The organism is Rossellomorea sp. NPDC071047, from assembly GCF_050270195.1.
Lineage (GTDB): Bacteria > Bacillota > Bacilli > Bacillales > Bacillaceae_B > Rossellomorea.
Genome location: NZ_JBNNJT010000001.1, coordinates 57,672 through 115,342, shown reverse-complemented (window position 1 = coordinate 115,342; position 57,671 = coordinate 57,672). Strand labels below are relative to the sequence as shown.

Here is a 57,671-nt window from a genome sequence, read left to right as displayed (position 1 = left end):
AGATGGATAATTGATTTTCTACATTGTTCATTACATTTGATTCAAGGAATTCAAGCAACTCCTTGCACCAGTTGTAAAGCCTTCGATCTTCAAGCCCGTGTGATGACTCCGATTGAATGACTTCAAAATCCAGCTTAATCAAATGTCTTGACCAATTATATGTTAATATCCATTCTGCCAATAATGGAAGCTTTAAATTCGATAGCTTCGATTCATTTTGTGCAACAAGGACCATTTCCTCGATCACTTGCTTCGCCCGCTCCACGCGATCAAGATCCAAGTTGCCTTTTATTAATTGCAAATCATTCATCCAGTCGTGGCGAGCATGCCTTAACGCCTCGACTACACCCCAATTTTCGCTCATAATCTAACTCCTATACTTTAAGTGCTACCTGTAAGTATATCAAAGATGGGACTCTCGCGTATATTGTTTCTGTAAAATTGGTGGTGAATGAAGATTAGGTGGGATGCTTGATTTACAGGAATTGAAAATAAATCGTTAAATTTGAAAATAAATGGGTGGAAATTGAAAATAAAATTCAATTTTTGAAAATAAATAGGTCAAAGTTGAAAATAAATCGCTTTTCCACCTGCTTTTTTCAAACACTCTCAAACCCGAGCCATCACCCATATCCCTGATAAAAATAAAACTCTAACCGAAAGTCGGTTAGAGTTTTCGTTAAAGATATGCGATTAAGCTTCATTCGCAACTGGGTATACGCTCACTTTTTTCTTGTCACGACCCATGCGTTCGAAACGAACAACACCGTCGGTTTTAGCGAAAAGTGTATCGTCGCCGCCACGGCCGACGTTTAGGCCTGGATAAATTTTCGTACCGCGTTGACGGTAAAGAATTGATCCACCAGAAACCATTTGACCGTCTGCACGCTTAGCACCAAGGCGCTTTGAGATAGAGTCACGACCATTCTTAGTCGAACCTACTCCTTTTTTGGACGCAAAAAACTGAAGGTCTAATCTTAACATCTGTTCCACCTCCTACTTTTTGAAGGTTATTTTAATAAAATCACTATAGTCTCTTTCAATCGTTTGGAGGCTGATAAGCATGCCGTCTAGCAGCAGCTGAATCTTGCTCTCCGTTTCTTCCGGAAGATCATCAGGGATGACGCAGCGAAGATATCCACCATCAGAGGATTGCTCGATGGCCGGTTCCACACCGGTCAACGCCATAATGGCATTAATACTGCCGAATGAAACAGCAGAAGCACCTGCACAAACAATGTCTTGCCCATTTTCGGCAAAATCAGCATGTCCATCCATGGAGAAAGAACGAATCCTTTTCCCGGAGGAATGCTCTACGTAAACGTTAATCATGATATCACGCCTTACGCGTTGATTTCGTCAATGACAACTTTAGTGTAAGGTTGACGGTGACCTTGCTTACGACGGTAGTTCTTTTTCGCTTTGTATTTGAATACTACAAGCTTTTTCGCGCGGCCTTGTTTTTCAACTTTCGCTGTTACAGTAGCTCCATCCACTAAAGGACTTCCTACTTTCACATCGTCACCACCAACGAATAGAACCTTGTCAAAAGTTACCGTATCGCCTTGTTCAGCGTTTAGCTTTTCGATGTAGATTGCTTGACCAGCTTCCACACGGATTTGCTTACCACCTGTTTCGATAATTGCGTACATAATCGCACCTCCTTATAAACTCAGACTCGCCAATGACAGGTGTTGGATTGCTCCAAGCTTTTCTACCTGTAATGAGCGGTTGTAGCACGGGTGCTACAATCAATAACATTAGAATCCTATCATAAAAATCGATGTACTGTCAATAACATTCAAGAAATTCATATTATCTTTGTCACATGATAATAAGGATGTTCATGAGTGATTTTCTTTATTTTGATTTCTTTACCCAACGCTTTCTCCAATCTGTGAAGGTGGACGTTCTGCTTTCCGGAAAAGACGGTTGCGACTTCCCCAGTAGCTTCCACTTCAATCAGGGTGCCATCCATTCCCTGCACTTCCCACAGCTCACGTTCAAGCTGGAATGCGAGCGTCTCAGGCGTCATTTCTCTCCCTGTACCAAGGCATACAGAGCAGGGACGGGTCAAATAGACAGACAGAGGCTGACGGGTTCTTTTTCGTGTCACTTCAAGAATGCCAAGGGATGTAAAGCCTACGATCGTCGTGCGCTGCTTATCCGATACAAGTGCATCTGAAAATACATCCATCACTTCCTGTTTGTGACTGTCCTTTTTCATATCGATAAAATCGATGAGAATCATGCCGCTCAGATTACGAAGGCTGAGTTGCTTCGCCATTTCTTTCGCTGCCAGTTTATTGGTTTGTAAGATGGTCTGTTCTAAATCGTCTTTACCAGTAAACTTTCCTGAATTCACATCCACAACGGTCATGGCTTCTGTTGACTCAATAATGATGAATGCTCCATTATCGAGCCATACCACTTTTTTCAGTGTGTTCTCCCAAACAGAGGCAACATGGTAATGACGGAGAATATTTTCATGACCCTGATAGAGCTCGAAGGTCCACTTATCTTTTATCCCGGCTCCGCTCATTTCTTCGAGATGAAGAAGACTATCATAGTCATCGACTACAATTCTTCCTCCACTCCCCTTTTTCAGTTGCTCATGGAGATCCTCATAGAAAGTGTCCTGCCTGGATAAGAGTGAGGGACATTTAGCTCGCAGAGATATCCTTTCCAGGCTTTCATATCTTGAACGTAATGAGTGCAGTTCCTCTTGTAACACTCCTTCTCTCACTTCAACGGCATTGGTGCGCATCACAATGCCTTCTTGCGGATTTTTCCACTCATTCCCTAAGCGTCTCAGGACCTTCCTGTTTTCATCATCCACTTTTTTAGATACCGCCACATAGTACCCTTGTGGCATGTACACAAGATGATCCCCTTTGAGCTCGATAACGGCCGTCAATCTTGCACCCTTCGTTCCCATCTCATCCTTCATGACCTGCACGATGATTTTTTGCCCTTCATGCACGCACTTTCCAATGGGGTGAGGATCGTTTCCAGCATGGTATGCCTCTATGTTTTGGGGAAAGTCCTTTTCATGAAGATAGCCATTTTTCCCCTCGCCGAAATCTACAAATGCCGCACCCAGCCCTTTTTGAACCTTGACGACTCTTCCAAGATAAATATTGCCTGTTAAGCTTTCCTCTCCAGGCTGATATGTATATAATCCAATGATTTCATGGTCTGATCGGTACACCCACCGCTTTTCCCTGCTCTTACTGTGTACAATGATTTCATCCAAACCGAAAACCCCTTTCAACGAAAAAAGTCATAAGAAAAAAGGGTTGATACCAACCCTTTTACCAGTATGCCCTTACTTTATACAGTTCGTCTTCATTCGTCAATAAAGGTAGAGAAGGTCCTTCGTTTTGGCAGAGGTCATCTTTTCGGCAAAAAAGGCGTGGAGGAGCTCATTTTCGTCCAGCTTCCCTACTTCAATACCTTTTTCGAAAACAACCAGGGGATGCTTCACCCCCCGCTGAAACTTCTCCACTACTGTAATGATGGAATCTTCACTTTCGATGGGAAGTGGACGCAGTTCCACAAATTGATGACTCTTCCCGTAATACCGCTCTAACAAAAACTTCATGAACGCATACCGCCTCTGTTTCCAGTCCACCCATAATGAAAAGTACAGGAACGAAAGAACGATCCACAGGTTCAAATGAAGGGGAGCGATGATAAGTACGACCAGGTGGAACAGCAATAATAAACCAAAAGAAAAGAGAAGCGTGTATTCATACGCTCTTAAATAATTAAGCTTCGTAGCTAGAAGCAAGGAAATCATCTTCCCTCCATCCAGCGGCCAAATAGGCAGTAGATTAAACAACAGCACCATCATATTCAACTGAAAAAAGAGAGAAAATGAGTCCGTGCTGATCACTCCGGTCTCCATAAGCCCCCAACCTGAAGCTATGAGCCATATGTGCTGCAAGGGACCCGCAGCCACCACCCAGAACTCCTCCCGTAAAGAACGGTTTCCATGCTCATCCATCTCCGCAACCCCACCAAAAGGCAACAGGGCGATTTTCTTTACTCTCCAGGAAAAAGAATGAGCCATCAGTCCATGTCCCAATTCATGGACCGTAATGATGAAGAGAAGCAGTATCAGTTCAAAAAAATGAGCCGTCATAATCGCAATGGCTATGACAAGCCAAAGCAAAGGGTGCACATGAAATTTTTTCAAAAGTGAAATGATATTAGTCAAATGACATCACCTGTATCGGGTCGATAAATTCATCACCCATTTTTATCGCGAAATAAAACTCTCCTGTCACATCGTTCTGGCTGCTGGTGGAAACCTTGCCTACAAGAGATCCCTTCTCAATCGATTCATACTGTTTCACATCAATCGATTCAAGGTGACCATACCAGGATTCTGATTTGTCTGCATGTTGAATGACGACTGTGTTCCCAAGCTCCTCTTTCTTACCTGCAAATATAATCAAGCCTCCCTTCATCGCCGCTACGTCTTCGCCTAAGCCCGTTTCAAGCATAATGCCCTGTCCATTGGTTTTAAAATTTTCAACGACCTTCCCCGACGCAGGTACGGCATATTCCGCACTTTGCGTAGTGGACGATTCTTTCTTGGTATTACTTGTCGGTAATAACGCTAATGGTTTTCCGAATTGGTCCTCATACCAAGTGGAAATGGCTGCAAACTGGAATTCAGTATCCATGGTTTTCGTGACAACCGATTTCGCTTCATTGAATACAGGCGAGGGACTCTTAAACATAATCGCCGTCACCAATACCATGATTCCCGCTCCAAGTATCTTAAGCATAAAGGTTTCCTTTTTAAATAATGGATGCACTCCCTCAGGTGGCGGTCCCCCTTCAAAGCTTGTCTGTCGTTCCATTCCATAGCGCTCCTCGTCCGATGGGAGAAAGTATGAAGAGTTCTCGCCTGAATTCGTTTTCTTTCGTTTCGCTATCCGCTTACGTATTTCATCCGCTCGATTCCCCATGTACACCATTCCTTTTTATAAGGTATTGTTTCATAAACGTCTGATTCAATTCTGGATGCATCACCCGGTCCAAGAGTGATTCTATACTAAATGGTTCTGGTCATGATGAGGGACAGGGGGTGTTAGATCCATATTAAAAAGAGATCCATTCGATTACACATGATTTGCTACAATGTATGACTTGTCCTGAAGGAATATTCATGGGGAAAATAAAAAAAGTCCCGGCAAAACGCTCACTGCGCTTTACCGGGACTGAATTGATTCTTATGCTTTTACACCGAATAATTTTTTAATTCTTGAAAAGACCCCTGCACGTTCTTCTTCCAAAGACTGTAACGGAACCGATTCACCTAAGATTCGTCTGGCAATGTTCCGGTAAGAAATGGAGGCTTTGCTTGTTGAATCAAGAGCGATGGGCTCACCTTTATTGGAAGATTTGATCACATTATCATCGTCGGCAACAATACCAAGAAGATCGATGGAAAGATGGGCTGTGATTTCATCCACATCCAACATCTCACCATTTTTCATCATATGATTGCGTATGCGGTTAATGACGAGTTTAGGCGGTTCAATATTCTCTTTCTCCAGTAAACCGATGATTCGATCCGCATCCCGTACAGCTGAAATTTCAGGTGTCGTGACGACAATCGCACGATCGGCACCCGCCACAGCATTCTTATACCCCTGCTCGATCCCCGCAGGACAATCGATAATGATATAATCATAGTCTTGCTTTAAATCTACTACTAGCTTTTTCATTTGCTCAGGGTTAACAGCGGATTTATCACTTGTTTGTGCAGCTGGCAGTAAAAATAGTTTATCCTCGAAACGCTTATCTTTCACTAGAGCTTGATGTACTTTACAGCGGCCCTCTACAACGTCTACTAAGTCATAAATGATTCTGTTTTCGAGTCCCATCACCACATCGAGGTTTCTGAGGCCGATATCTGTATCAATTAAACAAACCTTTTTGCCTTGTAGAGCTAATGCTGTACCAACATTGGCAGAAGTAGTCGTCTTTCCCACTCCACCTTTACCTGAAGTAACAACTATGGCTTCACCCACATTAGCTTCCTCCTTTAAAACTAGTAATATTTGGTCTAAGATGCTTTAAAACTTGTAATCGATCCACAACAATCTGTCCCTGATCATCGACATAAGCACATTCCATTTCGTGCTCATCATCTTCTTCCACCCGATCAGGTGCCCTGTTCAGGGAGTCCCCTATCCGGAGCTGGGACGGAACCATTTTGGATGCCACAATGACAGCCTCCATGTTTCCATTGTGGCCTGCATGGGCAATTCCTTTCAACGAACCCAATATGTAAATATTCCCTCCAGCCAGCACTTTCCCGCCAGGATTGACATCGCCGACAATAAGGATGTCCCCTGACACTTCCACGACTTGTCCCGATCGGATCACGCCGGTTAGAGTTTCTATATTTCGTTCATCTATGAGTTTCTCTGCTTCATTCTTTGTGATCACATTACTCCATACTTCATTCACTACTAAATTACGTTTTTGTCTTACGATCTCTTTCAACTCTTCTACTTGATCATCCGTCAGGTAGCGATTCCCTGTCTGGATATTGACCGTGAGCAGGGGAGTCCCTTCTGTTTCCCGGTAATGTGCAGACAGCTTATCGTCCAGTTCCTTCTTTAAGTCATGAAAGGAGCATTGATCATTGAGATGAAGAGTCAGTCCTTCTTTTGTTCCTTTTATCATCACATTTGGCTTTTTATTCATGGCGCAATTTTTCACCTCAGTCGTCTATTAAATTCGACATAAGCAGTGCCATTTCCTCTTTTTATGAAAAAATTACTAATAGAATTTATTCATCCAGCCACTCTTTCCGTTTTCGGAGAAGATAGTTCCTGAGTGGAAACGCCACAACTAAATAAAACAATATATTAAGGACCAATGTCGGCCACAAACGCCAGTCCACGAACTGCATGAACGTCAAATCAGTCCGTTGGATAATTAAATTGATTTGATACACCAAAAACTCCAATACGGAAAGGTTCAGAAGTGAAATAATTCCCAATACAAAGAGATTATTATGTAAAATCCTCATCATCTGGTGAGATAAAAAGATGACAAATGGAAAGAGCACCAAGTAAATGCCATTGATTTCTGTGTAATAAATATCAAATAGAAAACCAAAGATGAACCCATAAAGCAATGCGGTGCGATATTGATAAAACGCACAAATAAAGAACAGCACGATAATCAGGAAATGAGGAACTATGATTTTCTGATCAAACCACTCTTCATTGGGAAAAAGGTGAACAAATAAACTCTCACTGTAAAAGAAAAGCAGGGTAATAAACGGAAGGAGGAGCCTACTGATCATTGCCATCCTCCTCAGCATCCGCTTCCTGTTCCGTCACACCCTGGATGTCACGGTCGATGACCATGACGTGCTCCAAGTGATAGAAATCAGCTGCAGGCTTTACATATGCCGTTTGAGTCAACCCGTATTGATCCGGTTTCACTTCTTTCACTTCCCCGATGACCAGCCCCTTAGGGAATACTCCTCCAAGTCCCGATGTCATCACTTTAGAGCCTTTGTCGACTTTCATATCGTTGGAAATCCGCTTAACCAAAATTTCTTTTTTATCACTGTCATATCCTTCAATCCATCCGTTGATGTCTTGTTCTTTCCCTTGAATCACAGTGGAAATCCGGTTTTTTGTATTATTGGTCGAAATCAATTCAACAGTAGATGAAAATTCATTTACGCTTTTAATCTTTCCGATCAATCCAGCCGAAGAAATGACGGCCATGTCCGACTTAATCCCGTTCACTTCTCCTTTATCAATCGTCAGGAGCTCTTGCCAGCGATCTGGGTTCCTTGCAATGACGGTAGCTTGAATCGTGTTATAGGCACGAAGATCTTCCTTCTTTTCAAGGACCGCCCTTAATTCATTATTATCTTGTTTCAGGTCCTTCACCTTTGTTTCAAGTTTCACTAATTCATCTAAACGTGTTTTTAATTTTTCGTTTTCTGTGTATGTATTTTGAAGATCTTGAACGTTTTCAACAACTCCCGCTACATAGTTAACAGGTTTTGAAACCAATGACTGTCCGAATCCTACCATATCTTTTACAAACTGCTCAGGCCAGCTGATGCTATCTCGCTCCCGCAAAGAAAATCCGATTAATCCAACAAGGACGATGACACTGACGAGCAGAATGATCAAACGTTTATTCAGGAAGAATTGTGGCATGATGTACACCTCAACCTTTTCTAATTCTAGTAAATACTATATCAAAAATCGTTTATTTTTGATATCATTCGTCAAAATATTCATGGTTGTTCGAAAAAAGATGGGGCCGACCTTAAGGCTAACCAAGCATCCTTAAGGAAACGTCCCCCATTTCATTATTCTTTATTATTTTCCTCGATTTTTAAATAGGTGGATGTGGTCAAGGGCTTTCCCCGTACCGATTGCCACACAATCCAGAGGCTCCTCTGCAATGAGGACCGGCATTTTCGTTTCATCACTGATCACTTTGTCAAGATTACGAAGAAGCGCCCCGCCACCTGTCAGGACAATTCCTCTGTCCATGATATCAGCCGCGAGTTCTGGCGGTGTTTTCTCTAATGTACTCTTAACGGCATCAACAATCGTGTATACGGTATCATGAAGGGCAGATGCAATTTCGATCGCCGTTACTTCGATCGTTTTCGGTAAACCGGTCAGAAGGTCACGTCCGCGAATCTCCATTGCTTCGATTCCTTCAGAATCACCGGCAGAACCGACTTCCATTTTGATCGTCTCCGCTGTACGGTCCCCGATCATCAGGTTATACGTTTTGCGGATATAGTTGATGATGGCATCATCCATCTCATCCCCGGCTACACGAATCGACTGACTTGTCACAATCCCTCCCAAAGAAATGATGGCTACTTCCGTCGTTCCTCCACCGATATCCACGACCATACTTCCTGTCGGTTCCCATACTGGCAGGTTTGCACCAATTGCAGCGGCAAACGGCTCTTCGATCGTATAAGCATCCCTTGCTCCTGCCTGTCTAGTTGCATCAATGACCGCTCTTTCTTCAACACCGGTAATGCCTGAAGGTACACAAACCATGACGTAAGGCTTTCGGGAAAAAGCTCCTTTATTCCGCGTCGCTTGTCTTATGTAATACTTCATCATCGTGGCTGTTGTTTCGTAGTCAGCGATTACCCCATCTTTCATAGGGCGAAGAGCCACGACATTTCCCGGTGTTCTACCGATCATGTTCTTAGCATCATTTCCGACTGCAACGATATGCTTGTTATCTGTTTGAAGTGCCACAACAGAAGGTTCGCGAACGACAATCCCCTTGCCTTTCAAGTACACCAAAGTGTTAGCTGTTCCTAAATCAATCCCTAAATCTTTCGTTCCAAACATGAATGGTATCTCCCTTTCTGATACAAATTGGCTGGTTTTTAACGTTTTATATGTGTTTTCACAGGAGAGTTGTCCAATCACTCTCTATCCTCGTAATTTTCGTCACAATAGTTGTACGTTCATGCATAACGAAAAGACTCATTCCCTTGTAGAATGACTCTATCTTTATATTGAATCACCATATTGTTTGTAAAAATCATAAGCTTTATTATATCGCAACCAGGAAAAAAATCATAGTGTCATAAATACCCTTTTTCCTTTAAACTGATAAACTTTTTCTCCCCTATTATAAGATGATCGAGTATATCAATACCAATGATTCGACCACATTCCACTAATCTTTTTGTCACTTCTATATCTTCTCTGCTTGGAGTCGGATCTCCCGATGGATGGTTATGGATACAAATGATCGATGCGGCGGATCGTCGGAAGGCTTCTTTGAAGACCTCCCTGGGGTGCACGATGGAAGCATTCAGACTTCCAATAAAGATGGTTTGCTTGTGGAGAACTTGATTCTTTGTGTTGAGGTATAAGCATACAAAATGCTCCTGGGCCAAAAATCTCATATCGTTCATGACATAATTGGCTCCATCTTCAGGGGAACGGATGCTATATCTGTCATCAAATGCCAAGTTGCTGATTCTTCGTCCAAATTCGACGGCGGCCATGATTTGAACCGCCTTTGCAAGGCCGATTCCCTTCGTTTTCGTAATCTCTTCGAGGGAAGCATCTTTTAATAGATTCAATCCATCAAAGTGATTGAGCAGCCGGTTGGAAAGTTGAAGAACAGACTCGGATTTTGTTCCGGTCCGGAGAAGGATAGCCAGCAGCTCCTGATTGGACAGGCTTGCTGCCCCGCTTTGAATCAGTCTTTCACGGGGTCTTTCGTCCTGAGGGAAGTCCCGGATCATAAGCCTGTTTTCTTCGTGCTGGGATATTGTTTTAACCATTAGTTCCTCCTTTTTGTACGCACTGGAGTCATTCTGGTTGAAGATAGCCCATTTTAAGTAAGACACGATTCACCCTTGAGATCGGTAAGCCAACGACGGAGAAATAATCGCCTTTGATTTCTTTGACAAATTTCGCTCCGATTCCTTGAATACCATATGAACCGGCTTTATCAAAAGGTTCTTCAGATGCAATATAATCGTCGATCTCTTTAGAAGTCAACTCCCAAAACGTTACATCCGTTTTTTCATAAAAGAGTTCCTCTGCGTCACCATGCAGAATGGCCACACCCGTGTAAACAGAATGGGTAGAACCGGAAAGCATTGATAGCATTTCTTTCGCTTCTTCTTTCGATTCCGGTTTACCAAGGATCCGGTCATCCTTCGCTACGACGGTGTCCGAACCGATCACATAGTGGGCGGGGTATTGATTCGAGATTTCTTTCGCTTTCTTTCGGGCAAGATACATTACGACTTCATGGGGCGTTAAATCAGGTGAAAAAGTTTCCTCAACAGTGGAGCTGATAACGGAAAAAGAGAGTTGGATTTGTTGCAGAAGTTCTTTTCGTCGGGGAGATTGTGAAGCGAGTATGAGGTTGGACACACCATACCATTCCTTTCAGAGTAGAAATTGGGAGATACATGAATATACTACCAAATCCCACCTCTTTAAACAAGTAAAAATAGAGCCGGTACTCTTATGGTCAGCGCTTATATCTGACAAAATAAGAGAGGCTCTATTTTCGTTAAAAGATTATTTCCTAGAAAATAGTCTAATACAGTCGAAATTATAATCCACTGTAAAGTTGCAAGTAGGATAATAGCTCCTCCTGCACTTTTTGGGCATCCTCCGTGGACTTCATCCCTGCCGCGAGATTCCCTGCATTGACTAAGGACTCTTTCATGGATGCGATGGACTCTTGACCCACCTTGATTCCTTCCAGTTCCTTCACTCCCGATTGAATGGTTTGAATCGTCGTTTCATCAGGCGCTCCACCGACCATTCCACTGCTGCTCTCCATAGCTAATGTGTTGTAGAGCCCATTTCCCTTTTCCAAAAAGGCTTTCTCTTCCTTTGAAGCATTTATTCCTTTAGCTCCAAATACAAAATCTTTGGCAAAAACGTCTAGCCCTTGTTCTTTCAATTCAGCTCCAAGGGATTTTGCTGTTTCAAGATCCCCCGAAACACCCAATATAAGAAAGAATTGTCCATCCTTTTCCACACTTGCGCTGCTCAACCCTTTTCCTGCCAAGCTGTCCTTCATGGCATTAAGCGATTCCTCTGTTGAAAACACACCGCCTTGAAGAATCGCCGTTGAGAAATCCTGTAATTCAACAGCCGATACGGACTGCTTCCCTTCCGTATTTCCTTCTGCCGTCGTATCTTGCAACGTTGCCGCCGGCGCCGAAGGACCATCTGTTGTCGTAATGACTTTAAGCGTGCCGAACCCCAGCACCGCCCCAACCACAACCGCACCAATGATCGACATTAGAAGATTAACAGAATCCTGAAATGGATTTTTGAAAGACTTGCGCTTCTTTTTGTTACCTGACACATAATTGATTTTTTTGTATTCCTTTGGAGGCTTGGCTTCCTCATCGTCGGGAAGGATCCAATCGAACCCATTGTCTTCCGCCTCTTCCCCTGCAGCTGTTTCAGACTCCCCCAACTTCCAATCATAGACAAGGAGATCTTCATTAAAATCTGTTTTTTCACCATTAATTTTAATAGATATCTTTTGATCTTTATCTCTTTTATTATTCATCATCGCCACCCTCCTTCATCTATTTTTTTCCATGCTATCACATCCAATAAAAAAAAGAACAAGACTTTTGTCGTCTTGTCCTAATAGGTTTTCGTCAAATTTTTTAGTTTTTCTGCAGGGATTGAACTGAAAGGGTAGAAAACGGTATCTCTTCTTTATCTCCATCTACATTTGTACAGAGATTATACTCTTCCCCCAATAAACAGATGGATATCACACTCTCCCCATAAGCCAAAACATAAGACGATTCATCCGGTGCCATGACTGTTTTGGAATGCGGATCCAAGATCGGTTCAATCAATTGAGCATCGATCAATTCTTTATACGTAATCTTACCCGTTACCTTCTCTTGAAGCATGGCATCCTTCGCATAGTATTGCGCTGAACTTTTCATCGTAAGGGCGTTTGCCACAAACGCCTGTTTCTTTGATTTTTCAATCAGATTATTTATTGCCAATACAGCAATGACGGCTATGATCCCTAAGATCACGATAACAGCAAGCAGTTCTACAAGAGTATATCCTCTTTCATTCTCATGCATTATCATCAAACCTTTAATTGTTATCTAGTTCTTCTGATTTTTGTTCAGGAAACTGCTGAAAAGGATTCTTTTTATTTGACGGCAATGGTGCATCCAGCTTTGGCAGCTCCGCCTCAAGTTCCACTAAACCAGGTAAATAAAAGGCGGACACGACTAAATTCAATTGTATATTTTCGACTTCATCTTTATATTGAAGTAATTCGGCCGGTCCGCTGAAAGAAATCTGTTCGATCTCTACGATACGATGCAGCTCTTCTAATTTATTGATGAACTCTTCTAAATGAAAATAGCTCTTTGCTTCTACAGTAATCGTGGCTGTCAGTTTTTGAAGGCCTTGTGGAAGGACCACAACAGGTGCCGGGTTCACTTCAGTTCCTTCTTCAGTCACTTCACCATCCGTTTGGAAAACATCCTCCCCCGCGCCCAAGGTTTCAGTTGCAGGAAGGTCTACAGCACCTTCTGTAAATTCAATGCTTGTGATAAAACTGTCCGAGACGATTTCTGCTTTTTCCAAATCGATAAGGAACTGCTGAGTGAGGGGCTTGACCGGAACCTTTTGTTGTAGTGAACTCGAATTTTCAAAGGAAGCCTGTTTAATGGAAGAAATCTTTGAATCCAATGCTTCAATCAGCTTCTTTTCCGTATTGATTTCATTCTGTAGACTTTCTTTCTGATTTTTCACGGGTTGATAGTAGAACCATATTGCCCCTAGGATTAGGATTACTGCCATCACGATGGATATACTGATCAGCAGCCATTCTTTTTTCTCGAATCGTATATTCATTCCGAATCGCCCCCCTGCTCATCGGAAGTTTCCTCTGTTTCCATTTCCTTTATCTCTTCTCTATTTAACATTACTTCATACTGACCTATATACCTTGGTAAAATGGTCTCCGTATTAACGGCTGTTAAACTATCATTTTCTGAGATGGTTTCCGTAGCAAGCGACAATAAGGTTGCATCCTGTATGTACCGGGATTCCTTCAGATGCGTTAAATAAAATGCAGCTTCACTGCTTGTATCAAATTGAATCGATAGTTGGATACTCCCATCTTCAGCATATGTAAATTCCTTCACGAAACCCCGCTCCGGCAGTAATTCGACCAGGTGATTCAAAACCGGCACGGTATCGATGGGATAGCTTTCCGCCCAGCTGACTGCACTCTCCAATTGCACCCAGGCATCCGATGATTCAAAATCAGAAATGCTTTGCTCTTTTTCCGCTCTGAGCTGCTTGGTCCCTTGTAATTCCGTCGTAAGGACGTCCACATCTTTTCCGATATTCGCAGCAAGAAATAATATAATCATAAGAGCAAGGATGCCAACGGATAGCACTCCTACAACCACATACAACCATTGACGGCTTCCCTTTTCCTTTTGAGGTAATAAATTGATATCGACGAGCACTATATCACCTCTTTTAATCCTAAACCAATGGCGAGTAGAAACGCACTCGATAGTTCTTCATTGGTGTAGGCGTCGCGTGCGGCTGTTGGCACCTTGATAATGTCGATTTCAAACCGATCTGATAAAAGGGTGTGAATATCGCCTACCTTGGGATGGTCACCGGTTACGTATATTTTATTAATCATTGCTTCATCATTTGTAAGTGTGTATCGGTAAAAACTGATGACTTTGTCGATTTCTTTCATTACGTCATCAAACTGAAGGGATTGAAAATCATTATGATACACCCTCTCATCCATCACTTCCCGATCCTCTCCTAATCCGATCGGCCTGAAGAATACAGGCTGATGATCATGGAAGATGGACACGGTCACATTCGCCTGATTGAAATAGAGAAGCATTTCATGGTCTTCTTTACGAGTTAAATCCAAAGAGTGTACGTATCGATAAAAGGCAAGTGGACTAATATCCGCCACAACCGGGTTTAAATGGGCATCAGTCAAAAGCTGCTGATATTCCATGACAATATCCTCCGGTGCCGCCACCAGGATGATTTCTTTCTTGTCTCCTTTATTTCCTACAACCACCACATCAAATACCGGATTCTCAAAAGGCAGATGTATACTCGTCCCGATTTCCAGAAACAGGTGGCTCTTCACCTCATCGTCCTCAATATCGGATGATATCTCCATCTTTCTGATGATCATCTGAGTATTTGGAACGATGAATTGAACTTCCCTTTTCTTGATCCCCCAATCGAGGACACACTCTTCCAAAAGTGCTTGAAAAGCTTCTTTCTCAATGATTTTGCCATCCGAGATCATCCCGTCAGCAATTCGCTTCTCTCCAAAATGGTGAATATGTATAGGAGAAACAGATTTCAATTCTACAAATCGAATCCATTGATCACTGATGACGATATTGATTTTATTTTTATTCTTATTGAAGAGACGCGATAACATTTTGAATGACCCCTTTTAGCTATATAAAGAAAAATACCAATACAGGATTGGCTGGTGAAAGAAGTATGCTGCGAGTGTGCCTATTACGATATATGGACCGAAAGCAATGGGTTGCCCTCTCTTGTAGAAGCCAAGCATCAGGCCTGTAATACCGGCGACCGCCCCAAAAAGGGTAGCGAGGAAAAAGGAAAAAAGCATCACCTTTATCCCCACGACGAAACCAATGACCGCAAATAATTTGATATCACCGCCGCCCATTCCTCCCTTGCTGATGATGGCAATCAGAAGAAGCAGGCAAAAGCCGGTAACGCTGCCTGCAATGCTGTCCCACCACGGGTTTAACGGGATGCATATTCGTTCTATGATAAATAAAACTGAAAAAAACAACAGCACTTTATCGGGAATCACCATATATTTCAGGTCACTGATCGTGATGATCATGAACAAAGAGACAAGGGTAAGAGCGACAATCAGCTCCGGCTGTAAGCCTAACATAATATAAGAAAGTAAGAATAAGAGTCCGGTAGATAGTTCCATCAGTGGATAAAGAGGAGAAATGCGCCCCTTACACTGAGCGCATTTTCCACCTTGCATGATATAGGATAGTACTGGTATCAGTTCCTTGGCTGTCAGCGTATGCCGGCAGTACGGGCAGGCTGATCTTGGTTTGACGATTGACTTTTTGAGCGGTATCCGGAGGCCGACTACGTTGTAGAAGGAGCCTAGGAGGAGACCGTAGATAAAAATTAATGCCATGAGTATTATAGAGTTACATCATCTCTATTTATTTCACTAGGGTCTAATCCAGTAAAGTGAGCATTTCCATCCGAATCTACTAATGTAACAACATAAGTATAATTTCCGCTATCATCTCTGCTGATTGTAACCAGACTTTCACCTTCATCGTATCCATTATCATCAGATGGATTATCTACCTCTTCAAGATAACCATTTTCAATAAGATCTGTCATGCTTATCGTGTCTCCATCATCAGCTTCATCAGCTGTTACTGCTAGCCTTGCAGCACTAACCATTTGTTCGGCATTCGCAATATGAGCATCGATGCGAGAGTTATTAATCAACCCACCAATACTAGGAATCGCAATCGCGGCAATGATCCCTAAAATAACGACAACAGCAAGTAATTCGATAAGCGTCAATCCGCGCTCATTTTTCAATCTTTTCCCCATTTTCTTTAACATGGTAATTCCTCCTGTATGTTTATCAGTTACTAAAAACTAGTAATCTAGTACTAGTATACAACAACCATCCGACAAAAAAATCAAATTTTTTGTAAAATTATAGGTATTTTCTAATAGTTTTGAACATTATTGAAGATTTCGAACATCGGAACTAAAATCGAGGTCACGATTGTCCCGACCAAACCTGCCAGCATGACGATCATGAGTGGTTCTATCAGTGATTTCAGACGATCCGTGGCACTTTCCACTTCTTTTTCATAGAAGTCTGCGACCTTCGCAAGCATAGAGTCCAGGGACCCTGTCTCTTCTCCTATGGCGATCATTTGCGTTACCAATGGAGGAAAAGCCCAATGGCGTTTCATAGGGTCTGTAAGGGATGTCCCTTTCTCCAATGACCTGCGGGATTCGCCGATCACACGGGCCACCACTTCATTTTCCACAACCTTTTCCACGATGGCCAATGCTTGCAAAATAGGGACTGAGCTTGAAAATAATGAACTGAGCGTTCGCGTCATTCTCGCTAGTACAGCTTTTTGCAGCATCTTCCCGAAAATCGGCACTCTCAGGATGGCATAATCAAGATAATACTTCGATCGTTTGTCTTTTCTTAACATGGCCAGAGTGATGGCAATGAATACAAAAAACAAAATGATGATGTACCAGAACTTTTGCATGAATTCACTTGAAGCAATAACAAATTGTGTGATGGCCGGCAATTCGCCGCCGAAATCGGTCAGCATATTCACAAATGTGGGTACAACGGCAGCCAATAAGAATATGACGACACCGATGGCAATGACGCCGACAACCATTGGATAAGCAAGCGCCGAAATGATTTTCTGTTTCGTGATATGCTGCTTTTCATAATGAGTGGCGAGCCCTTCCAATGTTTCATCAAGGCTCCCTGACGCTTCCCCGGCCTTCAGCATATTGATCAGCATTGGCTCAAAAATCTTCTTGTGACGGGAGAAGGCTTCAGATAACGGGTTCCCGTCCCGCAATTCATCTTCAATTTCCCTTAGTGCTTTACCGAGTGCCTTACTCTCTGTCTGCTCGGCCAGAATATGAGTCGAATCAACCACTGTAACCCCGGCTTGAAGAAGGGTCGCAAACTGGCGCAGAAAAATAACAAGATGCTGTAACTTCACCGGACTTCCGATCGTTATGTCTTTGGTCATGAGAGTTTCGGGCATTTCCAAAATGTCTATGACCCTTACCTCTTGCTTCTTCAACTGAATGAGTGCATCCTTCTTTGATGATGCCGTGATGATACCCGATTTCTTTCCTTTTTGGTCCCTGCCCGTGTACTTAAAACGTCCCATCTATTGAGGAATCTCCTCTCTGCTGTAAGGAAACGCCATTTCCTTTGAAATGATGCCACTCTCATAAAGTCTCATTACACTGTCGCTCATGGTGTGCATGCCTGAAGTTTTGGACGTCTGCATGACATTTTGGATTTGGTGGACTTTTTCAGAACGGATCAAATTGGCGATCGCCGCATTATTCATGAGGAGTTCCGTCGCAGCCCTTCTGCCCTTTTTATCAGTGGTGGCAAATAATCTCTGTGAAAGGATCCCGACAAGGACAGATGCCAATTGAACCCGGATTTGCGACTGCTGCTCCGGCGGGAAGACGTCTACGATCCGCTCGATGGTGGCAGGGGCACTGGATGTATGTAGCGTCGCCAGTACAAGGTGACCGGTTTCCGCTGCCGTGATGGCAGTATGGATGGTCTCAAGGTCCCTCATTTCCCCCACAAGGATGATGTCGGGGTCCTGCCTCAAGGCACTTCTGAGCCCTTTTGAAAATGATTTCGTATCAAATCCCACTTCCCGCTGATCGATGATGGATGCCCCATGTTTGTGCAGGTATTCAATGGGGTCTTCCAGGGTGATGATGTGCTTCCTCATTTTCCGGTTCATATAATCCACCATGGATGCCAACGTGGTCGACTTTCCACTCCCCGTAGGTCCGGTGACAAGGAAGAGACCCTGTGGTTTTTCAGCAATCGTCTTCAATGCATGGGGAAGAAACAATTCCTCCATTGTAGGGATGGAAGTCGGAATAACACGTATGGCCAAAGATACGCATGATCGTTGTTTGAATGCATTCACCCTGAACCTTGAAACGCCCGGGATTCCATAGGAAAAGTCCAATTCACCCACTTCTTCAAAGGCAGGATACATCGTTTCAGAAATGACGGCCTTTGCCATCATTTCCGTGTTATCAGGCAGCAAATTTTCTTTACCGAACCTTTTCAAGTCCCCATGTATGCGGAAGATAGGGGGTGAGCCAACAGTAAGGTGGATATCGGACGCGCCCAGCTCGTAAGCAGACTTTAGAAGATAATCAACTTTTTCTTTCAATTCATTCACCTACTCTGAAATTGCTACTCTTAATACTTCTTCGGTCGTGGTCATGCCCTGCTTCACTTTCAGCAAGCCGTCATCGATTAAGAAGATGGTTTTATTCCGCACGGCATGCTCCCTTAACTTGGAGAAGGGTTCGTTGTTCAGAATGACCTTCTTCATTTCATCATTCATGACGAGGACCTCATGAATGGCAATCCTGCCTTTGTATCCTGTCATATTACAGGAGGAGCAACCCTTCCCCCTCGTGATGGTCTCGATTTTCATTCCCCTTTTGGCGAATATTTCAATCTCCCGCTTGGTAGCCGCCATCTCTTGTTTACAATCACGGCAAACTTTCCTGATCAAGCGTTGAGCCACGACCCCGCTTAGTGATGAGGCAACCAAAAAGGGTTCTACACCCATATCCAATAGTCTCGTTACCGTACTGATTGAATCATTGGTATGGATCGTACTCAACACTAGATGCCCGGTTAAGGAAGCCCGAATGGAGACTTCAACGGTCTCCCTGTCCCGAATCTCCCCGACCATGATGATATTCGGATCCTGACGCAAAATGGCACGCAGCCCTTTCGCAAAGGTCAAACCGACATTCTGATTCACACCGATCTGGTTGATTCCCTCCAACTGATACTCAACAGGATCTTCTATCGTAATGATGTTCACTTCTTCACTGTTTAGGTGATTCAAGGCAGCATATAAAGTAGATGACTTCCCTGAACCGGTTGGTCCCGTGATGAGTACAATCCCTGTCGGCTGTTGGATCATCTTCATGAACCTCTGTTGATTCACCTTGTTGAATCCAAGCTTTGTCAGGTCATTCAGACTCGAACCTAAATCCAGAATCCTCAACACTATTTTCTCTCCATAGACAGTCGGTAAAGTCGACACACGCAGATCGATGGGATGAAAGTCGATATTCACCTTGATCCGCCCGTCCTGAGGCACCCTGAATTCGGTTATGTCGAGATTCCCCATGATTTTAAGCCTGGCAATCAACATACTTTGCATGTGCTTCGGGAGATTCCTTTCGTTTCTAAGAATGCCGTCCACCCGGTAACGTATGACGACTTTGGTTTCCTGCGGATCAATATGTATATCACTCGCTTTTTGGGTCACCGCATTCGAAAGGATTCCGTTCACTAATCGTACGATGGGTGAATCGGAATCCACCACCGTATCTTCTTCTACTCTATTTTGATCCCTATGTTCCTGGAAAAGGTCTTCAAATCCATCCTCTAAGTCATAAAACTTATTGATGACTTTCAGGATATCATCCTTGGTCGCAATCGCTGTCTCGATTTGAAAGCCTGTAGCCAAACGCAGATCCTCGATTGCGTAAAAGTCCAAAGGGTCACTCATCGCGACGAAAAGCCTGTCCCCCTCTTTTTTGAGTGGGATCATCAGGTTCCGCTTAGCCGATTCTTTAGGAATCAAGTGGAATAAGTTCGTTTCAAAGGGGTATCTGTATAGGCTGACATGGGGAATCCCCAATTGGAATTCCAATACTTCAATCAACTGCTGCTCCGTAATATATCCTCTTTGAAGCAGGGCATCCCCCAGCTTCTGTCCCTTCGCCTTATCTTTCAGGGTATCTTGTAACTGGGATTCGGATATGATCCCTGCTTCAACGAGCAGGTCTCCAAGCCTCTTTCTAATCGTGGTCACCTTATCACCCGCTTTTACGACTTATTTAATATCTTTTTTCTTTGGTTTTGCTCCATCGTCTGATGGACTTGAAGAATCTTGATCGGCAGTGTCTTCACTTTCCTTCTCTGGAAGACTGCTCTCGTTACCTTCATCGTCCATTGAGGAAGTTTCATCCTTTTCCCCATCATTCGATTCTTCATTCGTCGATTCTTCCCCATTCTCCCCGGTTAGTACATTATCAAATGTCTCTCTAGGGGCTTCCTGTAATTCCTGCAACGGATAAACCGCAATCTTATGTTGTGGGGCATAAAAATCTTCATTGATCAGTTCTTCTGAAAGGATCTCACCTGAAGAGCTCAGTTTTTGCTTATAAACCCGTATCAGGATACCATCTTTCCCTTCTTGTTGGATATCGACGCTTCCTTTTTCAACAAAAGGGCTAAACTGTTTAATCACTCGTGGAGGGAACGTTTCCTTTTCCGACAAACGGACATTATATGAGTTTGGAAAAGGGATCCCTTGCAATTGAGCCTTGATTCTATTCTCTTGGATGGCAAGCTTCAGCTCATAACCGGTTGAATTAGGGTTGGTGATGACAAAATCCTGATTATTCATCGGATTGAATTTCGCCTCAAAGCCTAGTGTCACATAGTCCGGAAGCAGCTTGCTTATATTTCGTTCTATGATAGAAAAGTTGGAATATAAGCTGATCTGATAGAGTAACGATGCAACTGGACTTAAATCAGCCTGTGATTCAACTACAAATCCTTCAGTTTCCAGAAAATCCGAAAATGAAAATTGGGAATTGGGTGCAATGGGAATGGAGGGATAATTGTCTATAAAGCTCTTGATTGTTGGTGTAACCTCTAATTCATTCGACACGGCCTCATTTAGGACTTGTGGAGATTCATTGTTTGCTGCATAATCGTATATCTCTACTCTCTCTTCTTTATGAAGACTACCAGCCAAGGAGAGGACATACTCTCTTAAAGAAGGAAGGTTTATGTTTTCCCCCTTATAGTCAGCGAAATGATTTGAAAGAAACGCATCGAAGGCGTTTTCATCAATCGTCACAATTAAACTTGTATTTTCATCATCAGCAAGTTTCTCTATGCTTTCTTCCAAATGAAATTGAAAGAGAGATACATCGATTTTTGCACTTTCTCCATTGAAATCCAGCAGTAGGTTTTGATTTTGCTTCCATTCCTCTACTTTCTCATCCAGTATCTTCATTGCTTCCTCTTTGTTTGCTCCACCCAGATTAATAGATGCAACCGCTGCATGTTTCGATAGATTGAGTGACTTAACAAAGAACGTTTCATATGCAAAGACGCCTAAATGAGAAAACCCATATAGAAAAAATGTGGATAAGAACAAAACGGTCATCAGTTTAACAAATAGACCTTTTTTCACACTAGGCGCTCCTTCCCGACTCCTACTTAATATTCATCGTTAAATCAACAAAAACAGATGGACCAGCTTCCTGAGCAGCCTTAATATCAGCTTCCGTTAGAGATGAACCTTTGGCAATCAATAGATTACCCTCTAAATTATATATATCTTCAATCACACTTTTTCCTGTAAGTAATTGAGTCTGTTTCGTTTTAATTGTCTCTAGGCCATGTTGTTGCGTTTGTAAAATTTCAGTCTCTTCTTTGAACACAGGCTCAGGGCTTACAAGTTGATCAAGTGATCCTTTAAAATATTCTGCAGCGTCTTCGTTCACAATGATGATATCTTTCCCAAATGTCAGAACATGTTCCGTCCCAAGGAAAAACGTGCTGTCTTGGGCATTTAACTCTAAGGAAACGATAGCCCCGGTTTCATCATCCACATAAAACTCTTGAATGTTCCCGATCATTTGGCCTTTACGGGTCATCACGCGGGTATCGTTGATTTTAATTTTTTTATTCACGAGCTGGTTCGCAATCGGGATTTCATTTAAGTCGATCACTGCATTCTCATTTTCGACAGTGACGGCATACTCCCCTATACCAACTACCTTTTTGAACGGGATCGCCTTCACACTGACCTGCCAATCTTCATGCTCGATGGTCAGGAAATCAACCGAGCCCTTTTCCGGATTGATTACAAGGGATTTGACCCTCCCTATTTCACTTCCATCGAAAATATTTATGATTGGTAAAGCTTTCATTTCTGCACTCTTTTTCATATCATCTCACCTATTCTGTCATTTTAATTTCGTTTAACTCTTTCCATGCAAACTCATTTGTTTGTTCGATATCCATTTTAATGTACGGATACTCTATGAATCTCTTAGCAATCCCGTCAGTAAACATGTGTAAGTCTTCATATTGCCCTGTTGAAATGTAATGATCCATTAATATCCTTGCAAATGTATAGTAATCTTGATCATGTAAACTTGGATGCAAGTAATGCTTAATCATGTTCTCCATCTGATGGGAGGATAAAATGCTCTTCGAGAGTGTGATTTGTTCAATCATGGTCTTCATAACCTCTCTCATGATCCTGGACCTTTTAGGAAATGCATGTACGTGAAGATCTTCTTCACTGATATCATCAACAATACTACCTTGGGTTCCCTCAGATATTTCAGCTTTCTCATCTTCTACAAAATCATCAACCGAAGCATCTTCCAATTCATCTTTAGAAGCTAGTAAGCCCTCTAAATCTTCTATAGCTTCCGAATCATCATCAAATGCTTCCTTCATTTCTTCCTTTTCATTCTCAAGGGTCTCGTCAGGTTCATTTATTAATCTCTCAATCTCACTTAAAACGATATCTGAAGACTCATTTTCTTCTTCCGTTTCATTCATTTTTCCAATATCTTCGTATTCATTGGCATTCTCAATGAACCATTCACTTTCATCGTCATCGACCTTTATCGATTCTGTTTCAACAGTAGGGATTATCTCTTTGATTTCCGAAGCTTGCAATGGTTCATCTTGTCCTATAAAGACATCTTTTTCAGAATTTTCTTCAACGTCCACTTCGATTTCATTGAGATCATCCATTTCAATTGGAGCTATTTCCACTTTAACCTGGGCGGTACCCACTGTATCCTCTATCAACTCCAATTTTTCTTCCTCAGCCTCTGTTTCACCCTTTTTATTATGTAAATGATCCTTCAATCCCTTATGATCATGGACTATTTGCACAGATTCTTCTTCCAAATCCGTATCAGTGCCTGCAGTCAGGACCATAAGACCACTGAATCGTTGTTCAATCATATAAGAAGATAGGCCTAACAAAATCATTAGCATGATGCCGATCATCCAAATTGAATATTGTGTTGATGCGACTAATCCAAGTAGCGTTAACCCGAATGCAATGCCAGCAATGAGTAGTTTCCCTTTTACACTGATGCCTATTGGAATAAAATATAAAATAGGGAGCAACAGAATGAGTGCCAGCAACGAAAATAGGTATATCATCTTACATACATCTCCTCCCTGTGATATATTTCTTATAAATCAGACTTTTTTTTACAAGTTTCGACTACTAGATATTGTATAATAAAGTCATGTATTTTGAAAGCAGGTGTTTGGTTGAAATTACTAAAAATATATAAAAATAATAGAGGCTTCACTTTAATTGAACTTTTGGTTTCAATCACAATCCTGGGGATCGTCCTTCTTAGTTTCATGAATTTTTTCCTTCAATCCAGTACATATACGAATGGTAATCAAAAGAAGACCGTGGGGGTCAATGTAGCCAGGAATGTTTTAATGTTTATGGAAAAACAAGACTTCCTTGAGACCAGGGACTTTTTCTATGAAGTGAATACTGGAAGCAAGTCCCCAAAAGATGAATATCTCAAATTATTCATTTGCGGCGATGAATATCAAACCTTCTCTAACCTCTCTACTGAAACAGAAATGATTGATTCCTGTCCAGGCAAGAAATATATACATATAAACGGGTTAGAATACGAGACTGAAATTTATTCCGGGGAAGTCACGAACCTTGATGAATTAGATTACTATATTCCTATTACAATCGAAGTTAGGTGGAATATCAATGATAGAGAATACAGTACGACTGTTGATGGAAAAGTTAAAAGCGAGGATATTCGATAATAGAGGCATTACACTGGTTGAGTTATTACTTACCATATCCATATCGGCCATCCTGTTACCAGTTACGTATGGAGCAATGATTACCGGCTATAAGATTTATGAGAAAGTTTCGATTGATGCTCAATTGAGAGAAGACGCAGATTATGTTTCTGCAATGGTAATGAAGAATCTATATTCATACCCCTTCGATACAATTGAGGAGTGTGTGCCATCCTCTTCTACTTGTGTAAAGTTTATAAATGGCAGTGAAATATCTGTAGCGCCCTATTCTGGTAAGTCCTTCTACAGGGTAGAGGCTGAAGAGATTGTGAATGATGAACAAATTCTGCAATTAGTTCAAGTTGGGGAGAAAAAACAATGGAGCTTTAATGGGGCAATCATAACTACACCTTCTGATTTTTCGGGATCCGTCATCACTTCTACCTGCACATCTAAACCGTGCAATGAAGCAATCATACAGCTATCGTATAAAGTGTCACATCCGAATTTCGATAAAACCCTTAGTTTAGAGAGCAGCTTCGGATTTTAGAAGGGAGAAAACAGCTTGTTAATAACCAATCAAAAAGGAAATGCCTTACTTACCGTATTAATTACATCTCTTGTTATGGTGACGATCGGTATGGCTATCATAAGTTCAACGATAGGTGGAGCGAAACGAACCGAAGTCAGAGAGACCGACATTGACATTACATATGAAGGGCTAAAGGCAGCTGAAGAAATTTCATCCAAGCTTGTCTATCAATTGCAACCAGCAAGGGAGTTAGACATCAGCAAATTGACACCAGCGAATATAAATACGAAACTTGCAAACTTTTTTCAAGCTTCCATTCTTCCATCCTATCAGTCTCTTGATAGAATAAAATGTATCACAATCATTGATGTGAGCGGGACCAGTGCCATAAACCTGCTGGGTGACCACTGCACCAAATCCAATATTCCTGATTTCAAAACCTTTGAGCTTGACTACATTGGGACCAACCTTACGAGAGTATATGAAATCCTTATTCAAACTAAAAACCCTTCTTCTGAACAAGGGAAAATCGAAAAGACCGTTCGAAAAAGGATCATTTTATCACCCGTCCCAAGCTTCCTTAAGTATACTCTAGGCTCAAGGGATCAGCTTCAATTGAATGGATCTCCACATCTGGTCGGTAACATTTATGCTAACTCTTTAGGCATAAGTAAAGAGGCTAACTACCAACTTTCTAATAAACAGGAGAAAACACACTCAGCACCATTTCCCTCCGTTATGGGGGACTTGTATACAAGCTATAATAAAGCGAATTATGAACATATGAAAAGCTTGATAACTTCTAATCAGTTCTATCCGCTAATCGAACCTCCCAAAGTAAAACAGGATAGTCAATTTACCGATATCTCTTTTAATCAAACATACGAAGAAGAGGTTGGCAAAGTATTGGAATCTCTTGATCTACCAATGAGAAATAACATTACGCAAACAAATTTAACGAACTCAATCAGAATGGCTCTTCTTTCAAATTCCTTCTCTCCTGCTCTTGTAAAAGATGGGATCTTGGATGAGAACTCCCAGGGTAAGGTTAAAGTGAGTGGAAATATTACTATAAGAAGGCTAAAAGGTTCAGTGGAGGAACTGCTTGTTGATGGTGATGTTAATATTATCGCAAATTCTCCAATGAATATCGGGAATATTATTTCCACTGGTAATGTGACAATTTCTAATTTAGATAGAGAAATGACCATTGATAATATCGTGGCAGCAGGAAGAGTATCCATAGAGGCAAATTCACCCGTAATGCTCCAGGAGAATATAGTTAGTTTTGATCATATCTCTTTTCAATCACAAAATTCCACTTCCGTCATATCGGGAAATGTATTTTCAGGCAGGAATCTAACCATCCTCGGCGATGCCAATGACCCATCCGGTGAGAATGATGAAATCAAGTTTGATTCCGTCATTTACGCAAGGGGAAAAACAAGTATTTCTAACTTGAATATAACCGGGAAAGAGAGTGAAGACGGCACAAATAATACAGGAGAATTAATTTTACTCTCTAAAGGAGAGTTACTGTTAACAAGAATGAATGAATTTCAGTATTATGAAAATGAGAGTGAACAGAATGAATTCCGTTTGCTGCCGGACCCAGCTGAGAGCATCAAGCCGTTACAAGCTTTTTTCTACACTGACAGTGACGCTACCCTTTATGGAGTTGGTTCATTATTTTATGTTAACGGCGGAGTCTTCTCAAAAGGCAACCTTACAGTGAATGCTGTTCGTGGGGAGGTAAACAATATCGATGATGCAAATCAGGACTTCCCCTCTAATCAACAAGAGAAATTGTCAAGATTCATCGTAAACTATAACAAAGATGTCCTTCTTTCAAAGCTGGATACTTTACCAAAGGTTGAAGCACTCTCATTGATCAGTGATGAGATAATAGTTGAATGAAAGAAAGGGAGGTCCATTATCAAGGACCTCCCTTTTTATCACCATCTTCCATCGATATTGCCATCTCCGGTCTCCGGATTTTCGGTTTCATCTTCTCCTGCAACGACTTCGAAAATCGCAATTGCATTTATATCAGGATTTTCTTCTGAAGTAACCTTTATGGTCGTCACCCCTGCATTTTCAGGTATGACCTTCCAAACTCCATTTTCTTGCACGATGTCTACAACCTTATTACCTGTATCTACAACGTTCTTTATGTTTTTATTGGTTGCATTTTCAGGATTGAATACTAAATTAGAGTGTATATCGAATGAGTTACCTTTTAGCAATAAGGTGTACTTCGATTTTGTGAAGTCCATGCTTTTCAAATTTACAATCTTTGACTTAACAATGACTCGAATCAACTTTTTGTACTTCCCATTCTTGGTTTGAACCTCCACTAAATCTTCGCCGGGAAATAATCCTGTCATGCGGTTCTCTTTGGTGGAATTGACTTGACTGTAAGAGGAGTTGATCATTCCGTCATCTCCTTGCAGAACCTTCACATTATAATTATTGTTCGGTTTTCCAAACGGGAAGATATCGATATTGAATGACTGAGTTTCTCCTACATATAATTCAATTAGTGAAGGTACACGTATTAAATCGTCACCCTCGATCCAAATGGTTTTTTCAATGATGTAATCCTCGATTGCAAAACCACCAACGGCTTTTACCCGGATTTCATTCTTCCCGAAACGTTCAATGGTTTTCGTATCTCCCAACTCAAATTCTGTCCATTCTCCAGTAGTTTCTTCTTCATTTAGAAGTTGATAGTTGTAAGAAACATCCCTTCCTGGAATACCGTTGGAGAGATAGAACTCCACTTCATTCGATACGGAAGAACCATTATCTAAAATATTATCAGTGATAGGGTCTTTAACAATTAATTCAGGAACGAATGGTAAAACAGCCGTTGCTCCATTTCTGTAGATAATAGTTAGCTGAGTGGATTCACTCTTCAATGATTGTACTGGAATAATCGGGTATCGGTCATCCATTCCAGCTTCCAGTGATGCTACAACACTTTCCGTTTGCCCCTGTATTCTTACCTTCTTGATCGTACCGTTTGAATAACCATCAAATGCAAATTCTTTTCCATTTTGCAGCTGGCGTGTCCTTACTTTCGCACTGATTTCGTTATTATTCGGGCTTAGATTGCTACTTACTTTGTTCCCGTATCTTGAATCGACATAATAGACTTTCGCCTGTGGCATTTTAACATTATTTATTGCCCAGACGGCGTTCATCGTTATGGGTATCTCAAGTGTAGGTTTAGTAAAAGCACCGTTTTCAAACATCATTTTTTGTTTAACCCTGATCATGGCAATTTGTTGCCCATTAATATTCTGGATTGTTACACCAGAACTTTCTTTAACATTGATACCATCAGGTAAGGGTTGGTGTATAATGATCTCACTTAAATCACCTTTTGCTTTTGGATTTACCAACCCGCCAAAATCCAGTTTGAACAGTCCGGTGAAAGTATTCGTTTCTCTTCCATCCTCAATAATTAAATTGAACAGATCTTGATTGATTCTATTAAAGTCTACCCTTCCTGTTACCGATGCAGGTGCATCATCTTTCACTTCAATCGTCACCGACTTTTTATCACTTGAACGGAAGTCTCTTTCTTCTGCCGTTTTAAACTGTACTTTTAAATCCTTAAACGTATAGGATCCCTTGTTAGAGAATTCCACAGGAAGTGATACTGTAATCGGAGTCGGTACGCCCTGTCCTACTTCATATACTGTGGAAAATGGCAGATACACTGTATTATTAATCACTTTGTATTGATTTTGGTCAACTGTCACATTCTCAGGCAACTGTACGACAATTTCACCATCCAATTTAACGGAATTTAATTTATTGGCCAATTTTTCAAATGCATCGGAGACACTTCCTTCACTTGCTTTGATGAAGCTGCCCGACGTTTGTTGTGCCAGCATTTCGAGATAACGATCGTCCAGATCTCCTTCTCCATAACCTAAGGTATGCATCGTGATTTTATCGTTGTATATTTCCTGGGATACTTCGAGTCCTTTTTGTTTGATCAAAGCTTGCATTTGCTGACTATTCGTTTCCAACTCACCCGGATTGTACCAACCTGCATTAAATGACGTACCATCCATAGTAAATGACGGAATGTATAAAGACTTCAATTTACTATTATCATGGGCATATATTTTATGCATCCATCGATTGTAACTGTATCTATTTTGAAAGTCATATACCAGTTGTTGATCACTCTCGACAACACTTGTTTCACCGCAAAAAAACCAAACTGGCTTCGTACATACTTCTTTTTTCACTTTTTCAATCGCCGTCGCAATCATCGGCTGTCCATCAGTTAAGAAGACAATGTACTTTTCATTCTTGGAATCTTTCAGCATATTCTTCGCTGCACGCAAGGGGTCTGTATAATTGGTGCCTCCATAAGCGGTGGTATGTAACATGGAAGTTTTAATGGCATCGAGGTCATTACTTAATGGAAGTATCGTTTCTATATCTGAAGAAAACGTAATAAGAGAGAACCGGTCATTACTTTGTTTGTTCTTCTCAAAGAATTGTACGGCATTGGTCAATCCATCCTTTGCACTTTGCATTTTATCCCTGGTGCTATTCATCGATCCTGATTTATCAAAGACAAAAACGACGTCTATAGGAGGTCGATTCGTTTCTTTCACCTCTCCTATTGGATTGATATGAAAGTCTAATGATGCTTTGGCATTACTATCCACAGGTTTTACAATTACTTCTTGGGACGGGGTAACATTGAAGTCTACTCTTAAATTTGAAGCTCCCTTGGCATAGGTGTTTGTCGAATGTAAATTAAATGCCAGAAAAAGGATGAAAAGTAATAGTAGTGAAATCTTTCCCTGAATTCTCATAATATCCCTCATTTGGTATCCTATAATGCTTTTATTATATCAATCTTCAAACTATTATAATAGGACTAAATACTCAAAACATAGAAAAAAGATGTCTATTGTCGAATAGACACCTTTTGACTATTTCACATACTGGGCCACCCGATTCCGCCCGGCCTGTTTCGCCCCGGTATAAAGGGCCCGGTCCGCATGGCGGATGAGTGCCAGGGTATCTTCAGCATCTTCAGGTGCGGTTGAAACTCCGATGCTTGCAGTGATCCGGACCATCATCTGTTTGTTGGATTCATCCAGGCTGTCATGGAGGGTGAATGGTTTGCTGGCTATCGCACTCCTGACATACTCAGCCAGACTGAGCGCTTCATCCCGTTTTGTATCCGGCAGAAGGATAACAAATTCCTCCCCTCCATACCTCGCAACCGTTCCCCTGGTATCGATAAGGGTGCTAAGGCGGTCTGCAAGTTCAATCAGGATTTCGTTACCGCTCTGGTGACCATAGTTATCGTTGATGACCTTAAAATGATCAAGGTCGAGCATGATGAGGGATAGACTTTTCCTTTTCCCAACATCTAGATGACTGAATTCCAGGGTCAGGAGATCTTCAAAGTAGCGGTAATTATATAGTCCTGTCAGGGCACACCGCTCACTGTTTTTCTTCGTTCGTTCATGATGCCTTGCATTTGCGATCGCCACTCCGAAATAGGAGCATAAAATATCGACGATCATCAATTGATATTTTTCATAGGCCTTCTTTTTGGAAGAAGCCAAGAGAAGGATCCCTCTTACCTTTTGACTTCTTACAATGGGAACGCATAAAACGCTCTCCACTCCATCAGGCATGTATCCCTCAGCGATGCCTGTCCATTCAGACCGTGAAGTATAGAGGACGGACTTCCCTGTTTCCCACACTACACCGCTGATCCCCTGGCTTTTCTTTAATGGACGCAGGTTATTTGACTTCATTTCTCCATTTTCAACACGTCTTAACAGGACAAGTTCTTCTTCCTGGCAGTCGAGAATATAGGCATATTCAACCGGCAGAGTCTCTATGATCTTCTCTATGAATATATCGAGCACTTCATTTACTTTAAGGCTTTCCGTTAACTGGTGACCGATTTCACCCGCTTTTTGAAGATATTCATTGATCTTTTCAGAAGAGTTATACATCTTCAAGATGATCGATAAGCTCACAAAAGGGATACCGATCAATAAAGAAGCGAAGGCTCCCAGTTCAAAGGTTAAATAATAGAGTGATAAAGAAAGGGGGAACATGATCATGTTTGCTGTAAAATCCCATACAAAATCCTTACTGTAAAATCGGACATCACTATTTACTACATAGTGTTGATAGAGCAGAAGCAATATCTGGTTAACCATGATCGATACGATTTGATAACTCAGAATAGGCAGGATCAATTGACTGATATCCCTTAATCCGACTTCTCCGCCGAATAGAAAATAAACAAGCCCACTGACTAATGAAACGATGAAGAACATAACTGAATTCAAAGGGATTCTATGCCAATCATTTTTGGTCAATTGTAGCCGGATGAGTAATGGAATAATAGAAAACTGCATGAGGATGATCTCAACAAATAATCCATACTTTATAAACCCTACAAGGGTCACCCACTGGATGAAGAAGATGGTCGCACCATTTATCACGATGGGCATAAGCGGGATAAAAGTAGCGAAAGCCACCAGGGTTAATAGCTCTAACTCATTTCCTGCAATATTCTCAGGAGGATAGTATTGATATGTAATGTACAAACCAGCGGGTACAACGGCCAGCCAGGACAGAAATATGTACAGCTTCTTTTTTACTGATAACGTCATATCTATCCTCCATAGGTCCACGATTAATTTAATATAGTCCGATCATACTATACTAGTTAAATAGTCACAAGTTTAAGAATATTTTATCAAAGCAGTCCAATAAAGTCACTTATTATTTTCTGTAATTTTCCAATTGGTCCATTAGAAATGGTTTTACTTCGGATAAAAAGTATAGTGATCCTGTTATTAACAGGACATCTTCTTCTTTCATGCTTTGTATTTTTTCAGTAAGGTAATCTCTCCAGTGGTGAACTTTCTTCTTGTTGGAATGGGAGGATAATTCATAAAGCTCTTCAACTGACGCGACTCGTGGAAAGTCAAAGGTCGTAAATCCAATTGCGTCCACCGCTTCTTCCAATTGAGTAATCATCGGTTTCAGCTCTTTGTCGTGCAGGGCGGAAAAAAGAACCGTTACTCTTTTATGATTAAAGCGGTCCTTTATGGTTTTCATCAAGGCTTGTACCCCTTCAGGATTATGGGCACCGTCAATATAAATCCCGGGATTGTATGATAGAGCCTCCATTCTGCCTGGCCATGAAGCCTTTTTCAGCCCCGCTTTAATATAGCTTCTTGCTATTTTATGCTTTTCACCAAGAAGTTCTATCACTTTAATGGCTATCGCTGCATTATTGATTTGATGTGCACCGATCATGGAAAGCTCATAGGTTTCATTTTGGACTGGAGACGTGTATTGGAACTTCTCACCTCTTTCGAGTATGGCTTGCCGTTCCACAGAAAAATCCTCTCCAAGTTCGAACAGGTCACTATTCATTTCCAGCGCTTTCTTTCTTATCACTTCAGCCGCTTCTTTCTGGTGAACCCCTGATATGACAGGAACAGAACGTTTGATGATGCCAGCTTTCTCAAAGGCAATGTCTTCTAAACTGCTTCCCAGAAATTGCATGTGATCCAGTCCGATGCTTGTGATCACTGAAATCATCGGTGTGATGACATTCGTCGAATCAAGCCTTCCTCCAAGTCCAACCTCATAAAGGACAAGGTCTACCGTTTGCATTTCGGCAAAATAGTAAAAACTCATGGCTGTTATGACTTCAAATTCAGAGGGGGTTCCCCATTCAGAATGCTCCATGCTTTCGGCAACGGGCTTTATTTTCTCCACAAGAAGAGTTAAATCTTCATCTGATACAGGCTCTCCATTGATGCTGATCCTCTCATTGAACCTCTCAAAATAGGGTGAAGTAAATGTGCCTACTGAATACCCTGATTCCTGTAATATATTTCGTAAATAGGTGACAGTCGAACCCTTCCCGTTTGTACCCCCGATATGAACGGTTTTAAGCTTTACATGTGGATTCCCAAGCTTCTCTAGTAAGTACTGCATTCTCTCCAGACCCGGCTTGATTCCAAGTCTGAGTCTTGAGTGTATCCATCCAACGGCCTCTTCATAGGTTAACAATTTCAGTCACTCCCCTAGGTTTCATTAGAAAGAGGGCTCAGATCAGGGCAGATTGCCGGTGAGAAAAACCTTCATGCATCCCCTCAACCTTAACAATCAGACCCGATTCTAAAGCCCTCTTTTTATCCTCTGTTCAAAAGATTATAGTGATTTAAGCTCTTCGATTCTTGCTTTAACAGTCGCTTGTTTCTCTAAATAATCTTTTTCTTTTGCTTTTTCCTCATCCACTACATTTTGAGGCGCCTTGCTCACAAATTTTTCGTTGTTTAATTTGCCTTGAACGCGGGAAACTTCTTTCGTCCACTTCTCCAGTTCTTTTTGAAGACGGGCAATTTCTTCTTCGATGTTGATTAATCCTTCTAGTGGAAGGAATAAGTCTACACCTGTTACAACCGCCGTCATCGCTTTATCTGGAGTTTCTAAATCTGTACCCATTTCAAGCTTCTCTGGATTACAGAATTTTTCAATATACGCTTTGTTCTTCTCGATGATCGTCAGGGTGTGTGCATCTTTTGCCTTCAGCATCAAGTTGATCTGCTTGCTCATCGGAGTGTTTACCTCAGCACGTACATTACGTACAGCACGAATGATGTCAACGAGCAGCTTCATCTCTTCTGCTGCCGCTTCGTCTGTAAGTTCATCTTGAACCGTCGGCCATGCAGCTACAGTAATGGATTCGCCTTGATGCGGCAAGTTCTGCCATATTTCCTCGGTAATAAACGGCATGAATGGGTGTAAAAGTCTCATTGTGTTGTCGAGTACATGGGCCAGAATCGAACGGGTCGTTTTCTTAGCCGCTTCATCCTCTCCATATAGAGGCAATTTCGCCATTTCAATATACCAATCACAGAAATCATCCCAGATGAAGTTGTAAAGAACGCGTCCCACTTCACCAAATTCATATCGATCGGCTAATCGTGTCACGGTCTCGATCGTTTCATTTAAACGGGTAAGAATCCATTTATCCGCAACTGATTTTTCACCGGAAAGATCGATTTCGTCATACGTCATTCCGTCCATGTTCATAAGGGCGAAGCGTGATGCATTCCAAATCTTATTCGCAAAGTTCCAAACAGATTCTACTTTCTCAAAGGAGAATCGTAAATCCTGCCCCGGGGAGCTGCCTGTAGACAGGAAGTAGCGAAGGGAATCGGCACCGTACTTTTCGATGACATCCATCGGATCTACACCATTGCCTAATGACTTACTCATCTTGCGTCCATCTGCATCCCGAACAAGACCGTGAATCAGTACGTCTTTAAATGGTCGCTCCCCTGTGAATTCCAGTCCTTGGAAAATCATGCGCGATACCCAGAAGCCGATAATGTCATAGCCGGTCACAAGTGTATTCGTTGGATAATAGCGTTTAAAATCTTCCGCATCCAGATCAGGCCAGCCCATCGTTGAAAACGGCCATAGAGCTGAACTGAACCAAGTATCCAGTACATCCTCTTCTTGTGTCCAGTTTTCGATGTCTTCCGGTGCATCGTTGTTTACATAGATTTCGCCTGTTTCTTTATGATACCAGGCCGGGATGCGATGTCCCCACCAAAGCTGACGGGAAATACACCAGTCACGCGTGTTTTCCATCCAGCGCAGGTAAGACGTCTCAAAGCGGTCAGGTACAAAGTTGACTTTGTTCTCTTCCTGCTGAAGTTTAACCGCTTCTTCTGCCAGAGGATCCATCTTAACGAACCACTGAGTCGAAAGATAAGGCTCAACCACTGCTCCACTTCTTTCTGAGTGACCGACTGAATGCATGTGCTCTTCAATTCTGAATAGAACTCCCGCTTCTTGCAGGTCCTTTACAATTTCTTTGCGGCACTTAAAGCGATCCATGCCTTGGTATTTATCCGCCTTGTCATTCATCGTTCCGTCTTCGTTCATCACAAGAACGCGTTCTAAGTTGTGACGATTACCGATTTCGAAGTCATTCGGATCGTGAGCAGGCGTTATTTTCACTGCACCGGAACCGAATTCCATATCAACGTAGTCATCTCCTACAATCGGAATTTCCCGTCCTACAATTGGAAGGGTAACGGTTTTGCCGATTAAATGTTTGTAGCGATCATCTTCCGGGTGAACCGCAACGGCCGTATCACCAAGCATCGTTTCTGGACGTGTTGTGGCAATTTCTATGTGACCACTTCCATCAGCCAACGGATATCTCATATGATAGAATGCACCTTGTACATCCAGATGAATAACCTCAATGTCTGAGAGGGCCGTTTTCGTTGCCGGGTCCCAGTTGATGATGTATTCACCACGGTAAATCAGGCCTTTGTTATAAAGGTCTACAAATACCTTTTGTACAGCTTCCGATAAGCCTTCGTCCAGCGTGAAACGCTCACGGCTATAATCCAGGCCTAATCCAACCTTAGACCATTGCTGACGGATATGCTCAGCATATTCTTCTTTCCATTTCCATGTTTCTTCTACGAACTTTTCACGGCCTAAGTCATAGCGTGAAATGCCTTGATTGCGAAGTTTTTCATCCACTTTCGCCTGTGTCGCAATCCCGGCATGGTCCATACCCGGCAGCCATAATACATCGTATCCCTGCATACGCTTCATTCTAGTCAGGATATCTTGCAGTGTAGTGTCCCAAGCATGACCAAGATGAAGTTTTCCTGTTACGTTCGGAGGAGGAATGACAATTGTGTATGGCTCCTTCTCCTTATCACTTTTGGCTTCGAAATATTTACCTTCCAGCCACCATTTGTATCGGCCCTGCTCAATGGCATTTGGATCATATTTTGTCGGCATAGATAATTGCTGATCTTGAGTTTCCATTTGTTTTCCTCCTATAGTAGTGCGAATCACTACACTTTTCTAAAAAAATAAAAAAATCCCCCGTCCTGTGAAAAGGACGAAGGATTCCATTCGCGGTACCACCTTTTTTCTCAGGAGAAATAAGCCTCCTGAACTCTCGACGATCATAACGGCTTTTAACCGGCTTCTACTACTGAAATTCATAGAAACAGCTCTTCAGGCGACCTTCCATTGTCTTAACGTAGAAAATCTCTCAGCTAACGATTTTCCTCTCTGAAAGTAAGGATCAATGTACTCTTCCTGTTCATTGCTTTTAAGTATTATTTATTTACTCATTATAGTATCGGAAAAGATAAACTTTCGTCAATCATTATCGCCAATTTTTCATAAAAATATTCATTTCGCCTACTCAGGCACCATTCTTTTTCTCATTTCATAGAATAAAGTAGTGAATATACCCAGGAAAGTGAGTGGACGAATATGAAGAAGATCAATCAATACACCATGCAGAAATGGATGGGGAACGCCCGGTTAATATGTAAACAATTCATCATACCCTTTACCATCTTTCAAGGTGTCCGGACCATTTTGCTTCCCACCACTTTTGATGTCCTTCTATTAACTCTGTTTATCGGTATCGGCCTTGCCATTTATTTTGATTGGATTTAATGGACTGACGAAAAGTGGACTTCGCCAGTCCTTTTTTTTATTCTGCCTCGGCCTCCTGCTCCTGCTTCTTTTTTTCCATTTCATCTAAACGCATGACCACATATTCCGTGTTTTTCAGAAGCCAGTAATGCCGTTGCAGTTTCTTAAGGGATTTCCGTTCATTCCGTTTGTCCTTCACTGTATGAAAATACTTTTCCACCACGGCGATGACAGAGCTTGGATAAGCTAAATAGCTCATGAACAGGAGCCGCTCCTCATTACGGACGGTAAAATGCTGAAAATACGTGGTGAGCCACTCGATACATTCCTCATAATACTTAGGATAGGTTTTCAATGTTCTGGACAAAAACGGCAGCAGGTCATGGAACGGTGATGCCATCTTTGAGTTCTCAAAGTTGTGAAAATACCCCATGCCTCTTTCGTCGAATAAAAAATGCTCCGTCGATACCTTTCCATGTGTAATGACCGTTCTGACCTTCTCAAGATCCTTTGTATCCTCATACCATTCATCCAGCATTTTCCGGGAAAATTTCAGAGCTTGGGAAGCGTCCTTATAGTACATACAAAAATGGAATTGAAAAGGAGACATATATGTTGTCCTTTCACATGCTTCCACATACTCATCGAGAAACTGCTGTTCTTTATCCCACCTGGATGTCAGCTGCTCATAATGAGATTCTCTCTCTTCTTTATCAATCTTTACTTCTTGAGAGGAGAGAGTATGAAGCCTTGCCAATTCCCGGAACATTTTCTGATGCTTTTCAAATTGATCTTCCCTTTCCTGGTTTAAGAGCCAGGGCATCACATAATATAACTGCCCATCATTCCACACTGCATAGCGCCCATCCAATGTCGGATAGATCGGAACAATCCGGTTATAGCCCCTTTGAAACAACATTTGTACATTCCTGACAAAATCAACTCCAGTTTGGGCAGGCAGCTGCTTCACAGCAAGTGTCCCTTTATTGGAGAATACTTTGGAAATCTTCCCGTAATTCTCAACAAAATGGGGTTCGACACCATAAGGTTGTAAGACAGGCTTTAATCCCTCCAGCGTTTGTACCATACCTCTCACCTTCTAAGATTACTTTTCTAAAAAAAAACGGACTAACTCCAATGAATTTGGTGTCAGCCCCGCAGTTTCTTCTTTATTGCAATTGCGCTCTACCCAGATGGGAGCGACTTTGCTATATGCCTTTAACCCTTGAAGACAAATTCGCTTTTCGGAATATATAGAACCTGCCCTACATAAACGTCTTGATTGGCTTCAAGTTGATTGACCCTCAATAGCTGAGGAATGGTTAGATCATACTTTTCTGCGATATAATCCAGCGTCTCTCCCTCTTGAACAATGCATACCCTTAATGTCGCACCCCTTTCCTCTTCTTTTCTCGCAAAGAAATCGGTAAGGGAGATGCTCTCATATTTCTTTTTACCTTTTGTCTTTTTCTTTTCATCCTTCTCTTCACCGCTATCTTCCATTTCTGCTTCCACTGCGGATGATGAAGAGGACTCTTCCTCCTCCTCCTGGTGTTTATATTTAGGAGGCGGTGTGTAGGCAGCCTTTGGTGCAGCCGGCTGTTCTTCAGATGACTCGCTCAGTTCATGTTGTGGCATTTCAAACACGTTTTCTTTTCGGTAATAATTTTCCTCATAGGTATGGGCAGGGTGAGCATCGTATTGAATCTGTACGGGTATCTCATCGTCTTCTTCAGATGGCGGTGTCCGTCCTTCCAGATTAAACGGCTGGTACTCGTCGTCTTCAGTATCCTCTTCTTCCTCCTGCTCTTCAACGTTTGCCGTTAAATCCTCGACGTCGTAGTTCTCATACTCGTATACTTCTTCTCTTTCTTCTTGTTCTTCTTCTGTCTCTACATCTTCCTCTGTTGTATCCACTTCTACTTCAGCAACTGCACTCGAACGGTAAAGCGGCTCATAATCTTCCTCTCTGCTGAATTCAGCTTCAAGAGGAGTATGCGTCTGCTGTTCTCCATAGATTCCTGTAATCGTTAAATCGGCATTCAATTTTAGACAGGCATTCTCAGGAACCATGTAGTCGAAAGACTCAACGAACACATCGATATCGCCCAGATTGGCAATTCTATTTTTCGGGATCGTCACATCGACCGGGAAACGGTGAACAAATTCATACTCACCTTTTTCCCTCTTTTCAACTATTTGGACAAACTTACCTCCCGTTTCAAACTCATCCTCTTCATCGTCCCTCGGTGAGGTTGGTAAATATTCACCGGATAGATCAAGGCTTCCTCTGATAAGTACATACTGCTCTTGCTCTTGTATCGTTATATGAGGATCTAAGGAGATAGATAGCAATTCTTCAACTTCCTGTCCTTTTTTAAACCAAATTGATTCTTCCAAGGAAAATCGCAAACACGATTGTTGTTCTTGTGACAAAGAAATTCCTCCTTTCAGGTTCCAAACAAAGAAATAGTAAACAATGCCATTATCACTTTATGAACCGAAAAGGAGGAATATGATAGGAAAACGAATATAAATAGCCGATCCCCATAAAAAGGATCGGCTACCATCATTACTTCTTACTAATCTTTTCAAACGCTTTTTCCGCTGCTTCGAGGGTCTTTTCAATATCATCATCTGTGTGTGCTGTCGATAAGAATAGTCCTTCGAATTGGGAAGGTGGTAAGAATACACCTTCATGGGCCATTTCACGATAGTAATCGGCAAACATCTCTAAATCTGATGATTTCGCACCTTCGTAGTTGGTTACTTCTTCATTCGTGAAGAAGATCCCGATCATGGAACCGGCACGATTGATTCTATGAGGGATGTTATGCTTTTCTGCCGCTTTCTTTAAGCCCTCTTCCAACAGGTCTGCTTTCCGTGCGAACTCTGTGTACGTTTCAGGTGTCAGCTGGCTCAGGGTTTCGTATCCTGCCGTCATGGCCAACGGATTTCCGGATAGGGTTCCGGCTTGATAAATCGGACCGCTTGGAGCGATTCTTTCCATGATTTCAGCTTTACCGCCGTATGCACCTACAGGCAGGCCTCCACCAATGACTTTACCTAAACAAGTTAAGTCCGGGGTTACATTGTAGTAGCCTTGGGCACATCCGTATCCGACGCGGAATCCAGTCATGACTTCATCAAATATCAGCAGAGAACCATGATTTTCCGTTATTTCACGAAGGCCCTCAAGGAAGCCGGGCTGAGGAGGAACGACACCCATATTGCCGGCAACAGGTTCTACGATCACGCCCGCGATGTCATCACCGAATTGTTCAAAGGCATAACGGATGCTTTCCAAGTCATTATAAGGTACCGTAATCGTATTCTTTGCCACGCCTTCAGGTACACCAGGGCTGTCCGGCAACCCAAGAGTCGCAACGCCTGATCCTGCCTTGATTAATAAGGAGTCTCCATGACCGTGGTAGCAGCCTTCGAACTTGATGATTTTATTGCGTCCAGTGTATCCACGCGCAAGACGCAGGGCACTCATCGTCGCCTCCGTACCTGAGGACACCATACGGACCACTTCGATACTAGGAACTCTTTCAATGACTAGTTCGGCAAGTTTGTTTTCAATCTCTGTAGGGGCTCCGAAGCTTGTCCCGTTTTCCGCTACTTTTTTGATGGACTCCACCACGCGGTCATTGCTGTGACCGAGAATGAGTGGTCCCCACGATAGAACATAGTCAATATATTCATTTCCATCGATATCGTAAATTTTGGCACCTTTTCCTCTTTCCATGAAAATAGGATCCATCTTTACTGATTTGAATGCCCGTACAGGACTATTAACTCCGCCAGGCATCAGTTTTACTGCTTCTTTAAACGCTTGCTTCGATTTCTCATATGAGCGCATTCCGGTTTCCTCCTTTAGTGATCTTTCAGTCATCCTTACAGGAACTTTCCACCAATTAGGATAACCAATTCGCTACATCTTTTGCGAAATACGTAATAATAAGATCTGCACCCGCACGTTTCATGCTTGTCAGTTTTTCCATTACGATTTCCTGTTCGTTTACCCAGCCGTTTTGAGCCGCTGCTTTCACCATGCTGTATTCCCCACTCACGTTATAAGCGACAACCGGTGCATTAAAGCGGTCTTTCACTTCCCGCATGATATCTAAATAGGAAAGGGCAGGTTTGACAATTAAGAAGTCTGCGCCTTCTTCTATATCCGATTGTGCTTCTCTTAACGCTTCGAGGCGATTGGCAGGATCCATCTGATACGTTCTGCGATCTCCGAATTGCGGTGTAGAGTGTGCTGCATCTCGGAATGGTCCATAGAAGCTTGAGGAATACTTAACGGCATATGACATGATCGGCACATCATGATAGCCGGCCTCGTCCAATCCGTGACGGATCGCTGCAACGAATCCATCCATCATATTGGAAGGAGCAATGATGTCAGCTCCTGCTTCAACCTGGCTGACCGCCGTTTTTGCTAAAAGATCAAGCGTGGGATCATTCAGCACTTTTCCATCTTTTACGATTCCACAATGTCCGTGGCTCGTATATTGACATAAACAAGTATCGGCAATGACGACCAGCTCAGGATAATGTTCCTTCACAAATCGGGTTGCTCTTTGGACGATTCCGTGGTCATGATACGCTTGTGTTCCTGCCTCATCTTTTTCAGCCGGAACACCGAATAAAATGATGGATTTGATACCTAAGGAAACCATTTCATCCATTTCCGCTTTTAAGTTATCCAGGGAAATGTGAAAAACCCCCGGCATGGAAGGAACAACATTCTTAATATTTTCCCCTTCCACTACAAATAGTGGATAAATTAAATCTTCTTTTCTTAAATGAGTTTCCCTTACTAACGCACGCATATGATCTGATTGACGCAGGCGGCGGTGACGGTTAAATTGCAGATCTTTCATGTGTAGACCTCCTAAGTAAATAAAGCTTTATTTTGATGATCTATTCGTGATAAATTCTTTCATTTCGTTTACCATTTCATTTACAGTATAAATGCCCGGACAGATTTTTACATATAATCCGTACTTTTCAGCCGTATTTTTTGTAATGGGACCAATGCAGGCAATGGGTATGTCCCTAATATTATCATAGAGGTTGTACTGATCGACCACCTTCATAAAATGATGGACCGTTGATGAGCTGGTAAACGTAATGATATCAGGTATCTCTTCTTCAATGACGTCCTTCAACTGACCGATGCACCCTTGTGGAAGGACGGTTTCATAGACGATCCATTCCCGACAGGACACCCCTGCAGTGGCCAGCTCTGAAGCAATGACGTTTCTTGCCAGGTTCCCTTTTGGGATCAGGACGTCGCCTGAAGGCTTCACTTTCGAAATGAATTCGTCTGCAAAGGCATCCCCTGTAAAATGCTCAGGCACGAAGGAAACAGGTATTCCATATATCCTGCAATAGTGTTCTGTTTTACTTCCGACTGCAGCAAACTTCCCGGAAAAAGAAGATAAATCGAGCTGTAATCGTTTCAATGCTTGAAGAAAGAACTTTACTCCATTTTTGCTGGTGAAAATAATCCATTCGTACGTATGTATGGTTGAGTGAAGATTCGTTTCCCACTCATCTTCATGAGGTTGAAAATGAAGGAGCGGCACCACAATCGGAACCCCTCCCACGTCTTCGATGAGGGAAGCCGTTTCACTGGATCCCTCACTTCCGCGAGTAATCAAAACCTTTATGTTTTCTAAAGGCCCTTTACCCTTCATTATTGATCTAGCTCCTCTTTCACCTGATCAATCAAAGCCTTGGCTCCCAGGTCTGTTAAGCTTTCAGCGACTTTTTCCCCTACTTGCTGAGGATCTTGACCCATCATGTATTCTTTATAAATCGTTTTCCCATCAGGTGAAGCTACAAGTCCCGTTAAAGCTACGTCCCCATTGTCTTTCAGCTCAGCAAACCCTGCAATCGGCACCTGACATCCGCCTTCCATTTTATGAAGGAAAGCTCTTTCTGCCGTGACGGTCTCAGTCGTCTCTTCACATGCAAATTTCTGAAGGAGCTCCAACAGCTCAGAATCATCTTCCCTGCATTCAATGGATAACGCACCTTGCCCGACTGCAGGCAGGCAAAGGTCTGGATCAAGGAATTCCGTTACAACATCTGATGTCCAGCCCATACGTGATAACCCTGCCGCTGCAAGGATGATCGCGTCGTAATCTTCATTTTTAAGCTTCGATAAGCGAGTATCGATATTTCCACGGATCCATTTGATTTCAAGATCTGGACGAACGGATAAAATTTGTGCCCCTCTGCGCAGACTGCTCGTTCCTATGATGGCACCGCCAGGTAAGTCTTTAAGCGCCACATGATTTTTACTGATGAACGCATCACGGTGATCCTCGCGAATCGGGATACATCCTATGGTCAATCCTTCAGGTAAGACCGCAGGCATGTCTTTCATACTGTGAACGGCCATATCGATCTCTTTATCCATCATCGCTTGTTCAATTTCTTTTACAAACAAGCCTTTTCCGCCGACTTTTGACAGGGTGACATCAAGGATTTGGTCCCCTTTTGTTACGATTTCCTTCACTTCGAATTCGTAAGAGGGATCCAGTGCTTTCAACTGATTGATCACCCAATTCGTTTGTGTCAGTGCTAATTTACTTCGTCTCGATCCAACAATGATTTTTCTCATAATGACCTCCTGAAAACTTATGAATACCAGAAATGAAATGAAGACAACCTACTGCCCAGGAAAAAGTTAATTAAAATGATCAAAAAGGCTGCAACATTAAGAAAAGCTAAAGATTTACCAAATATGTTCTTTTTAATGCGAAGATATAAATAACTACTATATAAAATTAATAGAATGAATGAACCTACTATTTTTGGATCATACCATAGGAATTCCGGCAGTTTGATGTAAGCCCATTGCAGCCCCAGTATCAAGCTCAATAGAAGCATGGCTACACCAATGGAGTTGGATATATATGAAATCTTTTCAAGTTTGGACAAATCGCTGATCCGCCATAACCTTTGTCCCCATTTTTTCTCCTTCAATAGTTTAAATTGCAGGAGGTAAAGCAAGGAAAACACAAAGGATAGTGAAAATGCCCCATACGAAAGGATTGCCATCGTAATATGAATCAGCAATAACTCAGATACGAGCTGTTCAGCCATCGCCCGAGACTCTACCTGTACCGGTGCAAACGTATGGATCGCCATGATGATGAATCCCAGTACATTTGTGAAGAACACCGTAAAGTCGACTCTTAATAATCGATTGATGACAAGTGACAGGGTGATGAGGACCCAGGCATAAAAATAAAGTCCCTCAAAGATGGTGAGGACCGGAAACCTGCCTGTATTCATCATGTATAGAAATAAAAAGATTGTTTGAAGGATCCAAACAATCGCAAGTAACCAGAAGGCAAACAGATTCGCCTTCCGGTTTTTGTTTAAGAAATCTATAAAGTAAAAGAGAATACTAATAGCATACAGAACAATCATAAGTTCATGCAGCCTAGTCATCGTTTGTTCAAACATAGACAATAACCTCACTTATGCTTGAAAAGAAGGTTGTGGTACAAGCTTAAGGTCGCTCTCAGTCTTTTCATTGGCTGCTTTCACTTGTTTCTGCTCTTGCACTTGTTGTTCAATATTAAAGATATTGATGAATAAATCCAGTTTATCTTCAGCATCAGGAAGTCCGGCTAATTCCTTCGCTTGAAGGATCGGATCCTTCAACAACTGATTGATGATACTCTTCGTATGCTTATTTAACACTTTTCGCTCACGATCAGTTAAGTCAGGCATTTTCCGTTCGATGCTTTCCATCGTTTCAGCTTGGATGGAGAGTGCTTTTTGTCGCAGTGCTGAAATAACCGGAACGACCCCAAGCATATTCAACCACTCTTTAAAAGCTACAATTTCAGCTTCAATCATGATTTCGATTTCCTCAGCCGCTTTCTTACGCTCAGCCAGATTCGCCTGAACGATGCCTTCTAAATCGTCGATATCATAAAGGAAGACACTCTCTAATTCTCCGATGGAAGGATCCAGGTCACGAGGTACCGCAATATCCACCATGAAAAGAGGACGTCCCTTTCTCATGCTTTCCACATGTGACATCATCTCTTTTGTAATGACAAAATCCTTTGCACCGGTGGAACTGATCATAATATCCGCCTCTACCAGGGCACATTGAAGCTCCTTCAGTGTTTTCGCATTACCACTGAAACGGTCTGCCAAGGTTTGAGCCTTTTCAAACGTACGATTGATGACCGTCACTTTAGTGGCTCCACTGCCATGAAGGTTTTGAATGGCGAGTTCGCCCATTTTACCGGCACCAAGAATAAGAACATGCTTACCCTCCAGGCTGCCGAATACTTTTTTAGCCAATTCAACGGCTGCATAGCTGACAGACACAGCATTGGAACCAATATCTGTTTCAGAGTGACCCTTTTTTGCTACCGTCACTGCCTGCTTGAACAGATGATTAAATACTGTACCAGTCGCACCTGACTCCTGTGCATTCAGGAAGCTTGAACGAATCTGTCCAAGTATCTGGGTTTCCCCCAACACCATTGAATTCAATCCGCACGCAACCTTAAAAAGGTGTTCGACTGCTCCTTCTTGTTCATAAATGAAAAGATAAGGCGTGAACTCCTCTTTATCTATATCGAACCATTGAGATAAGAAATCTTTTATATAATAACGACCTGTATGAAGCTGATCCACTACTGCATAGACTTCCGTTCTATTACATGTAGAAACAATCACATTTTCCAGAATGCTCTTCTTTTCCTTTAAAGCCTTCATAGCGAAAGGAAGATCAGTTTCATTGAATGATAAACGCTCACGAATCTCAACAGGGGCCGTTTTGTAATTCAAACCAACGACTATTGTATACATGCTATGCACTACACCCCCAACTAAAATCATTACTCTTATTATAACATGTCCTAAAAAGCTCCCAACCCGTAAATGTGAACAGAAATTGAAACCTAAGTATGATACATTTATAAAGGTAAGAAGGCCTGCTTCTTCCGGTACTTGCAAAACATTCATTTCATCATATACATTAAAGATTAAGAAAGAATGAACATGAAAGCATTTTCAATTCTAAAAAAATCTTTTATATTTCGACATTCCCTACTAATGTAGGGTACCAAAACAAGCCTGAAGAATCAAGTAATGGAAAGGTTTTTCACCTGTTTGCCGAGACAACTCGGCTTACTTTTATTATTATGTATTATTTTCCCTGAAAAAACAGTATTTAAAACATATAGCATAAAAAGATTCGGGAGGAAGAGTATGAAACAACAACAAAGAATTTTCCCAGGAATGATCTTAATCGGCTTTGGAGCATACTTTTACTTACAGCAGGCGAACATTGTCCTGTTTCAGGAGTTCTTCACTTGGCCTACTTTATTGATAATTGTTGGACTGGCTTTTCTCGGACAGGGATATGGAGGAAGAGATCATGAAGCGATATTACCGGGTACGATCCTCGTTGGATTCGGTCTCCACTTTCATGTTGTCAATAAACTCGAAATCTGGCCGGATCACCTGGGGACTTTCATTCTGATCATTGCATTGGGTTTTCTGCTCAGGTACCAGAAAACAAGGGCAGGGCTATTTCAAGGGGTGCTCTTTTTAACCCTGTCTATCATTCTCTTATTCTATGACAAAGTGGCGGGATGGTTTGGCTTCATTGGAGGTAACGTGGAGACTGCATGGGAATTCTGGCCGATTATCATTATTGGAATCGGCGTCTACTTATTATTTATAAAGAAAAAATGATTCTTAATATCCCATAATAAAAGCCCGGAATTTACTCCGGGCTTTTTATACGTACCATTATAGAACTGAATCCAGAAATTCTCTTGTCCGCTGCTCTTTTGGAGCGTTGAATAATTCCTGTGGAGGTCCCACTTCCACGATCCTGCCATCGTGCATATACACGACCCAATCGGCTACCTCGCGGGCAAACCCCATTTCGTGGGTCACGACGACCATCGTCATCCCCTCTAAAGCAAGCTCCTTCATGGTAGCCAAAACCTCTCCGACCAATTCAGGGTCCAGTGCTGATGTGGGTTCATCGAAGAGCATGATTTCTGGCTTCATTGCAAGGGCCCTTGCAATGGCCACACGCTGTTTCTGTCCACCGGAAAGCTTGGATGGATACACATTTTCCTTATCCCCAAGTCCCACCTTTTTTAATAGCTCTTTCGCATCCTTCTTTGCTTCCGCCTTCGGAACCCCTTTGACGTAAACCGGAGCTTCCATCACATTTTCCAGGACCGTTTTGTGAGGGAAAAGGTAGAAATGTTGAAACACCATTCCTACTTTTTGACGGATTTTATTTAAATCATGTGTATCCTGGTTGACTTCATCGCCTTCGATGACAACCTTTCCATTGTCCTTCAGTTCCAGGAAGTTTAAGCAGCGGAGCAATGTACTCTTCCCTGATCCACTGGCTCCAATGAGGCAAACTACATCACTTTCCTTTACGCTGATATCAATATCCTTCAATACATGTAAATCACCAAAGGATTTATTTAATTTTTCAACTTTAATCATTTCCTGACTCATACTCATCCCTCCCCCATCTTTATTAATCACTGACCGACATCCGTTTTTCTATGATATTGACAATCGTTGAGAATACCAGTACCAGAACCAGATAATAGATCGCTACAACGAGCAGGTAGGTCATGTAATCGAAGTTGTTGGAACCAAGCGTCGTTGCCACACTGAACAATTCGAACATCCCGATGAATGATGCTAGGGATGAGTCCTTTAATGCAATGATGAACTGATTGCCCAGTGGCGGCAGGGCCCGTCTGAATGCCTGGGGTAAAATGATCCTTCTCATGGACAATCCGAGAGACATCCCCAGGGACCGCCCCGCTTCCATTTGTCCTTTATCGATGGATTGAATGGCTCCACGGAAAATCTCGGCGATATAGGCACCATTATGGAAAGCAAGGCCCATCACGACAGACCAGAAGCCTGAGATATTTAATGAGGTTAATCCGAAGTAGAAAATAAAGATTTGAACAATCAATGGTGTTCCACGAACAACGAAAATATATAAATCCGCTAAAAGTTCCAATGGCTTGATTCCGGAAATCTTGAGAAAAGCGAAAAACAAACCGATCACAATCGCAATCAGAACAGATACAAAGGTTAATTGGAATGTTAATAACATCCCTTTAAGAAAAACATCATATGTACTTGTTAACGTTTCAAAAAAGTGCATGAACTTCCCTCCAGTCTATTCAATCCGTGTAAATAACGGACAAAAAGCGAATGCGCATAGAAGCACATTCGCTCTGTGTCATGCTGCCTTTACTCTTCTTCGGGATCTGATGTGATATCTGTATTGAAATACTTTTCACTGATTTTCTTCAGCGTTCCGTCTTCTCTTAATGTTTCTAAAGCTTTATTGACTTCATCCAGTAACGCTTCATTTTCTTTGCTTACAGCGATGGCTTGTTCACTGCGGCCGATCAGCTCACGCGCTTCGATATTCAAATCAGCAGCGATCGCTTCTTTCCCTGTAATGAAGTCGGTGATAACGGCATCATGCTTGCCCTTATTTAATGCTTCTAATGCGACTACGTCACTATCATATTGTTGAATATTATCCGTTACTCCCTGGGCAGTCTCTGCATAAGTAGATCCCTTTGAAACGGCAATCTCCATTCCTTCCAGGTCATCAAGCGTTTCTACAGTACTGTCCGGACGAACGAAAATCTGCGGGCCGGAATAATAATAAGGAGTTGAGAAGTCTACTTCCTTCAAGCGTTCATCCGTGATCGTATGGCTGGCAACCGCTGCATCAAAACGACCCGATTTCACTCCTTCTACAATTCCTGCAAACTTAAATTTCTTCTGTTCAGGTTCAAGACCCATTTCTTTCGCAACGGCTTCTGCCACTTCAATATCAAAACCTGACATGGTTCCATCGTTATTTGTTACACTGAATGGCTTGAATTCACCTGAAGCTGCATAAATGAATTTGCCTTCCTCTACTAACTTCGCACCATTTTCCGTTGTGGCTTTGTCGCCGCAGGCTGATAGAAGAAGCACAGAAAGTACTAACAAGACTAGGCTTTTCCAATTCTTCACTGGCTAGAGTCCCCCTTATGTAGCTTGTAATATTTTTAATCTTTCATAATTTTATCAACAAAAGAGAAAATTCTCAAAATTCAAATTTAGCTTATTTTGGTTATAATTACCCATTTTAGTGGATGAACCGGATTCAGCTTGATTAGAGATACATATACGGTAGTATCCTTTCATTTCCTTTCATATGCTTTGGTGATATAGGTCTATCAACCTTATACGGACTTCGGTAGACCCTCTTTTATACTACTTTTAAGCTAGATTGGTGTTGTAATTATTTAGTAATAACAAAACTGTTACTCAAGTAGTTAGTTATAACATAAGATCTGCAAAAGCTCTGTCAATAAGCGAGTGCTGGATGGTGAGGGGAACCGCTCCGCTTTCCGCGGACGTTCGGCCGAGCCTCCTCAGCTTCGCTTCCGGGGTCTCGGCACGCCCGTACTTCCGCAGGAGTCTACGCAGTTCCCCTCACCATCATTAAGAGATTTATCGTGACAGAGCTAAAAGTGTCAAAGTAAAATCTAACTAGGAAAACAATATTTTATTCCTCAAAAGGAAACCATCCTCTAATCACCTATATAGAAGTTGGTTTGATAAGTAAAATTAACCAAGAAACACCATAAAAAGTTGTTTGGTGAGGAAGGATACTAGACTACTCCGGGAAAAGAGAGCATCCTGTAGCGGAAATCAACTTTCTTCTGTATAATTGACAAATATTCACAAAAGTCATAAAAAAAGAACCAATCTCCACTCAAGTGGAGATCAGTTCTTTTTAAGGCTTATTTATAATACGACTTGATTGCGTCCCAGGCTTTGTCTTTTCCAAGGCCGGTTTCGGAAGAGAACATGATGAGATCGTCTTCACTGTCCATATTCAGTGTTTCTCTTGTTACTTTCAGGTGCTTCTGCCATTTACCCTTTGGTATCTTGTCAGCTTTGGTGGCGATGACGATGCATGGAAGCTCATGATGCTTGAGGAAATCGTACATCATCACATCATCATTGGTTGGCGCATGGCGCAGGTCCACGATCAGGACAACCGCCCTTAGCTGCTCACGAGAAGTGATGTAGGTTTCAATCATCTTCCCCCATGCTTCCCGTTCTGTTTTGGATACTTTGGCAAAACCATATCCGGGAACGTCCACATAATAGAGGGTTTCTTCTATTTTATAGAAATTCAGCGTCTGGGTTTTACCCGGCTTGGATGAAATCCTTGCCATGCTCTTACGCCCGATCATTTTATTAATGAATGAGGATTTCCCTACGTTGGAGCGTCCCGCTAAGGCAAACTCAGGAAGGATATCGCCAGGATATTGTTCAGGCCTGACTGCACTGATGACTAGCTCAACTTGATTTACTTTCACTTCTTTTCACCTACTAATGCTTTCTCTAAGACTTCATCGATATGGGATACAAGGATGAACGTTAATTCTTCCCTTACACTTTCAGGAATGTCGTCAATATCCTTTTCATTATCTTTGGGAAGGATAATCGTTTTAATTCCAGCACGATGAGCGCTTAATGTTTTTTCTTTCACTCCTCCGATTGGAAGTACTCTTCCTCTCAGAGTCATTTCACCTGTCATTCCTACTTCACGATTGACGTATTTACCTGTCAGTGCTGATACGAGTGCCGTCGTTATTGTAATTCCTGCTGAAGGACCGTCTTTTGGGACTGCTCCTTCAGGAACGTGGATATGAATATCATGTTTCTCGTGGAAAGACTCGTCGATCCCAAGGTCTTTCGCTTTCGAACGAACATAACTAAATGCCGTCTGAGCGGATTCCTTCATGACATCTCCCAATTTACCTGTCAGCACAAGCTTCCCTTTACCAGGGGCTAAAGATACCTCGATCTGCAAAGTATCCCCGCCAACGGTCGTGTAAGCGAGTCCTGTTGAAACCCCGATTTGGTTTTCTATTTCCGCTTGACCATAACGGAACTTTTTCTTCCCCAGGAACTCTTCAATATTACTGGACGTGATCACGACTCGCTTCTTCTCACCGGATACAATGATCTTCGCCGTTTTTCTACAAAGGGCTGCAAGGTGGCGTTCTAAACTTCTCACCCCGGCTTCTCTTGTGTAATAGCGAACAATATCAACAATCGCTTCATCCCTGACTTGAAGCTTCGATTTGTTTAAGCCATGATCTTTGATTTGCTTCTCTAATAAATGATGCTTCGCGATATTTAATTTTTCAAGCTCTGTGTAACCTGCAATCGTAATGATTTCCATTCTGTCTCGGAGTGGGCCTGGAATGGTCGATAAATCATTCGCCGTTGCGAGGAACATGACTTTGGATAAATCATATGTTTCTTCAATATAGTGATCGCTGAAGTTAGAGTTCTGCTCTGGATCAAGTACTTCAAGCATTGCAGAAGAAGGATCACCTCTGAAGTCACTTGACATTTTGTCGATTTCATCAAGGAGGAAGACAGGGTTGATGGTTCCTGCTTTTTTCATGCCCCGAATGATTCTCCCTGGCATCGCACCCACATACGTACGCCTGTGACCTCTGATCTCCGACTCATCCCTGACGCCTCCAAGGGAAATCCGGACAAAGTTTCGACCCAGTGATTCAGCCACCGAGCGGGCTAAGCTCGTTTTACCGACACCCGGAGGTCCGGCAAGACAAAGGATAGGACCTTTAAGAGATCGTGTTAACTGCTGAACAGCCAGATATTCAAGCACTCTCTCTTTTACCTTTTCAAGCCCATAGTGATCCCGGTTTAAGATCTGTTCAGAACGCTTGATATCCAATTGATCTTCTGTTTCAGTCGACCAGGGCAGGGATACAAGCCATTCAATGTAATTACGGATAACAGAGCTTTCAGCAGAGCTTGATGGCACTTTCTCATAGCGTGCCAACTCTTTCAATACGGTTCTTTCTACGTCCTCCGGCATATCAGCTTGTTCAATCTTGGACGTCAGATCTTCAATTTCACCGGTTTTTCCTTCTTTATCGCCTAATTCTTTTTGAATGGCTTTCATTTGTTCCCGTAAATAATACTCTTTTTGGGTTCTTTCCATGGAACGCTTCACACGCTGCCCGATTTTCTTCTCAAGGCTGAGCACTTCTTTTTCATTGTTAATGGTCTCGATCACCATTTGAAGCCGCTTCTTAATATCCAGTGTTTCAAGGACGTTTTGCTTTTCTTTCATTTTCAACGGAAGATGGGAAGCGACGATATCCGCAAGTCTTCCCGGCTCTTCAATATCTGAAACAGTGGAATACGTTTCGGCTGAAACTTTTTTGGATAGCTTTATGTATTGTTCGAAATAATTCAATAACGTCCTCATCAAAGCGTCTGTTTCTGATTCTTTCACATCGGAATCTTTGAATTCCTTAATTTCCACTTCATAAAAGTCTTTTTGCTCAGTAAATGTTTCAATAGACGCCCGGTTTAAACCTTCAACCAGAACCCTGATCGTTCCATTCGGTAATTTAAGCATCTGCTTTACCTTCGTAAGAGTTCCCATTTCGTAAAAATCTTCTTGTGTTGGCTCATCTATATTCATATCTCTTTGAGTGGTTAAGAAAATTAAATGATCATCCATCATTGCTTTTTCTAAAGCTTGTACGGAGCGCTCACGTCCAACATCTAAATGTAAGACCATTGTCGGATACACAAGTAAGCCTCTTAATGGAAGGAGGGGAACCGTTAAATTATTTTGATTTGCCACATATAACACCTCCGAATTTTGCTCTAAGTCTTTGTACAATTCTAACTTATTTACTAGGTAGTGTCTATTAAATAGGTATTTACAACTTTATTCAAACCTTTTATCGCATATACCATTTTCTCTTACATTCAAAAACAAACCGATTCGGATAGACCCGAATCGGTCAACAGTCTATACACTTTTCTTATTTTGTTCTGTTATAAGATCAGTTTGCAATGGAGTTTCCTTCATAAGGGCAAGATCCAATACTTCTTTAAGCTGTTTCACCGGGATCACTTCAATTCCCTCGATTTCACTTAACATGGCTTGCTGGTTATCATAAGGGATGATCGCTATGGTGGCACCAGCCAATTTCGCTCCCTTAACTTTCGCAGTCACGCCCCCGACTGGTTTCACGAGACCGTGGATGCTGATCTCACCGGTAACAGCTATGGTATGTTTCACAGGGATACGGTAAATGGCAGAGTAGATGCCAAGTGCCATAGCGATTCCGGCAGAAGGTCCGTCTACTGGGACGCCACCAGGAAAGTTCACATGAATATCATATTGATCTGCTGGCACCCCCATGGAACGAAGCACCGTAATCACATTTTCGATGGAGCCTTTCGCCATGCTTTTTCTTCGGACTGATTTACTGCGATCCCCAATGCTTTCTTCTTCCACAATTCCCGTCACATTGATCAATCCTTTATCCGTTGCAGGGATAACCGTTACTTCAATCTCGAGTAATGAACCCGTATTAGGACCTGTTACGGCTAACCCATTTACTAGACCGATTGTTGCTTGTTCATTGATTTTTTTCTGGTAGCGGGGAGAAAGCTGACTGGATTGGATGATCCACTCCAACTCATGATCAAAAATTTCTTTTCTGTTTTCTGTAATGGCCACTCCAGCCGCAATCTGTACCATATTAACCGCTTCACGTCCATTACGGGCATAGGAGGCAAGCGTTTCAAGACCCTTGTCACTAATCGTCATCTCTACTTTTTCAACAGCTCTGGCAGCTACTTTTTTCACTTCTTCATGCTCAAGCTCTCTAAAGAAAACTTCCATGCACCTCGAGCGAATGGCCGGCGGAATTTCACTTGGGGTACGTGTGGTCGCACCGATTAAACGAAAATCTGCCGGAAGGCCGTTTTTGAAAATATCATGTATGTGGGTAGGGATTTGATGATTTTCTTCATTATAGTAAGCACTCTCAAGAAACACTCTGCGATCTTCAAGTACTTTTAATAACTTATTCATCTGGATAGGATGCAATTCTCCTATTTCATCAATGAACAATACCCCTCCATGGGCATTCGTTACCGCCCCTTGCTTCGGCTGGGGAATCCCGGCTTGTCCCATGGCTCCCGCTCCTTGATAGATGGGATCATGGACAGACCCAATCAATGGATCGGCAATTCCCCGTTCATCAAAACGTGCGGTTGTGGCATCCAGTTCAACAAAAACAGCGGCAGGTTTAAAAGGGGATTTTATATTCTTCTTGGCTTCTTCCAGGACCAGCCTGGCAGCTGCGGTTTTCCCGACTCCAGGAGGACCATAGATGATCACATGCTGAGGGTTCGGGCTGCATAATGCTGCTTTCAAAGCTTTAATTCCATCTTCCTGACCAACAATATCTTCAAAGCTTGATGGTCTTACTTTTTCTGCAAGAGGTTCAGTTAAAGAAATGGATCTCATCTTCCGTAGCTCTTCCATCTCTTTTTTTGACTCTCGATCAATGGAAACTTTTTGCGTTCGCTGATTTTTCAATAGGTTCCAGAAATACAATCCAATGATGATTCCGAAGAATAATTGGATAAACAAAGCGATGCTAGTAAAGCTCATTCGTCTCCCTCCAAGTAGATACAAGTTGTTATCGGTTAGTATCTCCTTGACCCTGTGGGAATAAACAAAAAAATTCTGGTTCTAAAATGAGTAAAATTAATAAATATGGAACGACTACTGATGGTAAATAAGAGATAGTATTAAAACAAAGTCCGTTCCTTTCCGCGGGGAAGAAGTCGAGCCTCCTCGGGCTTTGCCCTGCGGGGTCTCGACCTTTCCTCTATTTCCCGCAGGAGTCAAGTGCCTTCCGCTACAATCCACTCTGTGCTTGTATTCCGACTGCCTAATGACAGAGATAAACAAAAAACTCTTATTTGTAGATAGGTTGAGGGGTTATTCCAATATTATCTACAAAGGAGCAGCAAACACCCACATTATGATAGCTTCTATATTAAATTTCAATGCAATGACAGAGGGTCTCCTGTACATCTGTTCACGAATCAAAAAAGCCAAGAATGATAACTCATTCTTGGCTTTACTTTAAGCTGTTATGCTGATGTTTTTTCTTCGTTCGGGTCGATCATGGTTCCATCTTCGAGCATTAGATGTGGAGCCGCATCTTCAAGAATGGTTTCTTTTGTAATGATACATTTTTTAATATCATCACGGGAAGGAAGATCGAACATCACATCCAGCATCATGGTTTCGATGATAGAACGCAGTCCGCGGGCACCCGTTTTACGCTCAATTGCTTTTTTAGAGATTTCAAGCAGAGCATCTTCAGTGAACTCAAGCTCCACATCATCTAATTCAAGCATTTTTTGATATTGTTTTACTAACGCATTTTTTGGCTTTGTCAGGATTTCAACAAGCGCTTCTTCATCAAGAGGCTCAAGGCTTGAAATCACAGGCAAACGACCGATGAATTCTGGAATTAATCCAAACTTCAATAGATCTTCAGGAACCACTTTAGAAAGAAGGGATTTGTCTTCTTTTACTTCAGCGTTTTTAGGATCAGATCCGAAGCCAATCACCTTTTGACCTAAACGGCGTTTAATGATCTGTTCGATTCCATCAAATGCCCCACCACAAATGAATAGTACATTGGACGTATCGATTTGGATGAATTCCTGATGAGGGTGCTTACGACCGCCTTGTGGAGGAACGCTTGCTACCGTACCTTCAAGAATTTTCAGAAGTGCCTGCTGAACACCTTCACCTGAAACGTCTCTAGTGATTGATGGATTTTCAGATTTTCGTGCTACTTTATCGATTTCATCGATGTAGATGATTCCTTTTTCAGCTTTTTCTACATCGTAATCAGCTGCCTGAATTAATTTCAATAGAATATTCTCTACGTCTTCCCCTACGTAACCAGCTTCAGTCAGTGAAGTGGCGTCAGCAATGGCGAAAGGAACGTTAAGAATGCGGGCAAGTGTTTGAGCCAGTAAGGTTTTACCGCTACCTGTCGGCCCAATCATCGCAATATTACTCTTGGACAGTTCAACATCATCGACTTTACTGCTTGAGTTGATACGCTTGTAGTGATTGTATACGGCTACAGCCAGAGATTTCTTTGCCTGGTCCTGACCAATTACGTATTCGTCCAGGATTTCCCGAATTTCACGAGGTTTGGGAACGTCTTTAAATTCCACTTCTTCTTCCGTACCAAGCTCTTCTTCTACGATCTCTGTGCAAAGTTCGATACATTCATCACAAATGTACACACCTGGTCCAGCGACTAGTTTACGAACTTGGTCTTGTGTTTTTCCGCAAAAAGAACATTTTAGTTGTCCTTTTTCATCATTAAATTTAAACAATGATTTTCACCCCTTAGTTAAAACTTCATAAAATCGTGCTCTGTTTCCAATAAACGAACGATTTCTTACATCCCATTACCTAAAGTTATGTACTGCATTTTATCATATTATATGTTCGTAAAGAAATTGATACGATTCTTAAGAATCATCTTATTATGTAACACGCATTTTAGCAAATATTTTACATTGCTAGTTAGTATCTTGTCCAATTGAAGTCAGGTAATGTAAGAAATCTAATTATGTATGTTCCTGGTGAAAAATAGTGCAACTCCGTTTAATAAGCTTTTTCCAAAAATAGTGGTTCTTATTCTTGTTTGATAAAACAATTAAAACTTATTAAGTGAAGCTTAGTGATTTGGCTCATTTACGCCATAATCATCAAAAGCGATGGAGCAAACTCGTTTGCTCTTTCGCTTTTGATGATTATGGCTACTTTTCTGCTTTGCTGAAAAGCGTGAGAAACATCCGTTTCTCACGAATGAGCCAAATCACGGGGATATCCGCTTCATTGTACAAAACAAGGCACGAAGAAATCGCGCCTTGTTTGCTATTTTTATTATGCTACAGTTTTGCTGTTTTCAACAAGGAATTCTACTGCTTTACGTACTTTAAGGTCAGCTTTAAGTGTGTCAAGGCCGCCTAGTGCTTGTTTGATGTTGTCAGCAGACATGTTGTATTGTTCAGCCATTTTGTTAACTTCTTCTTCTGCTTCTTCGTCAGTTACTTCAAGGTTCTCAGCTGCAGCGATTGCTTCAAGTGTTAGGTTTGTGCGAACGCGTTTACCAGCATCTTCTGTCATTTGACCGCGAAGATCTTCTTCTGATTGACCAGAGAATTGGAAGTAAAGATCAAGGTTCATACCTTGCATTTGTAGGCGTTGTTCGAACTCCTGCATCATGCGGTCCACTTCAGCCTTTACCATTACTTCTGGAATTTCAACTTCAGCGTTGTCAGAAGCTTTATTTACAAGAGTTTCACGAACGGCTGTTTCAGCTTCGTTCTTTTTAGACTCTTGAAGACGTTTTTCGATTTTTTCTTTAAGTTCAGCAAGTGTTTCAACTTCTTCGTCAGCGTCTTTAGCGAACTCGTCATCTAATGCCGGAAGTTCTTTCGCTTTGATTTCGTGAACTTTCACTTTGAATGTAGCAGGCTTACCAGCAAGTTCAGCTGCATGGTATTCTTCAGGGAAGTTAACTTCTACTTCTTTTTCTTCTCCAGATGCAACCCCGATTAATTGCTCTTCGAAACCTGGGATGAATTGACCTGAACCTAATTCAAGAGAATAGTTCTCAGCTTGGCCGCCTTCGAATGCTTCACCGTCAACGAATCCTTCGAAATCCATTGTTACAGTGTCGCCTTCTTCAGCTTTGCCTTCTTCTTTGACAGCTAGCTCTGCTTGTTTTTCTTGAAGTGAAGTAAGTTCAGCTTCTACATCTTCAGCTGTTACTTCTGTTTCCATTTTTTCTACTTCAAGACCTTTGTATTCACCAAGTTTCACTTCTGGTTTCACTTGTACTTTAGCAGTGAAGATTAAATCTTTTCCTTTTTCCATTTGCTCAACATCGATTTCCGGACGATCGATTGGATCGATTCCAGTTTCTTCGATTGCTTTCGCATACGCTTCAGGTAAGATGAAATCTAATGCATCTTGGTAAAGTGATTCCACACCGAAACGCTTTTCAAACATTCCGCGAGGCATTTTCCCTTTACGGAATCCTGGTACGTTAACTTGTTTTACAACTTTTTTGAATGCTGCGTCCAAACCTTCGTTTACTTTTGCAGCTTCAACTTCAATTGTAAGTACTCCTTGGTTTCCTTCTTGCTTTTCCCATTTTGCAGACATACTGTTCCCTCCAACAATCTATAATTGATCTTGTATTTTTACGCATAGTAGTAGATAGTCCCGTATGAATCTAGCACTATCATCGTAAATATATGAAAAACTTTTACATTACAACCATTACATTATAACATACAGCCACTGTCT

At 42.0% G+C, this 57,671-nt stretch carries 52 protein-coding genes and 2 other annotated features (1 of these 54 only partly in view); of the genes, 5 read left to right on the top strand and 47 right to left on the bottom strand.

Going from position 1 to position 57,671, the window contains the following annotated elements; all coding sequences use genetic code 11:
- From ACQKFO_RS00550 to ACQKFO_RS00420, 27 genes are all read right to left on the bottom strand, one after another.
- A protein-coding gene (locus tag ACQKFO_RS00550; RefSeq protein ID WP_427596424.1) for a Spo0B C-terminal domain-containing protein crosses the window boundary here: on the bottom strand, positions 1–364 show its 5' portion. Its footprint begins 170 nt before the window's first position; 364 of the gene's 534 nt are visible here — the first part of the coding sequence; the start codon lies at positions 362–364; its stop codon lies off the left edge, out of view.
- 329 nt (positions 365–693) lie between these two features.
- Positions 694–984 carry a 50S ribosomal protein L27 gene (gene rpmA, locus ACQKFO_RS00545; RefSeq protein ID WP_034757227.1) on the bottom strand — a complete coding sequence of 97 codons (291 nt, stop codon included), beginning with the start codon at positions 982–984 and terminating at the stop codon, positions 694–696.
- 12 nt (positions 985–996) lie between these two features.
- Entirely contained in the window at positions 997–1,332 is a 336-nt protein-coding gene (locus ACQKFO_RS00540) for a ribosomal-processing cysteine protease Prp (RefSeq protein WP_427596423.1), read from the bottom strand.
- Between the two features lie 11 nt (positions 1,333–1,343).
- Positions 1,344–1,652 carry a 50S ribosomal protein L21 gene (gene rplU / locus ACQKFO_RS00535; RefSeq protein WP_034757222.1) on the bottom strand — a complete coding sequence of 103 codons (309 nt, stop codon included), beginning with the start codon at positions 1,650–1,652 and terminating at the stop codon, positions 1,344–1,346.
- 12 nt (positions 1,653–1,664) lie between these two features.
- Positions 1,665–1,743: a sequence feature (ribosomal protein L21 leader region), on the bottom strand.
- A 67-nt stretch (positions 1,744–1,810) separates the two neighbouring features.
- A complete protein-coding gene (locus tag ACQKFO_RS00530; protein ID WP_427596422.1) occupies positions 1,811–3,256 on the bottom strand; it encodes an Rne/Rng family ribonuclease in 1,446 nt (481 codons plus the stop codon).
- A 99-nt stretch (positions 3,257–3,355) separates the two neighbouring features.
- The gene (locus ACQKFO_RS00525; protein ID WP_427596421.1) at positions 3,356–4,222 is read right to left on the bottom strand and encodes a M50 family metallopeptidase; all 867 of its coding nucleotides are present in this window, start codon (positions 4,220–4,222) and stop codon (positions 3,356–3,358) included.
- Positions 4,215–4,982, bottom strand: a complete 768-nt coding sequence (locus tag ACQKFO_RS00520; protein WP_427596420.1) for a peptidoglycan DD-metalloendopeptidase family protein — start codon at positions 4,980–4,982, stop codon at positions 4,215–4,217. The genes ACQKFO_RS00525 and ACQKFO_RS00520 overlap by 8 nt, the downstream gene beginning before the upstream one ends.
- Positions 4,983–5,246: 264 nt before the next feature.
- A complete protein-coding gene (gene minD, locus ACQKFO_RS00515) occupies positions 5,247–6,050 on the bottom strand; it encodes a septum site-determining protein MinD (protein ID WP_113969491.1) in 804 nt (267 codons plus the stop codon).
- A 1-nt stretch (position 6,051) separates the two neighbouring features.
- The gene (minC, locus tag ACQKFO_RS00510) at positions 6,052–6,732 is read right to left on the bottom strand and encodes a septum site-determining protein MinC (RefSeq protein ID WP_427596419.1); all 681 of its coding nucleotides are present in this window, start codon (positions 6,730–6,732) and stop codon (positions 6,052–6,054) included.
- A gap of 85 nt (positions 6,733–6,817) precedes the next feature.
- The gene (gene mreD, locus ACQKFO_RS00505) at positions 6,818–7,339 is read right to left on the bottom strand and encodes a rod shape-determining protein MreD (RefSeq protein WP_427596418.1); all 522 of its coding nucleotides are present in this window, start codon (positions 7,337–7,339) and stop codon (positions 6,818–6,820) included.
- Positions 7,329–8,216: a rod shape-determining protein MreC gene (gene mreC / locus ACQKFO_RS00500; RefSeq protein ID WP_148969816.1), complete on the bottom strand. Its 888-nt coding sequence runs from the start codon at positions 8,214–8,216 to the stop codon at positions 7,329–7,331. Before mreC ends, mreD begins: the two co-directional genes overlap by 11 nt.
- 165 nt (positions 8,217–8,381) lie before the next feature.
- Positions 8,382–9,389: a rod shape-determining protein gene (locus tag ACQKFO_RS00495; RefSeq protein WP_149156332.1), complete on the bottom strand. Its 1,008-nt coding sequence runs from the start codon at positions 9,387–9,389 to the stop codon at positions 8,382–8,384.
- 239 nt (positions 9,390–9,628) lie between these two features.
- Positions 9,629–10,339: a RadC family protein gene (gene radC / locus ACQKFO_RS00490; protein WP_427596417.1), complete on the bottom strand. Its 711-nt coding sequence runs from the start codon at positions 10,337–10,339 to the stop codon at positions 9,629–9,631.
- A 28-nt stretch (positions 10,340–10,367) separates the two neighbouring features.
- Positions 10,368–10,940: a Maf family protein gene (locus ACQKFO_RS00485; protein WP_427596416.1), complete on the bottom strand. Its 573-nt coding sequence runs from the start codon at positions 10,938–10,940 to the stop codon at positions 10,368–10,370.
- Positions 10,941–11,124: 184 nt separating this feature from the next.
- The gene (locus tag ACQKFO_RS00480; protein WP_427596415.1) at positions 11,125–12,105 is read right to left on the bottom strand and encodes an SPOR domain-containing protein; all 981 of its coding nucleotides are present in this window, start codon (positions 12,103–12,105) and stop codon (positions 11,125–11,127) included.
- A gap of 100 nt (positions 12,106–12,205) precedes the next feature.
- Positions 12,206–12,643, bottom strand: a complete 438-nt coding sequence (locus ACQKFO_RS00475; RefSeq protein ID WP_427596414.1) for a type II secretion system protein — start codon at positions 12,641–12,643, stop codon at positions 12,206–12,208.
- Between the two features lie 13 nt (positions 12,644–12,656).
- Positions 12,657–13,427: a hypothetical protein gene (locus ACQKFO_RS00470; RefSeq protein WP_427596413.1), complete on the bottom strand. Its 771-nt coding sequence runs from the start codon at positions 13,425–13,427 to the stop codon at positions 12,657–12,659.
- Positions 13,424–14,050, bottom strand: a complete 627-nt coding sequence (locus tag ACQKFO_RS00465; protein WP_427596412.1) for a PilN domain-containing protein — start codon at positions 14,048–14,050, stop codon at positions 13,424–13,426. Before ACQKFO_RS00465 ends, ACQKFO_RS00470 begins: the two co-directional genes overlap by 4 nt.
- Positions 14,050–15,012, bottom strand: coding sequence for a type IV pilus biogenesis protein PilM (gene pilM / locus ACQKFO_RS00460; RefSeq protein WP_427596411.1), 963 nt, complete (start codon positions 15,010–15,012; stop codon positions 14,050–14,052). Before pilM ends, ACQKFO_RS00465 begins: the two co-directional genes overlap by 1 nt.
- Positions 15,013–15,027: 15 nt before the next feature.
- Positions 15,028–15,768, bottom strand: coding sequence for a prepilin peptidase (locus tag ACQKFO_RS00455; protein ID WP_427596410.1), 741 nt, complete (start codon positions 15,766–15,768; stop codon positions 15,028–15,030).
- A gap of 5 nt (positions 15,769–15,773) precedes the next feature.
- A complete protein-coding gene (locus ACQKFO_RS00450; RefSeq protein ID WP_427596409.1) occupies positions 15,774–16,214 on the bottom strand; it encodes a prepilin-type N-terminal cleavage/methylation domain-containing protein in 441 nt (146 codons plus the stop codon).
- A gap of 110 nt (positions 16,215–16,324) precedes the next feature.
- Positions 16,325–17,536, bottom strand: a complete 1,212-nt coding sequence (locus ACQKFO_RS00445) for a type II secretion system F family protein (protein WP_427596408.1) — start codon at positions 17,534–17,536, stop codon at positions 16,325–16,327.
- The gene (locus ACQKFO_RS00440; RefSeq protein ID WP_427596407.1) at positions 17,537–18,580 is read right to left on the bottom strand and encodes a type IV pilus twitching motility protein PilT; all 1,044 of its coding nucleotides are present in this window, start codon (positions 18,578–18,580) and stop codon (positions 17,537–17,539) included.
- A gap of 9 nt (positions 18,581–18,589) precedes the next feature.
- On the bottom strand, positions 18,590–20,251 hold the full coding sequence (locus ACQKFO_RS00435; protein WP_427596406.1) for a GspE/PulE family protein: 1,662 nt from the start codon (positions 20,249–20,251) through the stop codon (positions 18,590–18,592).
- A 21-nt stretch (positions 20,252–20,272) separates the two neighbouring features.
- Positions 20,273–21,646: a G5 domain-containing protein gene (locus tag ACQKFO_RS00430; RefSeq protein ID WP_427596405.1), complete on the bottom strand. Its 1,374-nt coding sequence runs from the start codon at positions 21,644–21,646 to the stop codon at positions 20,273–20,275.
- A 22-nt stretch (positions 21,647–21,668) separates the two neighbouring features.
- Positions 21,669–22,406 carry a PRC-barrel domain-containing protein gene (locus ACQKFO_RS00425; RefSeq protein ID WP_427596404.1) on the bottom strand — a complete coding sequence of 246 codons (738 nt, stop codon included), beginning with the start codon at positions 22,404–22,406 and terminating at the stop codon, positions 21,669–21,671.
- Between the two features lie 10 nt (positions 22,407–22,416).
- Entirely contained in the window at positions 22,417–23,649 is a 1,233-nt protein-coding gene (locus tag ACQKFO_RS00420) for a hypothetical protein (protein WP_427596403.1), read from the bottom strand.
- A gap of 114 nt (positions 23,650–23,763) precedes the next feature.
- On the opposite strand from ACQKFO_RS00420, the gene ACQKFO_RS00415 reads away from it, so the two are divergent.
- The 3 genes from ACQKFO_RS00415 to ACQKFO_RS00405 are packed head-to-tail and all read left to right on the top strand — an operon-like array spanning position 23,764 to position 26,722.
- On the top strand, positions 23,764–24,294 hold the full coding sequence (locus tag ACQKFO_RS00415) for a type IV pilus modification PilV family protein (protein WP_427596402.1): 531 nt from the start codon (positions 23,764–23,766) through the stop codon (positions 24,292–24,294).
- Complete coding sequence (locus ACQKFO_RS00410) at positions 24,236–24,823, top strand: hypothetical protein (protein ID WP_427596401.1); 588 nt, start codon at positions 24,236–24,238, stop codon at positions 24,821–24,823. Before ACQKFO_RS00415 ends, ACQKFO_RS00410 begins: the two co-directional genes overlap by 59 nt.
- A 15-nt stretch (positions 24,824–24,838) precedes the next feature.
- Positions 24,839–26,722, top strand: coding sequence for a hypothetical protein (locus ACQKFO_RS00405; RefSeq protein WP_427596400.1), 1,884 nt, complete (start codon positions 24,839–24,841; stop codon positions 26,720–26,722).
- Between the two features lie 38 nt (positions 26,723–26,760).
- On the opposite strand, the gene ACQKFO_RS00400 is transcribed toward ACQKFO_RS00405, so the two are convergent.
- The 4 genes from ACQKFO_RS00400 to ACQKFO_RS00385 all read right to left on the bottom strand — a co-directional run bounded on the left by ACQKFO_RS00400 (position 26,761) and on the right by ACQKFO_RS00385 (position 35,695).
- On the bottom strand, positions 26,761–29,652 hold the full coding sequence (locus tag ACQKFO_RS00400; protein ID WP_427596399.1) for a vWA domain-containing protein: 2,892 nt from the start codon (positions 29,650–29,652) through the stop codon (positions 26,761–26,763).
- Between the two features lie 120 nt (positions 29,653–29,772).
- Positions 29,773–31,485, bottom strand: coding sequence for a sensor domain-containing diguanylate cyclase (locus ACQKFO_RS00395; protein WP_427596398.1), 1,713 nt, complete (start codon positions 31,483–31,485; stop codon positions 29,773–29,775).
- 112 nt (positions 31,486–31,597) lie between these two features.
- Entirely contained in the window at positions 31,598–32,902 is a 1,305-nt protein-coding gene (locus tag ACQKFO_RS00390) for a bifunctional folylpolyglutamate synthase/dihydrofolate synthase (RefSeq protein ID WP_427596397.1), read from the bottom strand.
- Positions 32,903–33,043: 141 nt separating this feature from the next.
- A complete protein-coding gene (locus ACQKFO_RS00385; RefSeq protein WP_427596396.1) occupies positions 33,044–35,695 on the bottom strand; it encodes a valine--tRNA ligase in 2,652 nt (883 codons plus the stop codon).
- 69 nt (positions 35,696–35,764) lie between these two features.
- Positions 35,765–35,991 (bottom strand) — a binding site (T-box leader).
- 163 nt (positions 35,992–36,154) lie between these two features.
- Here ACQKFO_RS00385 and ACQKFO_RS00380 point away from each other — a divergent pair.
- Positions 36,155–36,343, top strand: a complete 189-nt coding sequence (locus ACQKFO_RS00380) for a hypothetical protein (protein WP_044339496.1) — start codon at positions 36,155–36,157, stop codon at positions 36,341–36,343.
- Between the two features lie 37 nt (positions 36,344–36,380).
- Here ACQKFO_RS00380 and ysxE read toward each other — a convergent pair whose 3' ends face one another.
- The 8 genes from ysxE to hemA all read right to left on the bottom strand — a co-directional run bounded on the left by ysxE (position 36,381) and on the right by hemA (position 45,187).
- Positions 36,381–37,409, bottom strand: coding sequence for a spore coat protein YsxE (gene ysxE / locus ACQKFO_RS00375; protein ID WP_427596395.1), 1,029 nt, complete (start codon positions 37,407–37,409; stop codon positions 36,381–36,383).
- A 131-nt stretch (positions 37,410–37,540) separates the two neighbouring features.
- Entirely contained in the window at positions 37,541–38,758 is a 1,218-nt protein-coding gene (gene spoVID / locus ACQKFO_RS00370) for a stage VI sporulation protein D (protein WP_427596394.1), read from the bottom strand.
- A gap of 136 nt (positions 38,759–38,894) precedes the next feature.
- Positions 38,895–40,187 carry a glutamate-1-semialdehyde 2,1-aminomutase gene (gene hemL, locus ACQKFO_RS00365; RefSeq protein ID WP_427596393.1) on the bottom strand — a complete coding sequence of 431 codons (1,293 nt, stop codon included), beginning with the start codon at positions 40,185–40,187 and terminating at the stop codon, positions 38,895–38,897.
- Between the two features lie 55 nt (positions 40,188–40,242).
- Positions 40,243–41,217, bottom strand: coding sequence for a porphobilinogen synthase (gene hemB, locus ACQKFO_RS00360; RefSeq protein WP_427596392.1), 975 nt, complete (start codon positions 41,215–41,217; stop codon positions 40,243–40,245).
- Between the two features lie 27 nt (positions 41,218–41,244).
- The gene (locus ACQKFO_RS00355) at positions 41,245–42,036 is read right to left on the bottom strand and encodes a uroporphyrinogen-III synthase (protein ID WP_427596391.1); all 792 of its coding nucleotides are present in this window, start codon (positions 42,034–42,036) and stop codon (positions 41,245–41,247) included.
- Entirely contained in the window at positions 42,036–42,968 is a 933-nt protein-coding gene (hemC, locus tag ACQKFO_RS00350; RefSeq protein ID WP_427596390.1) for a hydroxymethylbilane synthase, read from the bottom strand. Before hemC ends, ACQKFO_RS00355 begins: the two co-directional genes overlap by 1 nt.
- A gap of 17 nt (positions 42,969–42,985) precedes the next feature.
- Positions 42,986–43,819 carry a cytochrome c biogenesis protein CcsA gene (ccsA, locus tag ACQKFO_RS00345; RefSeq protein WP_427596389.1) on the bottom strand — a complete coding sequence of 278 codons (834 nt, stop codon included), beginning with the start codon at positions 43,817–43,819 and terminating at the stop codon, positions 42,986–42,988.
- 15 nt (positions 43,820–43,834) lie between these two features.
- Entirely contained in the window at positions 43,835–45,187 is a 1,353-nt protein-coding gene (gene hemA / locus ACQKFO_RS00340; protein ID WP_427596388.1) for a glutamyl-tRNA reductase, read from the bottom strand.
- A gap of 402 nt (positions 45,188–45,589) precedes the next feature.
- On the opposite strand from hemA, the gene ACQKFO_RS00335 reads away from it, so the two are divergent.
- On the top strand, positions 45,590–46,078 hold the full coding sequence (locus ACQKFO_RS00335; RefSeq protein ID WP_427596387.1) for a LiaI-LiaF-like domain-containing protein: 489 nt from the start codon (positions 45,590–45,592) through the stop codon (positions 46,076–46,078).
- Positions 46,079–46,135: 57 nt separating this feature from the next.
- Here ACQKFO_RS00335 and ACQKFO_RS00330 read toward each other — a convergent pair whose 3' ends face one another.
- From ACQKFO_RS00330 to tig, 8 genes are all read right to left on the bottom strand, one after another.
- Complete coding sequence (locus ACQKFO_RS00330; RefSeq protein WP_427596386.1) at positions 46,136–46,870, bottom strand: amino acid ABC transporter ATP-binding protein; 735 nt, start codon at positions 46,868–46,870, stop codon at positions 46,136–46,138.
- Positions 46,871–46,892: 22 nt separating this feature from the next.
- Positions 46,893–47,540: an amino acid ABC transporter permease gene (locus ACQKFO_RS00325; protein ID WP_148969847.1), complete on the bottom strand. Its 648-nt coding sequence runs from the start codon at positions 47,538–47,540 to the stop codon at positions 46,893–46,895.
- An 89-nt stretch (positions 47,541–47,629) separates the two neighbouring features.
- Positions 47,630–48,412: a transporter substrate-binding domain-containing protein gene (locus tag ACQKFO_RS00320; RefSeq protein ID WP_427596385.1), complete on the bottom strand. Its 783-nt coding sequence runs from the start codon at positions 48,410–48,412 to the stop codon at positions 47,630–47,632.
- Positions 48,413–49,188: 776 nt separating this feature from the next.
- Complete coding sequence (gene yihA, locus ACQKFO_RS00315; protein ID WP_427596384.1) at positions 49,189–49,773, bottom strand: ribosome biogenesis GTP-binding protein YihA/YsxC; 585 nt, start codon at positions 49,771–49,773, stop codon at positions 49,189–49,191.
- A complete protein-coding gene (gene lon / locus ACQKFO_RS00310; protein ID WP_427596383.1) occupies positions 49,770–52,094 on the bottom strand; it encodes an endopeptidase La in 2,325 nt (774 codons plus the stop codon). The genes yihA and lon overlap by 4 nt, the downstream gene beginning before the upstream one ends.
- A 171-nt stretch (positions 52,095–52,265) precedes the next feature.
- The gene (lonB, locus tag ACQKFO_RS00305) at positions 52,266–53,924 is read right to left on the bottom strand and encodes an ATP-dependent protease LonB (protein ID WP_427596382.1); all 1,659 of its coding nucleotides are present in this window, start codon (positions 53,922–53,924) and stop codon (positions 52,266–52,268) included.
- Between the two features lie 488 nt (positions 53,925–54,412).
- Positions 54,413–55,684 carry an ATP-dependent protease ATP-binding subunit ClpX gene (gene clpX / locus ACQKFO_RS00300; protein ID WP_113969530.1) on the bottom strand — a complete coding sequence of 424 codons (1,272 nt, stop codon included), beginning with the start codon at positions 55,682–55,684 and terminating at the stop codon, positions 54,413–54,415.
- Positions 55,685–56,240: 556 nt separating this feature from the next.
- Entirely contained in the window at positions 56,241–57,527 is a 1,287-nt protein-coding gene (gene tig / locus ACQKFO_RS00295; protein WP_427596381.1) for a trigger factor, read from the bottom strand.
- Positions 57,528–57,671: the final 144 nt, after the last annotated feature.

What these genes read in the sequence shown, in the direction of transcription:
- rpmA (WP_034757227.1), bottom strand. Translation starts at nt 984, where the DNA reads ATGTTAAGATTAGACCTTCAGTTTTTTGCGTCCAAAAAAGGAGTAGGT.
- ACQKFO_RS00540 (WP_427596423.1), bottom strand. Translation starts at nt 1,332, where the DNA reads ATGATTAACGTTTACGTAGAGCATTCCTCCGGGAAAAGGATTCGTTCT.
- rplU (WP_034757222.1), bottom strand. Translation starts at nt 1,652, where the DNA reads ATGTACGCAATTATCGAAACAGGTGGTAAGCAAATCCGTGTGGAAGCT.
- ACQKFO_RS00520 (WP_427596420.1), bottom strand. Translation starts at nt 4,982, where the DNA reads ATGGGGAATCGAGCGGATGAAATACGTAAGCGGATAGCGAAACGAAAG.
- minC (WP_427596419.1), bottom strand. Translation starts at nt 6,732, where the DNA reads ATGAATAAAAAGCCAAATGTGATGATAAAAGGAACAAAAGAAGGACTG.
- mreD (WP_427596418.1), bottom strand. Translation starts at nt 7,339, where the DNA reads ATGATCAGTAGGCTCCTCCTTCCGTTTATTACCCTGCTTTTCTTTTAC.
- mreC (WP_148969816.1), bottom strand. Translation starts at nt 8,216, where the DNA reads ATGCCACAATTCTTCCTGAATAAACGTTTGATCATTCTGCTCGTCAGT.
- ACQKFO_RS00495 (WP_149156332.1), bottom strand. Translation starts at nt 9,389, where the DNA reads ATGTTTGGAACGAAAGATTTAGGGATTGATTTAGGAACAGCTAACACT.
- radC (WP_427596417.1), bottom strand. Translation starts at nt 10,339, where the DNA reads ATGGTTAAAACAATATCCCAGCACGAAGAAAACAGGCTTATGATCCGG.
- ACQKFO_RS00480 (WP_427596415.1), bottom strand. Translation starts at nt 12,105, where the DNA reads ATGATGAATAATAAAAGAGATAAAGATCAAAAGATATCTATTAAAATT.
- ACQKFO_RS00475 (WP_427596414.1), bottom strand. Translation starts at nt 12,643, where the DNA reads ATGCATGAGAATGAAAGAGGATATACTCTTGTAGAACTGCTTGCTGTT.
- ACQKFO_RS00470 (WP_427596413.1), bottom strand. Translation starts at nt 13,427, where the DNA reads ATGAATATACGATTCGAGAAAAAAGAATGGCTGCTGATCAGTATATCC.
- pilM (WP_427596411.1), bottom strand. Translation starts at nt 15,012, where the DNA reads ATGTTATCGCGTCTCTTCAATAAGAATAAAAATAAAATCAATATCGTC.
- ACQKFO_RS00455 (WP_427596410.1), bottom strand. Translation starts at nt 15,768, where the DNA reads ATGGCATTAATTTTTATCTACGGTCTCCTCCTAGGCTCCTTCTACAAC.
- ACQKFO_RS00450 (WP_427596409.1), bottom strand. Translation starts at nt 16,214, where the DNA reads ATGTTAAAGAAAATGGGGAAAAGATTGAAAAATGAGCGCGGATTGACG.
- ACQKFO_RS00445 (WP_427596408.1), bottom strand. Translation starts at nt 17,536, where the DNA reads ATGGGACGTTTTAAGTACACGGGCAGGGACCAAAAAGGAAAGAAATCG.
- ACQKFO_RS00425 (WP_427596404.1), bottom strand. Translation starts at nt 22,406, where the DNA reads ATGAAAAAGAGTGCAGAAATGAAAGCTTTACCAATCATAAATATTTTC.
- ACQKFO_RS00420 (WP_427596403.1), bottom strand. Translation starts at nt 23,649, where the DNA reads ATGATATACCTATTTTCGTTGCTGGCACTCATTCTGTTGCTCCCTATT.
- ACQKFO_RS00410 (WP_427596401.1), top strand. Translation starts at nt 24,236, where the DNA reads ATGATAGAGAATACAGTACGACTGTTGATGGAAAAGTTAAAAGCGAGG.
- ACQKFO_RS00400 (WP_427596399.1), bottom strand. Translation starts at nt 29,652, where the DNA reads ATGAGAATTCAGGGAAAGATTTCACTACTATTACTTTTCATCCTTTTT.
- ACQKFO_RS00395 (WP_427596398.1), bottom strand. Translation starts at nt 31,485, where the DNA reads ATGACGTTATCAGTAAAAAAGAAGCTGTACATATTTCTGTCCTGGCTG.
- ACQKFO_RS00385 (WP_427596396.1), bottom strand. Translation starts at nt 35,695, where the DNA reads ATGGAAACTCAAGATCAGCAATTATCTATGCCGACAAAATATGATCCA.
- ACQKFO_RS00380 (WP_044339496.1), top strand. Translation starts at nt 36,155, where the DNA reads ATGAAGAAGATCAATCAATACACCATGCAGAAATGGATGGGGAACGCC.
- ysxE (WP_427596395.1), bottom strand. Translation starts at nt 37,409, where the DNA reads ATGGTACAAACGCTGGAGGGATTAAAGCCTGTCTTACAACCTTATGGT.
- hemL (WP_427596393.1), bottom strand. Translation starts at nt 40,187, where the DNA reads ATGCGCTCATATGAGAAATCGAAGCAAGCGTTTAAAGAAGCAGTAAAA.
- hemB (WP_427596392.1), bottom strand. Translation starts at nt 41,217, where the DNA reads ATGAAAGATCTGCAATTTAACCGTCACCGCCGCCTGCGTCAATCAGAT.
- ACQKFO_RS00355 (WP_427596391.1), bottom strand. Translation starts at nt 42,036, where the DNA reads ATGAAGGGTAAAGGGCCTTTAGAAAACATAAAGGTTTTGATTACTCGC.
- hemC (WP_427596390.1), bottom strand. Translation starts at nt 42,968, where the DNA reads ATGAGAAAAATCATTGTTGGATCGAGACGAAGTAAATTAGCACTGACA.
- ccsA (WP_427596389.1), bottom strand. Translation starts at nt 43,819, where the DNA reads ATGTTTGAACAAACGATGACTAGGCTGCATGAACTTATGATTGTTCTG.
- hemA (WP_427596388.1), bottom strand. Translation starts at nt 45,187, where the DNA reads ATGTATACAATAGTCGTTGGTTTGAATTACAAAACGGCCCCTGTTGAG.
- ACQKFO_RS00335 (WP_427596387.1), top strand. Translation starts at nt 45,590, where the DNA reads ATGAAACAACAACAAAGAATTTTCCCAGGAATGATCTTAATCGGCTTT.
- ACQKFO_RS00330 (WP_427596386.1), bottom strand. Translation starts at nt 46,870, where the DNA reads ATGAGTCAGGAAATGATTAAAGTTGAAAAATTAAATAAATCCTTTGGT.
- ACQKFO_RS00325 (WP_148969847.1), bottom strand. Translation starts at nt 47,540, where the DNA reads ATGCACTTTTTTGAAACGTTAACAAGTACATATGATGTTTTTCTTAAA.
- lonB (WP_427596382.1), bottom strand. Translation starts at nt 53,924, where the DNA reads ATGAGCTTTACTAGCATCGCTTTGTTTATCCAATTATTCTTCGGAATC.
- tig (WP_427596381.1), bottom strand. Translation starts at nt 57,527, where the DNA reads ATGTCTGCAAAATGGGAAAAGCAAGAAGGAAACCAAGGAGTACTTACA.